We start from the raw sequence: 57,671 nt of genomic DNA, 5'->3' as shown, positions 1-57,671 counted from the left end.
AGCGATTTACGAAACGAGGTTACGGGCTTTACAAATAAGCGTTATGATACACTATGTTTTGGTTGTTATTGCTTATTGGCTTGTATACGGCGGGGACTTTTTAGTTGTACTTCAATGGAGCATATCTTCCTTGGCGCTTATTTTCCTGATGGTATTTTATTGGATGAGGTACAAAGCCCCGAAACAAGCAGTGCCAGGCGCGATTGCCGAAGCCTCTTAGGGGCATCATTTGCACATCTATCATCTGCACATTTGAATTTAGCTATCTTTGCAGCATGCGTTTCGATATCATCTCTGTATTGCCGGGCTTGCTGGAAAGCCCTTTTGCCCACTCCATTTTGCAGCGTGCCCAAAAAAAGGGCATAGCCGAAATTGTAGTGCATAATCTGCGCGATTATGCCCCCGGCAAGCAAAAAAGCGTTGACGATTACCCCTACGGTGGCGGCAGTGGCATGGTGATGGCCATACCGCCCTTCGCGGCCTGCATCGAAAAGCTTAAATCTGAGCGCGAGTATGATGAGGTTATCTTCATGTCGCCCGATGGCGAAACACTCAACCAAAAAATAGCGAACCAGCTTTCCATCAAAGGGAACATTATTATCCTGTGCGGGCATTATAAAGGCATCGACCAGCGCATCCGCGACATATTCGTTACCCGCGAGATATCCATAGGCGATTACGTACTCTCGGGGGGAGAGCTGCCCGCAGCGGTACTGGTTGATGCCGTGGTGAGGCTGATACCCGGCGTATTGTCCGACGAAACATCCGCCCTATCAGATTCCTTCCAGAACGATCTGCTGGATGCCCCGGTTTATACCCGCCCGGCGGATTGGAACGGCCACAAGGTGCCGGATATACTACTGAGCGGCGATACGCCTAAGGTAGAGCAATGGCGCTTTGAGCAGGCCGTAGAGCGCACGAAGCAACGCCGGCCGGATCTGTTGGAGTAGGGCACCCCAACTCCCCTGTCCGAAAGACTCTTTTGGAGAAATGGGGGATCTGTTTTAAAACACCAATAATTTGCGGAATTAAGGAATTAATCGATGGCTTGTGCATATCTTTAGGGTAAATTAAAGCCTATTTCTTGTCATGAAAATCATCCTCGCTTTTTTTCTGCTTTGCTCTGTATCGTTTGGCGCATCCGCCCAAGCCCTGTCAAATAAGGATTTAAACAACCTTGTTGCCTTAAGCATGCTTTATTCAAAGAACAATATGTTTAAGGGCGATGATGTGGCTAAAGCTGCGAACGCTTTGCGTACGCCCGCTATAAGCCATATTATTGACGTGCTTATAGCGCACGGCAAGGGCGATACCAGCGTTTTGAATAAAGGCTACCTAAGCAGGCCCGATAATAATGAGCTTAAACTGTGGTACGTGATACGCGAGATACATTACGACCAGATAGATACCACAAAAAAGCCATCGCCGGCTATCGACGTAGCCAAAGCAACCCTTGCCAAAAACATAAACGAACAATGGCTGGTAGAAAATTATTATCATATGAGCATAGTGGGCGGTATAGCCATGCTTTTCAATGATGCCGATTTAAGCAAATACAATTTCGATCTGGACAGCCTGGGCTTAAAAAATGAACAGGAAAAAGCTGTCTTTTTCTTGCGGGTGACGGATGGGTTGATACGCGGCCGGTTTTTGGTGCTCAGCTATATGAAGAACAACGAACGGATTGCGGAGTTTGTGCGCAAGCTGCCCACCTTTAACGGCAAGCAATATTTTTACTTCACCAATTTTAATTTGAACGATGCCGATTGGGTGGGCTACTACGCAAAAGAATCGTATATGGACCGCAACATTGGCGATTTTTTGAACACCTTGTATATACAAGTGGTTAGCGCGGGTGCGGTAAAAATGCCGTTTACCGGCCGCGAGGTGTATTTTAATTCCATACTACATCACCCCGAGTATTTTAAATACAGCAAGGATAAGGATAGCCTGCAAAAGATATACGATGGCTCTAAATAGTAACAGGCAATAGCATTTCGTTTCTCTAACTTAAAAATTCCTTACCTTCCACTGCAACCAATTTTGCTTTTTGCATTATAAAAACAGTGGATGCCCAACAAGAACAACAGCTTATACAACGCTGCCGCGATAACCCTGCAGCATTCGGCGACGTTTTTGATATTTGGTACGCCCCGGTTTTCGGCTATATCTATCGCCGCACGGCGGATTATGACCTCTCCCGCGATATAGCCGCCGAAACATTCTTAAAAGCATATCTCAACATAGGCAAGTTTAAATGGCGCGGCATCGGCCTTTCCTCGTGGATATACCGCATTGCCACCAACGAGCTTAACCAATACTACCGCAAACAAAAGTATCAGCCGCAAAGCCTGCAGCAACTGCTGGAAGAACCCGGCATGGAGAAGTTGCTCCACGCACAGGCAGATAACGAACGCGAAATCATCGAAAAGGAAATGCAGGACCTGAGCACCTATAACCAGGTGCGCGTAAACCTGCTTAAGCTGGATATCAAATACCAGGAGGTAATTGCCCTGCGATACTTCGAACAGAAAACCAATGCCGAAATCAGCAGCATACTGGATAAAAACGAGGGCACGGTAAAATCGCTGTTATCGCGCGGACTCGAAAAACTGAGAAATATGCTTTAAAGCTGCAACCATTTGCCATTTACGCATTATAGAGATATAACCATGAAAGATAAAAACGAATTCATAAAAGAAATGGAAAACCTGCAAGTCCCCGCTGCCGATCCGTCGGCACACCATCAAAACAGCGTTAAGATGGCCATCATGAACGCTAACCGCTCCGCCGCGCTGGGTGCCTGGCTCATTGCCGTACCCTGTTACTTTTTGCTCTGCGTATTTGTGTATTACTATTCGCATGGGCAAAGCAACTGGTTTAGCGCCATGTTCAATGTAATAGAAAATATGGATAATACCCCCTGGCTTGACATCCTGGCGCCGATAGTACTCTTCATCCTACCGATAGTGTGTGTCATTATCAACTTACTAGCCATAACGCATGTGCAGTACCGACAGGTAGGCGAGGCACGCAGGTACAGGGAGTTCAGCTTCACCATACGCATACGATGGTGGAACGTGTTGCTCATCGTATTGAGCATCCTAATCATTACGGCCTTTATCGCCTTCGCCATGACAGAAAGTATATCCATCTCAAAATAACCCCATCATTATGAAATTAAATTGGTTTACCCGCAAAGGCATTATTTATTTGCCCGTATCTATATTTGGTTGGCTCATATTTGCTGCCGCATTAGCTTACGCTGTTTATAGTTTTTTCGATATTGACCGCCGCTCGCATTCGGCAAGCGATACACTGATAAATTTTGTTTTTAATCTGCTGCTGGCAGGCATGGTTTACTCGGTGGTAGCTTATTTTACTGAGAGAAAACCCGGGCTCCGCAGCGAGTAGTGAACGGTTGATTAAGTGTGTGGTTAGCATTATTTTAACCGTTCTCCTAATCAACTCAATCAACCACTCACCCCACATAATTGTGCATAAAACATAAAATGTGGAAATTTTTAAAACATACTTTTTTATTTCAAATAAAATCCCTATTATTGCACTCCGATTTTTACGGGTTAAAAGTCGCTTTAAAGGCTAGAAATCATGGATTTAGTAAAATTTGTAGAAGAGCAATCAGTAGTTAAGAATCAATTTCCCGCTTTTAAAGCCGGTGATACTGTTAGCGTATATTATAAAATTAAAGAAGGTGCAAAAGAACGTATCCAACTTTACCAGGGTGTTGTATTACAGCGCAATAGCGTTGGCAACAGCGAAACCTTTACCGTACGTAAAGTTTCTAATGGTATAGGTGTTGAGCGTATATTCCCATACAATTCACCAAACATCGATAAAGTTGAAGTGAACAGCGTTGGTAAAGTACGTCGCGCTAAGTTGTACTACCTGCGTGCCCTTACCGGTAAAGCAGCCCGTATCAAATCAAAAAGAGTTTAATTTACATTTTTGTATATTAAAGCCTTTCTGCATATTGCAGAGAGGCTTTTTTTGTTGCCCGCCGGCTTGCTGATGAAACACCTGTTGACTTTATTCGTTTTTCTTACCGCAATTACGGCCCATGGCCAAAACCTTACTGGCAAATGGCTGGGCGAGTTGCCGCAGGATAATAAGGACGTTAAATTTAAGCTGGAGATAGATCTGGTGCAAACCGGCAAAACGCTCAGCGGCACATCTACCTTCAGTACCGTGGATAACCATAAGGTTGTTTTCGCCCTGCAGGGCACTATAGACGGCAATAAGGTTACGCTGGAAGAATATAAAGGCGTTAGCTGCGATTGCGAAGGCGGGCATTATGAGTTTTGTCTCAAAAAAATGCGTGGCACTTTTACGGTCGATTCGCTCAACACCCTGTTTGTTATAGATGGCACCTGGAGCAGCGACCGATCCTTCAACGGTAAAGACTACCTGACCAGCACTTGCGTGCCAGGCCGCTTTACCATAGTAAAACCTGCGTTTATACGCCCGCTTGATGGTTATTACCGCAAAACCAATATCCCCAACTCTACCAAAACTACAGCTTATGCCGCCGTGCATGAGCGCGATGTGGTATTTGCCAAGCGCGTATGGCGCGAGATAGACCTGCGCGAAAAAATGAACCAATACCTGGCATCGCCCAAGCGTAGGTTGATAGATGTGATCTTAGCCGGCATAGATAACCGCGATATAGCAGCTTACGACCCCCGCTCTACCAAAGACGACCCCAATGGCGATAGCTTCGCCAAACGCCTGACTGTGGCACAGGCACGCAGCATGCTGGCAGATAGCGCGGTGGTAGATATTGTAGATAAGAAAACTGGCGATAAAACAAGCTCTAGGTTGGTAGCAGGCGAATTTAACCCCGATAACATGGTGAAATTCCGGATTAAGGAGGATTGGTTGTACGATAAGCAACGGGGTATCTTCGAACCGCGCATCATCGGCATAGCCCCGCTGATAAAAGTAAAAATAGCCGGCAATGTAAATAATACCGAATACCAGCCTGCATTTTGGATATACTTCCCCGAGGCACGCCCCCTGCTGGCAACCAGGGAAGCGATACGGCGCGACAACGACGCAACCGGCTTAAGTTTCGACGATGTTTTTATGAAAAGGCTGTTCAACAGCTATGTGGTAAAACAATCTAACGACCGCGATGAGCGCATCCGCGATTACGCCAAAGGCATTGATAAGCTTTACGAAGCCGAACATCAAAAATTGCACCTGATGGGCTGGGAATTGGGCCTGTGGCAAAATTAAGTTAGGGTGAGCGCTTGATTGAGTGAGTGTTGAGCGGTTCTTACTACCGTGGGTAGCCATATAAGGGGTAATAAAAGGGTTCGCAAGCTTGTCGCCTGCGAACCTTTTGTATTTAAAGTGAAATCTGCAAGAGAACCACTCACCTAATCAACCACCCACTACTTCTTAGCTTTAGCAAATTTCTCTTTTGGGGCTGTTTTTGCTTTGCGGGTGCTTGCTCTTTTAGGCTTTGCTTCGTGTTCTACAACCATGGTTGGCTCGCCGTGCTCATCAGATAAAGCGGCTTTGGATGGCTGGGTAAAATCGGGTATCTGCATGTCGTCAGGCACGTCGTCAATATCTACGAATTTGCCAACGCTTGGTAACTCGGCTAATACAGTGCGCCCGCCTTTTACCACATCGTTGATGGAAACGTTTATTTTGGCGTTAAGCGGTAAAAATATATCCACCCTCGAACCGAACTTAATAAAGCCGAACTGGTGCCCTTGCTGCACCTTATCGCCCTCTTTTACGTACCAAACTATACGGCGGGCCAATGCGCCTGCAATCTGGCGGAACAATACGGAAACGCCCTCGCTGTTTTCGGTAACAACGGTAGTGCGTTCGTTCTCGGTAGATGATTTTGGGTGCCAGGCCACGAGGTATTTGCCCGGGTGGTATTTGAAGTATTTTACTATACCGCTTATAGGATTGCGGTTGATGTGCACATTCACCGGCGACATAAATACCGATACCTGGATGCGTTTATCTTTGAAATATTCGGTTTCTACCGTTTCTTCTATAACCACCACCTTGCCATCGGCCGGGCAAAGCACTTCGGTTTCTTCGGCATTAAGCGCCAGCACCGGGCTGCGGAAAAACTGCAGGATAATAAAAAACAGCATAGCCGATAGGACGTACACTATCCACCTCAGCGTATTGGCTTCGGGGTAGTAAAATTGAATAGCTGCGTTTAAAACCGCGATAAACAGTACGCACAAGGCTATGGAGGTGTATCCTTCTTTATGGATAGTCATAGGAGCTTATATATTGATTAATAAATTATTACAAAACTAAACATTTACAACGAAGTACAGGTAGGTATATACCAACGGCGCAGCAACTAAAAAACCATCGAACCTATCCAGCAGGCCGCCGTGCCCCGGCAGTATGCCGCCCGAATCTTTGATGTTGATACTGCGCTTGAACATCGATTCTACCAAATCGCCCAGCGTGCCAAAGCAGCCGATGATAATGGCTATAGAAACCCATTGGTTCCAGGGGAGGTCTTTAAAATACAGGCTGATGACGAAACCTACCAACGCGGCAATCAACACCCCGCCGATAAAACCCTCCCAGGTTTTCTTGGGCGAGTGCCGCTCGAACAATTTGGTGCGACCGATGGCCCGCCCTACTAAGTAGGCACCTGTATCGTTACTCCAAAGCATCAGCAGAAAGCCAAGCGGGATATGCAAATTGTGCGCTCCTGCCGAGCTGGTAGGCTTTACATAAGCCAATGCAATAAAAAAGCTAAAGGGGATGCAAATAAGCACAAGGCCCAGGATGGTATAAGCTATATTGGTGAACGGCGATGCGTCTATTTTAAAAAGTTCGTGGATGAATATTGCGCTAACCGAGAGCGGCAAAAGAAAGAGCAGCCTATGGCCCCAAACTGCAGTCGTTTCCGTTGCAGGCAATGCCGATAGGCTGGAGTAATTAATAAGCGCAAAGCCCGAGAATACCAGTATTGCCGTTATAAATCCGGCCAATCGATTAGGTTGTATGCCGCTTTTGATATTGAGCCCATAAAACTCGTGCAGGCAAAGCAAGCAAAGGAGTAAGTAAAAAGCCCCGAATATATAGTCGCTCAGAAGTACCGAGCCTAACATTACAATAATAAAAAAGAAGCCTGTGATGGCGCGTGTCTTCATAAGTTCAATTGGTTCAAAATCATAATCTCGAGGGCTGTGCTGAAGTTTTCCTGGTGTATGTAAACCTCGATATCTCCGAAATCCTGGTGCGATGATGCCTGCCGGTTGAGCAATACGGCGTGGATATGGTGCCCGGTAAGCATTTGCTTAACAATTTCTGATTGGTAAAAATTGGTTGAAGTAAAAATTTTAACCCAGTCCTTCTCCATTAATGTTAACTGCCTGCTTTTTGCCCGATGTTATGTTTTTATAAACTAAAAGCAAAATTATAATAATTATGGCGCTAAATACATAGCTCCCGTAAGTAAATGTGTGCGTATCGTCGGGGTTTACCTTTATTTTTTTCTGCTGAAACAAATAGGTTGCTAAAACGGCAAGTCCGTTGTTGATGAAATGGCCCCATACTGCAGGCCATATACTGCCGCTAAAGGCCACAAAATACCCAAACAATGCCCCAAGTAACATCCTGGGCAAAAAGCCATAAAATTCCATGTGGAAAGCGCTGAATATAGCCGCCGTTATCCAAACGGCGCCGTGCGTGTTTTTGGTCCATCGTTGCATAATGGTCTGCAACACCCCGCGAAACATAAATTCCTCGGCAATGGCGGTAAGCAGGCCTACCAGCACTACGTTCTTCAGCATATCCCAAACGTTATCCATCTTTAAAATAGCTTTGGTTAGGGCCTGCGCCTGGTCCTCGCTCTTTTTCATCCATTGCTCAACCCCGCTTAGCCATTTGGGTAACAGCATCTGCTGGTTAAGGTTGCTCAAAAGCTCTATCTGCGCCAGAGACGAGATCATCACGAAAAACACGATGACCATCAGCACCCACGGGAATTTAACGCCAGGCTTAAGGTATGCAGCTGGCTCTTTCACGATAAAACGCGCGAAGATAACGGGAGCTATAAAAATAGGCACCGTAGTGCTGATGATTTGCAGAAGGTACAGGGCCTGCGCCATTCGAGGGCCCGAGAAATCCAGCCGGTACAGTTGCTCTATTAGTCCCTTACCATAAAGTGCAGTAATAACGCCAAGGCCGATAAGGTTGAAAAGGAACACCGTACCTACAGAAAGCCCTATAAAAACAGCGAATTGCAGCTGGGGCGACAGCTGATTTGCGTGATTTACAGGCCCTTTTATCATTTAGCTTAATTTTTGTAAATTTGCAACGAATATAATCCATGGCGGTACAAATAGGAAATATAGATTTAGGGGAGTTCCCGCTGCTGCTGGCACCAATGGAAGACGTGAGCGATCCGCCTTTCCGTTACGTATGCAAGCAAAACGGCGCAGACATGATGTACACGGAGTTTATTTCTTCGGAGGGATTGATACGCGATGCCGCCAAAAGCCGCCAGAAACTGGATATATTCGAGTACGAACGCCCGATAGGTATACAGATATTCGGTAGCGACATCGACCACATGCGCGAAGCTACCGAAATAGCAAGCCTTGCCGGCCCCGACCTGATGGACATCAACTACGGTTGCCCCGTAAAACAGGTAGCATGCCGTGGCGCGGGTGCAAGCTTATTACAGGATATCGACAAAATGGTGGCCATGACCAAAGCGGTTGTAAATGCTACACATCTGCCCGTAACGGTGAAAACCCGCCTCGGCTGGGACGATAACACTAAAAACGTTTACGAAGTTGCCGAACGCTTGCAGGATGTGGGTATAAAGGCGCTAACCATACACGGCCGTACCCGCGCGCAAATGTACAAAGGCGTTGCCGACTGGAGCCTGATACATTCTATCAAGAAGAATCCGCGCATAAAAATCCCGATTTTCGGTAATGGCGATATTGATTCGCCCGAGAAGGCAGCCGAATGGCGTATGCAGTACGAGGTGGATGGCATGATGATAGGTCGTGCCGCAATTGGTTACCCATGGATATTCCGCGAGATAAAGCATTATTTCGCAACCGGCGAGCATCTGGATAAGCCAACTATTGCCGAACGCATAGAAGTTTGCAAAACCCATCTGCAAAAAAGTATGGAATGGAAAGGCCCGCGCACCGGCATTTTTGAGATGCGCCGCCACTATAGTAACTATTTTAAAGGTGTGCCCGATTTTAAGGAGCACAGGATGAAACTTGTTACCGCCGCCACCGTAGAAGAGATTATGGAAATATTAGCCGAGGTAGACAAAAAATATGCCTTTGAAATGGCGTAATATTTGTTGCGATGCTATATATTTGAATTAAAAGAGATTAACAAGCCATGGCTACTATCATAACTGAAGGTGTTAAGGTTTCAGTTGAAACAATTTACCAGCCCGAATATTCGAACCCGGCTAATGACCACTTTATGTTTGCCTACCGGGTAATCATAGAGAATATGGGTAATTATGCCGTGCGCTTACTTAGCCGCCACTGGTATATATTCGATTCTAACGGCGCCAAGCGCGAGGTAGAAGGCGAAGGCGTAGTAGGCCAGCAACCCATTATAGAACCCGGCAACTCCCACGAATACGTATCGGGCTGCAACCTCAAAACCGATATGGGCAGCATGAAAGGCGAATACCAGATGGAGCGCCTGTTAGATACTTCCGTATTCAACGTACAAATCCCCGAGTTTTATTTGGTAGCGCCGTACAGGTACAATTGAGCAATGATTGGTAAAGGTTTAAAGCTCGTTGCCTGCTTATGCCTTGTATCTGCCATCGGCTTACTTTCTAATTGCACCCCATCTTCAGGAAAGATACAATTCAAAGTTGATAAGCCAGAGTACCCTACCGACCACCCGCTTACATCTGCGGAGCGGAAAAAGATTACCGACGACTTCCTGAAATCACGTAAGATACCCGTGCTGGCTAGCTTGCCCGAAGTTGAGGACCATACCAACGCGCATTTCCGTAGCGATATTGATGTTGCCCGCCGTTGCGTTATCCTTTATGGGTTGATATATGTGGCGCATGGCGCCAAAACCGCTGAATATATGGTTGATTATTTCAAGAAAAACCATCTATGGGGAAGCGTATCGCCCGACGAGCAGAAATACCTTTTAGGAAAGCGGACAGAAAAGCAGGATGATGAGATGACTTGGCGGATAGAGAATCTGAACGTTTTGCTGTGGTCCCTCGGGAATTTTAGGGTATTGCCTTTGCCAAACGTCCGCTGCAGTTTCACCCATTACGAAAACCTGCCCGACCTTGATGGCAACCCTTTAAATTGGATACAGGATGCGAAACTGCGTAACACCGAGGATATATTGAACGAGGCGGACCTCATCTACCGCATCCATTGGGCCACAACAGAGGCGAGGCTGAACAAAACCCCTATGCCCTATCATATGGACAACGATGTGGTGTACGAACGCCACTATGCCCTGAACTGGCTAACGATGTATGCCGATGAATGGGATGAGATAACGACAGATACCTAAAAACGAATCAAATCAGGCTGATTTCTGTTCAACCTGATTTGATTAGCACAACCTACCTCTCTCCCGCTTTAATACCCCGCCGGTTTTATTGTACCCGAAACTCTTTATTACGATCTCGTTTTTGGCGGTATCGCGGCTAAGCTTTACCCAGCCGTAATGCGCCTGCCCGGCAATTTTAAATTGGATGCCCAGGTATTTGTCGTTACAATTAACTTTAAAAAACAAAAAGCACCCCGAATCAAGGGCGCTTCTAATCTCTAATTAACTAACCACTAATCGCTGATTAGTCTCTCCTGTTCACCAAAAACGAAGCGTAGTAAACCAGTGTAGCTAATGAGCCAACGGCCGCAACAACGTAGGTCATGGCGGCCCACCACAGCGCATCCTTTGCCTGGGCGTGCTCGTTGCCGGTTTGTACTACCGTGTAATTATTGTTCAGCCATGCCAACGCCCTGTTGCTGGCATCGAATTCTACCGGCAGGGTAATAAAACTGAACAGCGTAACCAGCGCCAGTGCGCCAACACCGATGGCCAGTACGAAAGTGCTGTGGATAAATATCATCAGCAGTACGCCAATCATCAGTGCCCATTGGGTGAGGTTAGAGGCTACATTGACTACTGGCACCAATGAAGAGCGCAGGTTTAGCCAGGCATAAGCCTTGGCGTGTTGTACGGCGTGCCCGCATTCGTGTGCGGCTACTGCGGCGGCGGCAACACTGCGGCTGTAATACACATCGGGACTAAGATTAACGGTTTTATCGGCGGGGTTGTAATGGTCTGTAAGCTGACCCTCAACCGAAATTACGCGCACATCGAAAATGCCATGGTCTCGCAGCATTTTTTCGGCTACCTCCTGGCCGGATAAGCCTGAGAGTAACGGCATCTCGGCATATTGCCTGAATTTGCTTTTGAAGCGCATCTGCACCAAAAAGCTCACCAGGGCTATAACAATCATCAACAACCAGGCAGAGCCGGGGTTGATGAATAACAGTATATGGGTTAATTGAAACATCGTGTGATTGATTTTTATACGTGGGGTATTTCAAAAAGTATTCCATATTGCGCAAAAGGGTATAGTAGGAATGTCAAAATGCCTTGCTGATATGCTGTTTTTTGATTACCGGATCGCTACTTTTGAGTTTGGAACAGAACTTTTCATACTGGGAACGCACAGCGTTTATAGATAACGCCGATGTGATTATCATCGGCAGCGGCATAGTTGGCTTGAGTGCGGCCCTGCACCTGAAAACCCAAGAACCTAATTTAAAAGTGTTGGTGCTGGAACGAGGCTTCCTGCCCAGCGGCGCAAGCACAAAAAACGCTGGTTTTGCCTGTTTTGGCACCGTTTCTGAGCAATTATCTGCATTAAAACACTCTTCCGAAGGAGAGGTGACTCGTTTGGCCAATTACAAATGGCGCGGCTTGCAACGCCTGCGGCAAAACCTCGGCGATGCAAATATCGACTACCGCCAGCACGGCGGCCACGAATTATTTATGCAGGGCGAAGAACAGTATGCCGATGAATGTATCGGCCAGATTGAATACCTCAATAATTTATTGAAGAACGCCATTGGTGGGCATGACATTTATTCAGTTGCCAATGAAAAAATTGCAGGTTTTGGCTTTAATAAGGTAAGCCGCATGATATATAACCCTTTTGAGGGGCAGATACATACCGGCAAGATGATGCGTACCTTACTTAACAAATGCTATCAAAAGGATGTACTGGTACTGAACGGCTGCGAAATCACGTGGGTTGGGCGGGAGGATAATCATATCCGACTGAAAACGTCTGTTGGGGCATTTAAGACGGGTAAATTAATACTGGCGACCAACGCGTTTGCCAACCAATTATTCCCCGAGTTAAAGGTTATCCCCGGCCGGGGGCAGGTATTGGTAACAAAACCCATCCCCGCCTTAAAATTGCAGGGCACCTATCATTTCAATGAGGGGTACTATTATTTCCGCAATATCGATGGCCGGGTACTATTCGGCGGCGGCCGCAATCTTGATTTTGCTGCCGAAGAAACCGCCGAGTTTGGGCATACTGATGCTGTTAAGCAAAGCCTTATCCATTACCTGAATGAGGTTATCCTCCCCGGACAGAATGCGGAAATTGATTATTGGTGGAGCGGTATCATGGGTTTTGGTGAGGATATCAGCCCCATTGTAAAACAAGTTGAGCCCAATATTTACTGCGCCGTGCGTTGCAATGGAATGGGTGTGGCCATGGGTAGTTTGGTTGGGGAGGAAGTGGCGGATTTGGTGTTGGGCGGTTAGCTTGTTTGGAATTGCGTTTTAAAGTCGTAAATTAGATTATGCTAACAGTTCAAGTAAAATTAAGCGTGGAAGATATCATCGACTCTCTTGGGAAATTAGAGGCAAATGAACGATTGAAGCTACAAAAGGCACTTTTTAAGTTACAGGACGATATCGCTTTGCAAGAATCCGTAAATCGAGGGCTGCAAGATGTTAAACATGGACGTGTAACGCCGCACGCCGAAGTTATGCAACAGTTAAAGGAGAAGTATAATCTATAATTGTAATGTCTGTTATTGAAGTTGTTTGGTCCGAAGAAGCCAAGAAGACCTATTTCGATATCATAGACTTCCTAACCGAACGATGGACGGATAAGGAAATCCAACATTTTATAGCTCGAACGGATACGGTAATCGGAAAAATAACAGAGAACCCCTACTTGTTTGCGCAGTATAAAAATGATTCCTTGATTAGGCGCGCTGTATTACACAAAACCACTATTCTCATTTATCAAATCTCTACAGATAAGATGGTTATAAACTTGCTCTCATTCTGGGCTGTTAGAAATGACCCGGACAAATTAAATCTCTATAACGAATATTGATATTTCTATCTAAAACAAGCCCACCAATCTTTCCAAAGCCATTCCGCGTGAACCTTTTATCAGCACTGTAGCATTGGTAATCGGTTCCGCCTTAAAGCCTGCCATGGCATCCTCCGCCGTTAAATAGAAGCGTGTACTATCTTTATTTTCCAATATCAAAGAAGCCGCGGTGAAATCCTTGCCGATGAATATCCGCTCATTAACCTGTGCATCTATTGCCTTTTGCAGCACAGCAGCATGCTCTGCGGCAGATTCCTCGCCCATTTCGAACATATCCCCTAAAATCAGCACTTTATGGCCGCTCTGCATTTTATCCATATTTTCTATGGCTACGAACATGCTGCTGGGGTTGGCGTTATAGAAATCGCAGATGAGCGTGTTGTTTACGGTATGCAATATCTGTGAGCGGTTATTCTTTGGCTCATAACCGGCGATGCCCTCGCTTATTTCCTCAGGCGTTAGCCCGAACGTTGAACCTATAGCGATGGCCACTAAAATATTATCCAGGTTGTAGGCGCCGGTTAAGTTGGTTGGCACCGTGTATGAGCCGCCCTCTAAATTATCCTTCCATTCCAGCACCAGTAGTGGCGAACTATCCAGCAGCCTGCCGCTTACGATATTATCAGGATTATCATTCTTCCCGTAATAGATAACGCTGGTAAGCCCGCGTTCATCTTTCATGGCCGTCAGTACAGCATCATCGCTATTGATGAATGCTACTTTTTTCCTTTCTGAGTTACCGTCTTCCGGATTTTCGGCCTGGCCCAGATAATCGTACATCTCCCCTTTGCCTTTTCGTACGCCCTCTACTCCGCCAAAACCTTCTAAATGCGCTTTACCGACATTGGTAATAAGCCCGTGCGTAGGTTGGGCAATGCTGCAAAGCAACGCAATCTCGCGTTGGTGGTTGGCCCCCATCTCAATTACCGCCATTTCATGCTCTGCCGTAATTTTAAGCAGGGTTAACGGTACGCCTATGTGGTTATTCAGGTTCCCTTCGGTGGCCAGCGTATTGAAGCGTTGCGACAATACCGCGTTGATAAGCTCTTTAGTGGTCGTTTTGCCGTTGGTGCCGGTAAGACCTATAACTGGTATGCTCAATTGCCTGCGGTGATGCGCGGCCAGGTCTTGCAGGGCTGCCAGGCCATCTTCTACCAGGATGTATTTTTCGCCAATGGCATACGCGGGGTTATCGATAATGGCGTATGCGGCACCCGTTTCCAGGGCCTGCGTGGCAAAGGTATTGGCATCAAACTTATCGCCTTTAAGGGCAAAGAACAGGCTGCCCGGCGCAATTTTGCGCGTATCGGTACTGATAACCGGGTGCTGCAGGTAAAGTTGGTAGATGTCTTCTGTAGTGGCCATGATTGCAATATTAATCCCAGATATCCGGGCGCTCAATATTAAGGATTCTTAAGTACGAGAGCAAATTGCCGGCGTGTACGCTTTCATGATAAGCGATGCGCAGCAGGTAATCGCCCAGTTTGCGCCGTTGGTTCCGTTCCTCGCGGTTGATTTCTATTTCGGCCAGATCCTGTGCAGAGTAATTGCGCAGGCGCTGTATGAATTGCTCATGATATGCTACCGAAAAAGCAATTTCATCGGCAATTGTGGTAAAGGGCCGGCCCTCCCAGGGCGAAACAAAATCCTCGCCTAAATTGCCGCCGTTTTGTATGATAATGCCGTAGATGTATTCCGATTCCAGCATATGGCGCACCATCTCGATTATCGACATGGCCTCCTCATCCGGCTTCCAGTGTATCACGTCGGCGGGTATGCTCTCCATCAGCATAACACTGCGGCGACGTACCTCTTCAGAATTTAGGATAATCAGTTCTGCAGCTGTCATGTTAATTGGTTTTGCCGGTTTAGCCAGGCAATTACAGCTCGTATCTCGCCATAGGAGTAATCTTCTCCTAAAACCTCTTTCAAGGGTGCAAGTCGCTCGTTGCCATATTTCTCAACGGCATCTTTTATTGCCGGTATCTTCTCTTCCTTAACAAAACTATGCACATCCAGTTCTCCGTTTTGTACAAAAACACCTAAATGGTTTTCGATGGTGTTTGGCGAGAGGCTGCGTAAGCGCGCAATATCAGCAGCCGACAAGCCCTGTTTAAAAAGCGCAAGCGATGCCCTTGCCGTTTCTGGAATTTGCTCTTTTTTGGGTTTACGCTCCCGCTTTGGTGTTTTTTGGCCGATGCGCGATTCGAGTTTTTTTTGTGCGCAGTACTGCGTAACCAAAGCTAAAAACTCCCGCCCGTATCGCGCCAATTTAATGTCGCCGAATCCGGATATCTGCCGCAATTCTTCCAGCTTTTGGGGCAGGTAGGTGGCAATTTCCAGCAGGGTGGGGTCAGAAAGTATGATATAGGCAGGCAGGTTTTCCATTACGGCAATTTCCTGGCGTTTTTTGCGGAGGGTCTCCAGCAATTCGGCCTCGAAATCCAGCGGAGCGGCTTCTTTCTCGTCGGTAGTTTGCGAGGAAATGAGTTCTACCTTTTGCAGTCCTTTTAATACCAACTCGCTTTTGGCGGTCAGCTTTAGCGAGGCGTAAGCATCGTCGGTAACACGTAAATAACCTGTGGCAATCAGCTCGCGCAGGTAGCGCTGCCAGTCTGCCTTGCTGATGTCGTCGCCCGCGCCGTATGTTTTGAGTTGTTTATGCTCGGGCCATATCTTTTCGCTTCGCGAACCACGCAGGAAATCTACGATATACGTCACCCCGAAACGCTCCTTCAGCCGCGTTACAGCAGATAAGGCCTTCTGTGCGATAAGCGTCCCGTCGAATTTGACGAACTCGCTCAGGCAATAGTCGCAGGAGCCGCAATTATCGGGAAAGGCCTCGTCGAAATACTGCATCAGATACTGGCGACGGCATGCATGCAGCTGGCAATAACCCACCATATCGTCCAGCTTTTTCAGCATGATGGCGCTTTGTTCGGCGTTGTTTTCTACCGTGGCGAATTTTCGTAGTTTGATAGCATCGCCCGGTGAATAAAGTAGCAAGGCATCCGAGGGGAGGCCATCGCGACCCGCGCGGCCGGTTTCCTGGTAATACCCTTCGATGTTTTTGGGCAGATCCATGTGCACCACGTAACGCACGTTCGATTTATTGATCCCCATACCAAAGGCTATCGTAGCTACGATAATCTTTACATCATCCCGAAGGAAAGCTTCCTGGTTTTTGGCTTTTTTTTCGTTGGTTAAACCCGCGTGGTAGGCCTCGGCGGCGAAACCCTCGTCTTTTAAATTATCTGCTAGTAGCTCTGTTGATTTACGCGACAGGCAATAGATTATGCCCGAATCTTCCTTGCGCTGCCCTAAAAAATTGATGAGCTGGTTAAAGCTGTTATTTTTTGGATTGACGCGGTAGGTAATATTCTCGCGATTGAACGAGGAGATAAACACCGCCGGTTTGTGCAGGTTAAGTTTATCGAGGATGTCTTTTTGGGTGAGCTTATCTGCGGTGGCCGTCAGCGCGATGACCGGCACGCCGGGGAACTCATTCTTCAATCCAGCCAGCATAAGGTACTCAGGTCGGAAATCGTGCCCCCATTGCGATATGCAATGCGCCTCGTCTATGGCTATCTGCACCACCTCCAGTGTTTTCAGGAAGGTCATCAGGCGTGTATCCTTGCCGAATAAACGCTCGGGCGCAACGTATAGCAAGCGTAACTGGTTGTTTTTTAGCCGTATGGCGATATCCTTTTGCTCATCAGGGTCCTGACTGCTGTTTAAGAATGCCGCCGGGATGCCGCTGAGATTGAGGCTGTCTACCTGGTCCTTCATCAGGGCTATCAGCGGGGATATCACAATGGTTAGCCCGTTCAATAGCACCGCTGGCAACTGGTAGCAAAGTGATTTGCCCCCACCGGTAGGCATCAGCACCATCACATCCTGCTTATTGAGCACATGTTGTATAATGGCCTCCTGCGAATGCCTGAAATTGCTGTAGCCAAAATATTTCTGTAGGGCGTGTAGTGGAGTCATGTTAGATGTGCAAATTTCAAATGGTTTAGAATGCGCAAATTACTGATTTAAAGAATAAAATGCTAAAAATATTAGAATTTTTGCTGTGTAACGGAACCGTTACTGTCCTAATCTGCACATTTGAAATCTGCACATCTGCACATCATTTTTTTTCCTCATATTAGCCTTTGCATCATCCCAAGATTCATCGTATGATAAAAAGAGTACTCCTCGTTTTCGCTGCTGTCGCATCCATCACGGCAGCATTTGCCCAAAGTATCCAATCGCCTGAGCAATTTTTAGGCTATAAGCTTGGCGAGCAGTTTACGCCGCATTACCGTATAGTAGAGTATTTTAAATACGTAGCCACAGCATCTAAAAACGTAAAGCTGCAGCAATTCGGTACTACCAACGAGGGCCGGCCGCAGCTGGCGATGTTCATCGCATCTGACGAAAACATAGGCCGTTTGGAGGAAATTCGTCATAATAACTTGAAACTGGCCGGCATAGAAAGCGGCAACGCCGACCTGCCCAACGCGCCCGTTATTTTATGGCTGAGCTTTAACGTACACGGTAATGAGCCGGCATCCAGCGAAGCCTCCATGTGGACCCTCTTCGATTTGGTTGACCCGGCAAGCACCCGCAACAAAGGCTGGTTAAAGAATACATTGGTGGTGATAGACCCATGCCTAAACCCTGATGGACGCGACCGCTACGTAAACTTTTATAATTCGGTGAAAGGTGCCAAGCCCGACCCAACACCTTCCGCGCGCGAACACATAGAACCGTGGCCGGGCGGCCGGGTAAACCATTACTATTTCGATTTGAACCGCGACTGGTCATGGCAGGCACAAAAAGAAACCCAAAACCGGGTTGGCCTTTATAACCAATGGTTACCCGAGGTACATGTGGATTACCACGAACAAGGCTATAACGCGCCATATTACTTTGCACCGGCTGCCGAACCATATCATAAAGATATTACCCAATGGCAGCGCGATTTCCAGGTAACGATAGGTAAAAACAACGCCAAAGATTTTGATAAGAACGGTTGGATGTATTTTACCAAGCAGGTATTCGATTTGCTGTACCCATCGTATGGGGACACCTACCCGCTGTATAATGGCTCGATAGGCATGACCTACGAACAGGGCGGCATTGGTGCCGGCCTGGCAGTGGTTACCCGTAGCGGCGATACCTTAACGCTGGTGCAGCGTGTGGCGCACCATCACTCTACCGCCATCAGTACTATCCAAACTTCTTCCGATAACGCAACGAAGCTATTGTCGGAGTTTAAGAAGTTTTATGATAACGCCAAAACCAACCCTCCGGGTGCGTATAAAACCTATGTAGTTAGGAACGATAATAATGAGAAGGTAGACCAGCTGGCCAAATTGCTGGCACGCAACGGCATACAGTACGGCTATGGATTGTCGACTAAAACGATTACCGGGTACGATTACTTTAGCGGTAAAACCGAGACCTACAACGTGGATGCCAACGACCTGGTGATAAACGCCTATCAACCTAAAGCCGTTTTGTTAAACGTGCTGATGGAGCCTACCACTTTTATTGCCGATTCGGCCACTTATGATATTACCGCCTGGGCCCTGCCTTATGCTTACGGCCTGCGCGCTTATGGTTTAAAAGAATCATTGAAACCGGCAACCGCAAGCTGGAACGTAGCTAAGCCTGCCGCTTTACAAAATACGCATGCATATGCCTATGTATCGTCGTGGGTGTCGATAGCAGACGTACGCTTTTTAGCGGCGATTATGAAGAAAGGCATCAAAGCCCGCTACTCCGAAACGCCGTTCGAGATTGCAGGCAAGAAATTCCCGGCCGGCTCGGTACTGGTGACCCGGGCAGGCAACGACCGCGCCGATTTTGACCAGGTAGTTACGCAAACCGCCGCCGAACTGGGCCACGAGCTTACGCCGATATCCACCGGTTTTATGGATAAGGGTAACGACATTGGCTCCAGCGAGGTTCACTTCATCAAACAGCCACGTGTTGCGCTGATGGCCGGCGACGGCGTAAATTCCGAAGCGATGGGCGAGGTTTGGCATTTGTTTGAACAACAGATAGGCTACCCGATTACCCTCATCAAATACGCAGACCTTGGCCGCAGTAAACTCTCTGATTTCGATGTGATGATTTTCCCGGATGGTCGTTACGATGGCTTCCCCTCGGATAAATTACTGGGATGGGTGCGCGATGGCGGCCGTTTGATCGCGATGGAGAATGCAGCATCGCTACTGGCAGATAAAAAGGACTTCGGCATTAAACTGAAGGAAGGGAAAAAAGACGATAAGAAAGATGCCGCGACGGTGAAAATTTACGCTAACCGCGAACGCGATGCGATATCTACCGGTATCCCCGGCGCAATATTCAAAATGAACCTGGATAATACGCATCCCTTAGGCTTCGGTTTGCCAAACTTTTACTACACCCTAAAAATGAACGATGATATTTACGAATTGCTTGGCGACGACGGCTGGAACGTGGGTACCATCAAAAAAGATGCGTATGTATCGGGCTTTGTGGGGGCGCAATCTAAACAACGTATAGCCAACGGCCTGTTGCTGGGCGTGCAAAGCATGGGCCGCGGTTCGGTAATCTTTATGGCCGACGACCCGCTGTTCCGCAGTTTCTGGGAAAATGGCAAGCTGCTGTTCAGCAACGCCGTGTTTATGGTGGGGCAGTAATTCGGTTGGCAGTTTGCAGTTAGCTGCCGTCTGCCAAATATTCGATAAGACTTATATAACAAAGCGACCACATCTGTGAGTCGCTTTTTCTATTTAACATCCAGGCTGCGTAATAGCGGCCACTTGCTAACCAGCTTTTTCGCAAGACTTTGAAAGGGGATTTCCACCATTTTAAATACCGCAAAGCTTAGTGCGTATGCCGCGATAATGGCTGATAGCATAATTACAGCCGCACTGCCAGGGAATTTGTTGCCAAGCAATCCGCAAAACGTAATCAGCAAAGGCATATGCAGCAGGTAAAAACTATAAGAGCTGTCGCCCATAAAATTGAACAGCGGTATTTGCAGGGCATTGGCAATCCTCGTCCGTTCCAAAGCAATCATCATAATGATGGCGCCGCCGATGGCGTTGGTATAATCGCGCCAGAAATAGGCAAATGGGCTGCTGCTATCGCCCCATGGCTTGTAAAATTCAAAACTGATGTTGTAGCAGAATATGGCCAGTAATAACAGCACCAGCACCCATGTAGTACTCAAAGCCCGGATGCGGCTCTGGAGTTCTTCTTTATATTTTGCGCAGAGCACGCCGATGTAAAACACCCCCAGAAAGCCGTTTGCGTGGTTGTAAATCAGCGCCAGCACCAATAAAAAGAACAGCAGGTTGAACAACAGGTTGCCGCGCGATACCACCAAGATAAAGAAGGGCAGCAGTAAGGACATCTTCATTTCCACCACCAAACTCCAAATAACAGGGTCTATGATATCGGCATCGAAGTTGGGGCCTATCAGCAAGAAGGTTTTGATGATTTCCTGGCGATGCATGGCATCCCATGGCCAGCCCCAAAAGCTGCGTATCCAATCAGAGAAACCGGCCACACCCTCGGGCCGGAACGCGTAGGTTTTTAAGATAACAGCAAACAATATAGCCAACACATACGCCGGGTATATCCTGAAAATGCGTTTTATGTAAAACTCTGTGAGTTTTAAGGGTTTATCGGTATTGATAAAGGGCAAGCTCAACACAAAACCGCTGAGCACAAAAAAGAACATCACCGCCGCCCGGCCATTCAGCAGGATACCTAAGGGGCTTTGCTTTACAACCATAACCCAGGCACCGGCAGGATTCAGCATCAAAAAGCAATGCGAAACAAAAACGCATAATGCGGCGAGGCCGCGCAGGCTATCTAATTGTTTGTAGCGTATGGGTTTCGGTTGCGAGGTGCTTGCGTTGGGCATGTTGTATTGTTAGGTGCTGCAATATCAACATTTAGAACACAACAAAAAAACCAGGAGACAGCGCAGCCCCCTGTCGCTTGCGCCAGAGCTTCAGCGGCGCAGCAAAGCATAAACCTTTGATGACCCCGCTTTACCGGCGAAGGAGGTATAAGGGGCTGTATGCCTGCAAAACCTCTAAACCACGCCAAAAGTGTTCACGCTGGCGCGCGTGAACGCCGTGAACATTATCAAGATGCTTGTAATCAGCTGATTAAAAATAATAAAATGGTGTCAATATCGTGCCACCACCGCGCATATTGCTATCTGTTATATTAATGGCGATTTTCCCGGTTACGAAATAAAAAGCCCCCTATCTGAAGAATCCCTTCGGATAGGGGGCCTGGGAGGTTTTTTAATTCGACCCCTTCACCCTGTTGCTTTCGTCATCGGCGCCGGTGCGGTGCTGGCGGCTTTTGATGGCACTGTTGCCAAAGTTGTAGGTGAGGGTTAAACGCATTACCCGGGTATCGTTCCTTTGTTTGATATCGAAGTTGTTGTTTACGATGTGGCTGCTCAGGTCGTTGCGTCGCAGGAAGAAGATATCGTCGCAGGCCAATTTCACATTCAACTTTTTGGCAGCAAACGAGTGGCTTACGCCGGCATCTATAGAGTAACGGGCTTTGATTTTATAAATACCATAAGTTAAGGGCGAACGGTAATCGCCCAGCACCTCAAAGCGGTAAGCACCGAAGGTAAATGTTTGCGTCAGTTTACCCTGTGCGGCAAACTGCCCGTCGTTGAAATTCACTATCGAGGTAGAGTCGGTGTTGAAGCCCAGGTAAAAGGCGTTTACGTTGATGTTGCCGGTCCACCATTTGGCAATTTTGAAAGGCGTATTCACATTGATGTTGTAGCTTTTTTGTGTTTTTAAGTTCTGATGCGTCTCGAACGATTTGTTGCCTTGCGTTAATATCAGTTCGGTAATTACATCGGTAGTAAGGCTGTAGCCCAGGCTAACGTTCAAATCATGGTTGTAGGTGTAATTCAACTCGAAGTTTTGGGTGTATTGCGGGTTTAAGAACGCGTTGCCCTGGCTGTAGGTATAAGGATCAAGGTAGTAGATGAAAGGGTTAAGGTCATCGTATCCCGGGCGATCTATACGGCGGCTGTATGAAAAATTCAGTTCGTTTTTATCATTCAGCGTTTGGTTGATGAATACGCTCGGGAAGAAGTTAAGGTAGCTGCGGTTTACCGGACTGCTGCCTATGAGGTTACCGTTAGATTTTGTTTGCTCGGCGCGTAAACCCAACTGTATAGATGTTTTCTTGAATTGCTTGTTCAGGTTGATGTAGCCCGCGTTTATTTTCTCGTCGTAAATAAAGCGGTTGGTGCGGTTTACGTCGTTTATCAGTACGCCATTGCTCACAATCTGGGCCTGCAGGTCGTTATCTGTTTTTACGCTGCTGAATTTTGCGCCGGTTTCCAGTTTGATGGTTTTAGTGATGGGTTTGGTATAATCGAACTTGCCTGTATATATAGATATAGTAGAGGGCGTTTGGTTGCGCAATATCTGCGGCGCATGCTGGGTGCTGCCATCGGGCAAAAAGTAATCGGTATGGTAATCAGCGTTCGAGTTGTTGCGGAACTTCGAGTAATCGAGGTCGAAACTGATTTCCTGCCCTGCGGTATCTATTTTGTAGCGGTCGTTTAAGTTAAGTGCAAAGTTTTTATAGGATTGTTTTACAAGCGATGTAGTATGCAGTGATGAATCGGCCACGCCAAATTGTTTGCCAATAATGGTAGAGTTGTTGTTATCGTCGCGGCCTGTGTTAGCGTATCCGTTCAACACAAAACCGATGGTGTGTTTCGGGGTAAGGTCGTAGTCGGCACCAAGGCGGTAATTGTTATAGTGATTTACACCGGGCATCGAGGATAGCTGGTTAAAGTAGGTTTTATTGCCGGCATCGTCGGTAATTACACGGTTGATGGATAAATCGTGCCCGCGTTTGATATCGCCCCTGCCAAAAGAGCCAAACACGTTTAAATTGCCCTCTTTATGGTTTAAATTCAGGTTGGTGCTTTCCCTCCAGTACTTGCCGCGTGCTACTGCTGCGGTGAGGCTGCCGTTAGTGCCTGATTGGGTGTTCTTTTTCAGCTTGATATTGATGATGCCCGAGTTGCCGGCAGCATCGTATTTAGCCGACGGATTGGTGATGATCTCGATGGATTTGATGGTGCTGCCGTCGGTAGATCTCAAAAGGGTAGCCAGCTGCGCTGCCGTAAGGTAGGTAAGCTTATCATTTATCATCACGGTTACGCCTTCTTTCCCTTTAAGACTGATGTTGTCGTCTTTATCGAGCGATACGCCCGGGGCACGGGCCAGAATTTCTAACGCGGTATTGCCTGCTGCTAATACGCTGTTTTCAACGTTCATCACGGTGCGGTCTATCTTGCGCTCTATCAGGGGCTTGGTGCCGCTGATGGTTACCGTTTGCAGGTTGCGACTGTTTGCCTGCATTTTTATGGCCGGCACAGCAACTGTTTGTTGGTTGCCGTTGGCATCTATGGCGGCGCTATAGGCCTTGGTGTAGCCCAGGTTGGTTACAGTTACGATGTAGCTACCCGCTGCAATATGGTCGAAAGTGTAGGTGCCTGCATCCGTGCTTAAAGTGCCTTTCACAACGGTAGAGTCTTTAGCGCGCAGAAGCGTTACGGTAGCGTAATCTACAGGTTTGCCTTGTTCGTTCAGCAACGAGCCGGTGATGGTAAGGGTTTGCGGCGTGGCAATTTTAGGCTGGGCGTATGCCGTTGCACAAAACAACATGCATATTAATATATATAGTTGGCGGATGATGGTTTTCATAGGGGTAAAAATTTAGCAATAGAATCCCGTGGGGGCGTCGCCCTCAATTTTTTTTTGTTTAGTAAGTAAATGGAGTTTAGTACCGTGCTATCAAATGGCAGCAGGGGTTTGGTTGGCGGTTATATGTATGTTTTGCATGGGTCTTTGTTTAATCCGGCCGTTTGTATTAACGGCAGGGGCCTTGTTTATTGGTTAGATGCAAAAACAGTGGCGAAGGTTACATGCTTTTTTCACTTTTTAGTACAGGGAACAGCGTTTCCAGTACTTCGGGGCAGATAAAGAAGCCGTAGTCCATCGGCTTTTGTGGCTGTGCCTTAATGGATTGTGTCGCCTTTTTGGCGGGCAGAAGAGTAGCCGCTAAGGGGTGTTTTAGGATGCAAAAAGGTAATATAAGCCCGCTGAACAGCAGCAGGCTTATATACTTTATAAAGGGTTTCATTATTCGCCTGTGTTTGCGCTATCTGCAGGTATAGCAACTTTTTTGCTTTGAGGCAAAACCAGCGTATCAACCTTGCACTGTAAGCCGTTGTCGGTCATAATAAATTTAGCCGATGGCGCATTTTCCTGTTTGTTATCGCGCTTACAATCGTAAATATTAATGCCCCCTATATAGTTGCTCATGTCCTCATCTATAACCAATTTAGAATTTAACGGCACTTTTAAAGTAAGACGTAACTCCTGGTCGCGGTATTTATCAATGCGCTTGTCAAAATGGCGATTAAACTTTAGTACATTACCTTCCTGCACAAATTGATAACTGATAGCGCGTGCGTTTGCTAAAGCGTCAACTTCATCAAAGCCACGGGCGCTAAATGTTTCAACTAAAACGGGTTTAGGTACGTCACTTTTTTCGATGGACATATATATGTTCCTGCCCGGCATATCCATATTGTCGTCGTTATCATTATCGAGGATAACACGGTTGCTAAACTTGCCTTTAATATCCAATCGCAGGCTGTCATCGCTTGTAAGGTATTTAATATCATTTAGCTTAAGGTAGTAGGTACTATCTGCTTGTGGCTGAATGCTAATTGTTTGATTAAAACTTTCGCCTTCTCTAAAATTGGCCGCCGCTTTCGACGTATAGTATATTACGATGCTGATTGAGATCACCCAAACCATTAATAGGGCTGTACCGGTGGTGCGGCCGATAGCATTGCTTTTGAAAACAGTATTGATGATAACCAATATTATCGTGAGCAGCGGCAAAGCCATGGTAAGGAATCCGCAGATAAAGAACACCATATTTGCTTCGCGGTTTACAATGTTGAAAGGGAATACATGCATTAAGAAAGCGTTGCCATAAACAACATAGGTGATGATGGCAATTACCAGCCCAATCATGGCCGCAAAGCAGCTTACTAAAATGGCTATGGCAATCACCTTAAACAGTAATTTGGCGGTGCCGCCAATAAAAGTACCAAAATGGGTGAACACATCGCCGGCAAAATCGCGGGTTTTATAAGCGAGTGGCTTTGCTTCGTGCTTTAGGGTGTGCAGGTTGCCTTTTACGCCGCTAAGTTCTTGCTCAAAGTTTTGTTTAAAGCCTTGCAGGTCCAGCCGCTGGCCTTTCATGGCCATGCGATCTGCACGGGTAACGGCTTTAGGGACAACTATCCACAGTATTATATATAGCAGCAGGCCAATGCCGCCGCCGGCGCACAGTAAAACAAAGCCAAGCCTTACCCAAATTGCATCTATATCGAAGTAATTGGATATGCCCGCAGCTACGCCTCCCACCAGATGGTCGTCGGCATCGCGAAAAAGGCGGCGGTTCTCGGTGGCGTATGCGAATGCCGGGCCCGCCGCCTCGCCGTTTTCCTCGGCCTCGAAATCTTCTACCGAGCCCATTTGCTGTACAACGGCATCTACATCCTGCGCAACTATAACCTGTTTGCCTTCGCGCTGCAAAATATCGTTGAACATCTCTGCGATGCGGTTTTCTATGTCGGTGGTGATTTCCAGGCTGTCGGCCGAGTTCATAAAGTGGCGCGTTACGGCCGACATGTACGTTTTTAGTATCTCGTAGGCATCTTCCTCTATATGGAAAACCATGCCGTTTATGTTGATGATGATAGTTTTATTCATGATGGTGGTGATTAAAGGGGGGTGATTAATTTTTCCTCTCGCCTATGGCGGTTTGCACGGCGAAGGCCAGCTCCTGCCAGGTGCTGTCGAGCTGTTCCAGAACCTTACGGCCCTCATCGCTAAGTACATAGTACTTTCTGGGCGGCCCCGAGGTAGACTCTACCCAGTTGTAGGATAGCAGGCCATTGTTTTTTAATCGGGTTAGCAGGGGGTATAAAGTACCCTCAACTACGAGCAGCCGGGCCTTCTTCAGCTCGGCAATTATGTCCGATGCGTATATCTCGCCCTTTGCTATAACGGAAAGTATGCAATACTCCAGTATGCCTTTCCTCATTTGGGTTTGGGTGTTCTCAACAATCATAATGCAAAGATATATGTTTTGGAATGTATTATGCAATACATAGTACTGGATTTTTTTAACTTTCTTTAACTTTTTAACTTTTTTTAACAAAACCACCCTTTTTTTTACATTTAATTTGATTTATTGATGGCGTAACACTACTTTTATGATTAATTAACTATTAACTGATCTTATTATTAACAAACATGAAAAAACTTCTACTAGTAAGTTTGTGTTTCCTGATGTTATGCGTAACGCAGGTTTATGCACAAAATCGTACAGTTTCCGGTACGGTTGTGGCCAAGGATGACGGTCTTCCAATCCCAGGCGCAACGGTGAAAGTGAAAGGTACTTCTACAGGTACCCAAACCACAACAACCGGTAAATTCACCCTATCGGTTCCGGCCGGTTCTACCCTGGTGGTATCTTTCCTAGGCTACAAACCCTACGAGGTTAAAGTTGGCTCCAGCGACGTGATCAACGTTTCGCTTGAATCTTCTTTTACTGATATAGGCGAGGTTGTGGTTACAGGTAGCTTAGGTGTTAAGCGTGCAGCCAAAGAGCTTGGTTACGCTACAACACGTGTAAGCGGCAAGGATATCAACCAAACAAACGTTACCAACTTCGCAAACGGTTTAACAGCAAAGGTTGCTGGTTTGGCCGTTCAGTCAGTTGATAACAGCATCGACCCAAGCATCCGTATCACGCTGCGTGGTAACCGTTCATTAAGCGGTAACAACACTGCGCTGATCGTATTGGATGGTGTACCAATCCCAAGCGGTACAATTTCATCTATCAACCCGGATGATATCGCTGAAACCCAGATACTGAAAGGTGCCGGTGCTGCTGCGATCTACGGTTCTGAGGCATCTAACGGTGCGATCATCATTACCACCAAACGTGGTACAGGCGATGGCAAACCGCAAATTACTTACGGTAACTCGTTCCAATTCAAAACTGTAGGTTTCTTCCCTGAGCTGCAACGCGCTTACGGCCCTTACGGCGGTGAGCCTGCTCCTTACCTGGATCCTATCACCGGTTTCTCTTTGTACACCCCATACGAGAACCAATTATACGGACCTGCTTTTGATGGCAGCGAGGTTGTTGTTGGTTACCCTGCCGGCGGCCCTAACGGACCAGTATTGAAAGCTAAATACAGCGCATTAGCTCAAAACCCTATCACCTCTTTCTTCAACAGGGGTATAGTGGAGCAAAACCAGGTTGCATTGCAACAGGGCGATGCTAAAAACTCTTTTTACTTCTCTGCTCAAAACGTTATTGATAAAGGTGTAGTTCCAAAAGATAAAAGCACCCGTACATCTGCCAGCGTAAGGGGCGCACGTACATTCGGTATATTCAAAGTAGATTACTCTGCTTCTTATACCCGTACAAGTGTAAGCACTTACGGTACAGGTTATAACGGTGCAATCCTTTACACTACTGTAATGCAGTGGCCGGCATTCCTGGATATCAAACAATTCCAGGATTCAAATAACGGCACATTCTCTAATCCAAGCGATTTTTACGATGCCTACGCTATCAATCCATACTGGATAACTGATAACTCAAGGTTTGTTAAACAGAAAGACGTTTTCTTGTCTAACTTGAAAATGACCTTAACGCCAACCAAATGGTTAGATTTAAGCTACAACGTTTCTCAAAACTTTGGTAACTACCAAAGCCGCTCTACCAGCAAACAGGTAAACTTTACCCCATACTCGTTAACTGACCCTTACGGTGCAGGTAGCGTGCAAGCAAGCTTCTCTACCGGCCTTGTGCAAGGCAGAGTATCTGATTTTAACCAATTTGGCGATGGTACAAGTGCCGGCGATGGTTACGCAAGGTTACAGGGCGATGCAACAGCAAACTTCCACTACAACTTCTTTAAAGATCTAAAAACAAGTTTATTAGTGGGTAACACTGTTTATCAGCGTAGCTTAAACAACATCCAGGCAGGTAGCAACACATTGTTGATACAAGATTACTACAACATCAACACCGTATCGGGTTTCCCTACTGCTTCTACAAACATCTTCAAAATACGCCAGATAGCTTACTTTGCAGATTTGAACATAGGTTACAAAGATTATCTATTCTTAGAAGGTACTTTAAGGAACGACCACGATTCGCGTTTACCTGAGGTTAACCGTTCATTCTGGTACCCATCCGGTAAAATCTCGTTCATCCCTACTGAGGCATTGTCTTTCTTAAAAGGCAACCGTACTTTCAACTATGCTAAGTTTTACTTATCAGTTAGCCGTGTAGGTAACATTTCTATCCCTCCTTACTACCTGTTAAATACAGTAGGTGTAACCGGTGGTTTCCCTTACGGTACGCTGGGTGGCTTAAGCTTAGGCGCCACCAACTTCAGCCCAACGCTTAAACCAGAAATCATCAATGAAATTGAGGTAGGTACTGAGCTTTCTTTCCTGGATAGCCGTATCAACGTACGTGCTACTTACTACAAACAAAACAGTAAGAACCAAACCTTAAACGTAGGTACCTCTGGTGCAACCGGCTTTACAAACGCCGTATTGAACGCTGGTGAAATCCAATCGAGCGGTGAAGAGTTTGAGGTAGCCGGTATCATCTTGTCAAACCCTAAAGGTTTCGGCTGGGATGTGAAAACAAACCTTTCAATCAACGATTCTAAAGTTATATCGCTTATCCCTGGTATCAACCAGTTAGATTTAGGTGGCGGTATATTCGCAGTAGTTGGTCAACCGTTCCCTGTTTACAAAGGTACCGATATGAACCGCGATCCTAACGGCAACGTTATCGTTAGCGCTACTACAGGTTTGCCATCGCTTAATAGCAACCAGGTAAACTTTGGCCGTACCAGTCCTAAATACATTTGGGGTGTTACCAACAACTTTAGCTACAAATTCGTTAGCTTGAGCGCAACTGCCGAATACCGCGGTGGTAACATTATCTACAACGCTGTAGGTGGTACATTAAACTTTGCAGGTTCTTCTTTAATTTCTACGCTTGCAGGTCGTCAAAAATTCGTTTACCCAGGTTCTGTAATAAATACAGGTACAGCAGCAGCCCCTGTTTACACGCCTAACACCAACATTACCGTACAAGATGGTAACTACGGTTTCTGGCAGAGCTCTGCTTACAACACCGCTAACCAGCCACGTGTTTCGAGCGCAGCGTTCTGGAAATTACGCGAAATCAACCTTAACTTCAACTTATCCCAGTTTGTTAAAAACACCAGGTACATCAAAGGCTTAAACCTTTCATTCACCGGTCGCAACTTGTTCTTGTGGAAACCTAAAAACAACCCATGGAGCGATCCTGAGTTTGCTACCACCGCAGGTAACGCTATTGGCGTAACAGATGCTAACCAGGTTCCGGGCCAAAGGATTTATGGTGCAGATCTTAGAGTAACCTTTTAATTCTTTTAATTAAAACGACGATGAAAAAATATACATTAATCATATCAGCTTTTTTTGCAACGGGTGTTATCTTTTCCGGCTGTAAGAAAGACTTCCTGAGCCTGGAGGTGAACCCAAATACGCCTTCAGTATCAACGCCGCAGTTTGCCCTGTCTGGCGCCGAAAAAGTAGCAGCAGATATCGTGAACACCAGCTACAATGTACAAGGTGTTTGGGGCGGTATTTGGAGCCCAAGCGGTAACTACGTACCAAGCCCTGCGTTGCAGCAGTACCAGTTTACAAACCTTGATTTTCAGGTGTTTACGCCGCTGTTTCAAAATGCTACTAACTTTGATAACCTGGAGAAAATTGGCGCAGCCAGCCCTTCTTTAGCTTATTTCCAGGCCATTGCCAAAATTATGAAAGCTTATGATTTTGAGCAATTGGTAGATGTTTACAACAATGTGCCTTACACACAGGCATTTAACGCATCTGTTTACCTTTTCCCTAAATACGATAGCGGTAAAGATGTTATTTATCCTGATTTGGCTAAACAATTAGTTGCAGCTATCGGCATCATTAATGCAAATGCCGGCGCAACTAACCCGGGTGTATCAGACATTGTTTTCGGTGGCGACATGACCAAATGGAAAAAGTTTGCTAACACCTTGTTGCTTCGTTTAGCTATACGCCAAAGCAATTTAGGCGGCGGTACCGCAAAACCATTGTTGGCTTCTGTTGCTGCTGAAGGTTATATCGACGAATCTTTCTACGCAAAAGCCAACCCTGCTTACACAGGTGCAGGCGTACAGGGCCAGCAAAGCCCGTTCTGGAGAATTTACGGTACAGATTTGAGCGGTAACCAAACCGGTAACAACCTTTACTACCGTGCCAACCAGTTTGCTTTAGATTTGATGAATGCTTATACCGATCCGCGCGCTGCAAGATTCTACGCTGCAGTGCCGAGCGGCGTTACCGGCAAACCTGGTACAGTAAAAGGTATCATTTTGGGCGACCCTAACGCGGTTGCAAATGCAGGTACCAGTGCTATCGGCCCTGGCTTGTTAAAATCTGCATCAATGGATGCCAACCTGTTGTCGTCATCTGAAGCCTTATTTTTACAAGCAGAAGCTGTACAGCGCGGATGGATTACCGGTGATGCAAAATCACTTTATTTGGCCGGCATACATGCTTCATTCATAATAACCGGTGCTACTTTGCTGAAAACGCCTTATGATTCTGGTACCGGAACAGCAGCTACGTTCTATACTCCTCAGGAATCATACGCACTGTACGTAGCACAGACAATTCCTAATACAGGTTGGGATTCATCGCCAGACAAATTTGAAGCTATTTCTACCCAGAAATATATCGCTTTGAATGGGTACTCCAACCTGGAAGCGTTCTCTGAATATAAGAGGACAGGCTTCCCTCTAGGTTTGCCACGTTCTATCGATTCAAAAGCTATAGGTAGCACTATCCCTAACAGGATTTTCTTCCCGTCCTCAGAGTATGCCCAGAATGCAGACGCGGTAGGCGCAGAAGGCACTATCGATCCATTTACGTCGAAAATATTCTGGATGAAATAATTGTTATTACGTTATAATGAATAATAATACTCGATATAGTATTTAAAAAATAAAACGATTAAGATGAAAAAGACACTAATAAGAAATTATTCCATGCTGCTGGGCTTAACGGCGATGCTAGGTTTTAGCTCGTGCCTTAAGGATAGCAATTACGTGGACTTTGCCGGAGTAGGTACTACGGTTGAGATTCCAATGAGCGGTGTATCGAACTTCTCAAAGGGTTCTTTAACCGAATCTACAGACGCGATTGTTAAACAATTTGCGGTGAACGTGGCTTCTCCTAAGCCACTTTCTTCAGACCTAACGGTTACTATCGCCGTTGATCCGGCTGCCCTGACAGCTTACAACGCTTCGCAAACTGCTGTAGCGTTCGAACCGTTCCCTGCAGGTTCTTACGTAATCGATAAAACCAGCATCGTGGTACCGGCTAACACCCGTACACAGGTTGTTAAGGTTACTTTCGACAAAACGAAATTGGATCCTGCGAAAAGTTACCTGCTTGCAATCAGCATTACTGATGCCGGCGGCCAAACCATCAACGGAAACTACCACACCAAGTACTATTCGATTATCGGTAACGATTTCGCAGGTTTGTACGACTGGCATTACGAAAGAAGGAACAATGCAGACGGCTCAGGCGCTCCTGCCGGCGGCTCTTTCGACGATGAGGTTATTGTGTACCCTGTAACTCCAAGGATTTTTGAAGTAACCAGCGGTTATTACCTTGCTACCGAAAGGTACCAGGTTACTTTCACTAAACCTGATGCTTTGCATTACAAAAACTTCACCCTTAAGTTTAACCCAGATGACCTTGCAAACGTATTTACTGCAAATGGTATTACAGTTACGCAACAGCCGGTGATTTTTGTACCTGGTTACGATGCAACAAAATCGTACACCTTTGCCGAGGCGCTTGGTTTACTTACCTTCCAGTATGTAGTTCAAAACTCAAGTGGTTTCAGGTATAGTATCGATAAATACACACACAAATAGTAGCGATATTATTTTCGTGATAAAACGGCCCTGGTTATCCAGGGCCGTTTTTCGTTTTATGAAGTTTTGGCAGAATATTTTCTGAATGCTTAAACTCTTTACGATATTTGGAGTCTAAGCCTTACAGTGTATTTTCGTTTGAAACAAAATTTAACCCAAATCTTATATCTATGAAGAATGCCCTCTTTTCTTTTGCGCTGCTTTTAGTAGCAAGTTTCTCTTTCGCTCAAACCGTTTCCGTGCAAGGCACAGTGGTTGATGCAGCCGGTAAGCCCGTGCCCCTAGCCTTTGTGCGCGACGCTTTGCACCCTTACGCTACTTATACCGATGCCGATGGTTCCTATACCTTAAAGGCCGACCCGGCTTCGAAGCTTATTGTTACGGCTAAAGGCTATGGTACAGGTAATGCTCCCGTAAAAGAGGGTGGCGTTAATATCACGCTGCCTGCTGGCGATGGCGGCGGCGGTGCCGCTACGGGCAGCAGCATTTTCGCGGTACGCGCCGATGCACAGACAATTACCACATTAGGAAGCTTTAGGGCTACCGCCGAAGTACAGGGTAATCGTTTCCTGGGCGAAGATTGGATGCATGGGTTTGCAATTGGTAAAGACGGCGGGGTAATACAAGATCCCGGCTTGCTGTTTAACTACGATATGATGGGCGGAGATATTTTTTATACGTCCGACCAAAAAACATTCGTATCGGTAGATCGGTCAACAGTAAAGACCATCTCGCTTTTCGACGATAAGGCTGTGCGTACCACATTGGCCTACGTGCCGGAGATAGATAATGCGCATTACGTAAAGGTGATTGCCGACGGCCCTAAATACAAAATATATAAGCAAATCATCATCCGGTACATGAAAGCCACGTACCAAACCAACGGAATGACGTCTACCGGAAATAAGTATGACGAGTACCAGCCCACCTATTTTTACTTTTTAGTAAAAGCAGATGGAGCGCCTGTGAAATTTACGCCTAAAAAGAAGGCGTTTAAAGAGTTATTTGCAGCAGATGCCGATAAGCTGGATAAATACACATCATCCGCCAAAGGCGATATCGACGATGCATACCTTATAGGCCTTGGCGAAGCGTTAAATCAATAATACAACCGAAATATTGAAGAGGGCTTGCTATTGGCAGGCCCTCTTTTATTTCTTATCAACGCTGTACGCTCCTGGGCCAATAAAGAATAACCCCGCAAATACGATGGCATCTTCTATCGCATGCGATGCATCACCCAAATCGCCGCCTTTGCCAAAATGCGAAAGTGCTGCAACAATTAAGTTGATAACCAGCAACAGGCATACAGGACGGAATGCCAACCCTAATATCACAAGCAACCCGCCAAGGGTTTCTACCACGGCGGCCAGCAAGCCCCACACCATGGGCAAAAACGTTATGCCGATGTATTTAGTAGAACTGCCCAGACCGATCCAGGCTTCTTTACCACCCATAAGTTTTGGATAGCCGTGGTAAATGAACATTGCCCCCAGCCCAACGCGGATGATGAGCAAACCGAAATCTTTATACTTGTTCAAACTGCTTAAATATGCCATAAAAATTTTACTTGTTTAAGTTAATAACTTAAGGTAACGCCATCTTGTTTTACAGATAATGCTGCTTGTTGCCCTAGTATGATGCTGCAATTGTTGGGGATGTGCCCTGCCGGGAAATCGAAACAGACAGGGTAGTCATATTCGCCCACCACATCCATTATCATTTCTGGTATGGTTTGGCCAAAGGGGATGTCGTTATCCTTCATATCGGTAAAGCCGCCAATGATTAACCCGGCCAGGTTGCTGAGTTTGCCGGCGCGTTTCAAGCATCGAAGCATCCGGTCTACGGAATAACGGTATTCGCCCACATCCTCTAAGAATAGTATTTTGCCGCGGTAGTCCACATCGCTTACCGAGCCGTTTAATGCCACCAGGAGAGATAGGTTGCCACCGATTACGATTCCATTGGCATCGCCGAGGCGGTTTGAAACGTTAGGCGGCAGTTTATAGCAGAGCTCTTCACCAAACAAGGCCATGCGGAGCGTTTCTAACGAATAGGCAGATGCATCGGGTATGTTCAATGGCATTTGGCCGTGTATGCAGGCAATTTGGTAATTGCCAATGATATGCGCATGCAGCAGTGTGATATCGCTAAAGCCCACTATCCACTTAGGGTTGGTGGCCAGGCGGCTAAAATCAACCAAATCAATCATCCGGATGGTGCCGTAGCCGCCCCGGGCTGCAATAATGGCCTTTATGCTGTCATCCTCAATAAACTGTTGCATATCTTTCGCCCGCAGTCGGTCGTCGCCGGCAAACTGGTTGTAGGATGCGGTTACAGTTTCGCCCAGTACTACCTTCAGCCCCCAATCCGTAAGCAGCTTTATTGCATCTACCATGGGCGCAGGTAGCTTTTTGGCCGGGCAAGTAATCGCCACCTTATCGCCTTTTTTTAAGTATGGAGGTGTTTTGAAGTCCGAATGTCCGAAAGTCCGCATAAGTCCGGAAAATTTAGTTTTAATATTCAAGGCTCATCACCCCGCTCTTTCGGCCTTACGGACTTTCCGTCGTTCCCGAATTCTGACTTAAAAGATTTATCTTTGCAAATTAATAAACATCCCCGCTTAATGTCGCAACTTAATCAATATAAAAGATACACTATCACTTCGGCACTACCTTATGCTAACGGGCCCTTGCATATCGGGCACCTGGCAGGGGCCTACCTGCCGGCAGATATTTTTGTGCGCTACCTGCGGTTGATGAAAAAGGACGTGGTGTACATTTGCGGCTCGGATGAGCATGGCGCGGCCATTACCATTAAAGCCAAAAAGGAAGGCACTACGCCCCAGGCCATCATTGATAAATACCACAAGCAGATAAAAGATAGTTTTGAGGAGTTCGGCATTGCATTCGATATATATCACCGCACTTCATCCGCCATCCATCACGATCTTTCGCAGGAGTTTTTTCTGAATTTGTACGAGAAAGGCGAGTTTATAGAAAAATTCTCAGAGCAGTATTACGACGAAGATTTCGACCAGTTTTTGGCCGATCGCTACATTACCGGTACCTGCCCCGTTTGCAGTTACGATAAGGCCTACGGCGACCAATGCGAAAATTGCGGCACCTCGCTCAACCCGACCGACCTTATCGACCCGGTATCTACACTGAGCAACAAACGCCCGGTGCTGAAGCCTACCAAACACTGGTATTTGCCGCTTGATAAATACCAGCCCTGGCTGGAAAAATGGATAGACGAGAAAGAGGGCGAGTGGAAAGTTAATGTTTTCGGCCAATGCCGCTCGTGGCTGAAATCGGGCCTGCAGCCCCGCTCTATGACGCGCGACCTGGACTGGGGCATAGACGTTCCGCTGGAGGAAGCCAAAGGCAAAAAGCTTTACGTGTGGATGGATGCGCCGATAGGTTACATCTCGGCTACAAAACAATGGGCCATTGATAACGGAAAGGACTGGCAACAGTATTGGAAAAAACAAGACAAGGACGAGGATGATGCTTGCCTGTTGCACTTTATAGGCAAAGATAACATCGTGTTCCATTGCATTATATTCCCGGCGATACTAAAGGCACATGGCGATTATATTTTGCCGCAGAACGTGCCGGCCAACGAGTTTTTGAACCTGGAGGGCGATAAGCTGTCCACCTCGCGTAACCACGCCGTGTGGCTGCACGAGTATCTGGAGGAATTCCCCGGCAAGCAGGACGAACTGCGCTACGTGCTTACCTCCATCCTCCCCGAAACCAGCGATAGCGAGTTCACATGGAAAGATTACCAGGCCCGTGTGAACAATGAGCTGGTGGCCATATTGGGCAACTACATCAACCGTATTATGGTGCTGATGCACAAATACTACGATGGTAAGGTAGAGAGCAGTAACGAGGTCATAAAATTTACTGATGCCAAAATAGATGCCGAGCTTGGCGGCTATTACGACGAACTGGGCAAAAATCTGGAGAGCTATCGTTTCCGTGCGGCCATGCAGAACGTAATGGATATGGCCCGCATGGGCAACCGCTATTTAACCGAGCAAGAGCCATGGAAAACGATTAAAGCAGACCCCGATGCGGCCAAAGCAGCCCTACATAATAACTTGATTTTGGTTGGCCATATTGCTAGCTGCCTGCAGCCCTTTTTACCGGTTACCGCCAGCAAGATATTCGGCATGCTGAATATTGCGCCCGTAAGCTTCGATCAGGAGATGGAATTTGCCAACGGGCACCAATTAAATCCGGCTGCGTTGCTTTTTGCCAAGGTAGAGGATGAAGCGGTGGATGCACAGATACAAAAGCTGGCTGATAAGAAACAAGCCGCAGTAGTTAAAGTTGCCTCACCGGTAATACCCGCTAAACCGAACATCAATTTCGATAGTTTTGCCACGATGGACATCCGTACCGGCACCATCTTAACCGCGGAGAAAGTAGCCAAAACCAAAAAGCTGCTGAAGTTAACCATAGACACGGGGATAGACCAACGCACTGTAGTATCGGGCATTGCAGAGCATTACGAGCCGGAAGCCATCATAGGCAGGCAAGTAAGCATGCTGGTGAACCTGGAGCCGCGTGAGATAAAAGGAATACTCTCGCAAGGGATGATACTGATGGCCGAAGATGCTGATGGCAAGCTAAGCTTTGTTGCCCCGGCAGATGCCATGCCCAACGGTTCGGTAGTGAGGTAAGCAATGAATGTGCAGATGTGCAAATTTCGGATGTGCAAATGATTTTGACAAAACCAATCAAAATTCGCACCTTTGCACTTCTTATAATTTGCATATCTGCATTTTCGCATATTTGAAAGGTCCCGTAGTTCAACGGATAGAATAGGAGTTTCCTAAACTCTAGATATGAGTTCGATTCTCGTCGGGACCACCTAGAAGTCAAAAGCCTTTAGATTAAAATCTGAGGGCTTTTTTTGTGGCTAACGTGGTATGAATGAAACCACCGTAAACATAAATCCAGTTATCGCCATTAAAAAAAACAAGAATGATCTAATATCTTTCGCTTCACGGCCGTCTTTTAATACAAGTCGGCTAAAAGGTTTCGACAATAATATTGTTAGGGCAAACAAAAAAGCAAATGCTAAAGCCAATTGTGCGCCCATCCCAATAGGGATACGATTATTGGTCTTGCCAAAATAACCCAATTGATCGCCAAGGAATAGTAAATTCCAAGTGACAACAAAAACAATCACCGCAGGCCATTTCATTGGAAAACTCCCGCTTGATTGAAATTTTATTATCTCGGCTTCAACTTCAGATGGTATAGGTCCGGGGTTATTTAAAAAACCGGTACTTTCTATTCGTTTTATCAAGTCGCGCCTACCTGATGTTAAAAAGACAACCTTTGCGCTATATCCGTTAACCCTGTGATTGATTTTTATACCGGCTCCAGAAAATAATGAAGATGGTTCGATAGAGATAATATCAGAAGGCCTGAAATACAGGTTGCCTATGATGGATGCATTTAATCGCAATTCATTTTTATTTACTAGTAATTTAGCAAATGGCCATGTAGCCCGACCAAATCCAATGTTTGCACCTCCGGTTTCTTCAATTTCATACATACTATCTGTTTAGGATTAATTTTACGACTAAAGCTATTTAAAAGCAATGGAATAAACAGAACCATCGTCCGGAATTAATCATTGCAAATTATCCTCCAAACTCGCCGCACGATCCAGTATAAACCTATACTTACTCTTTCAAAAGACTGCTAAATTTAGCCATAGAGTTTGCCGTGATACTCCAGTCGGGAGCTTTAATATTACCCCAGGCTTTAGGGTTGTCATACAAATTAAAGTAACAAATGCCAAAAACGTGAGGGTTGGCATTTATTGTTTTAGCAGCATCGGCAAGCCATTTATTTTGAAAAGGCTCTGGTCCTTTTACACCGAACTCAGTTATAAATAAGGGTTTATCAAGAAACCGCATGCGGAAGTATTTTCGATTAAATATAGTACTAAAGGCTTCCTGCTTCTCCGGATCGGTAATATTTTTATCAGGCAAACCATAAATGGCTATACTTATAAAATCTACCACATCGCTTCCCGGCCAAAAGTCTACAGAGCCTCTGTCACCGGCAGGGCCCCAAACCTTTTTAACATTTTCCCCCGGCCCTCCATTAAACTGCATAAAATACCTGAATGCATTGATGTAAGTGACAGGGTCCTGGCTCTGCCACGCATACCTATGGATCGGTATTTCCATTTCGTGCATCCACCTGAGATAAACGATTGTTTTTGTGGAAGAAATTATGCTAAATAATTTTTTGATCTGTTGATCATAGCGGCCCTTTAATATATTTTTCAAAACGGCTGTATCCGGCTTTCCGCTTATGTCGCGCCAGGGTTCCATCGTCACAATAACTTCATGGCGGCGATTAACAACTTCCCAAAATTTCTTCTCAAAATCACCTCGCACAACCTCGCCCCAATCGGTAAAAAGATGCTCTACGCTAATGCTTTGCTGGTTGATCAATCGTTTGTTTGGATCAAATACTCCGATTTTGAGTCGGCTTCTTACCGGCTTGTTATTAGCGCTGTCTGCATAATTATTTTTACTGTAGATGGTATTAAAATGTTGATTATAGTAATTTTTTTGACCGTTAAGCAAACTATCCTTCAGTGGCGTTTTTCCGATATCGCCACACATAATTAATACCGGCTTATCAATAAACCTCAAACGATGTAGTTTATGTTTTAACATATCAGCAATTGAGTTATCTTGCGGATAAAAGTTAGTACTAAGCTCTGATTTGCTTCCGAGTGTTATGCTTACATAATCAACAGCCTTATTTCCCGGCCAGTATTCCGTGTCGCCAGGATAACCTGAAGGCCCCCAGATGATACGAACGCCTGGGGCGTACATTTTAATTTTTTTTGAAAAATAATGGAATGAGTTAATGTAATCTCCAGGCGACCCGAATTGCCACGGATAAACATAGGCCGGCACTTCCATATCCGGGTTCCAGCGAATAAATACCTGGTGGTGGCTTTTGGCAGCTAAAACGGCTAACTCTTTGATCTGGGTATCAAAGCGGCCATTTATCACCTCCTTTAAAACGTTATTGTTATAATCTACTCCCTTAAGCCATGTTTCCACGGTGATTAATACATCCTCGTTAGTTAATGCTGTTTCTAAGTTACCTTTACTTGACCATAATGCGGTATTATTGAATACTGCCGTGTAACAAATAATCGGCCGGAGAGGCAGGGTCCTGCTTAAATTGTTATGATCAAAGATACCCGCAACCTGTTCGTTGGTTTGGTAATAGGTATTGAATAAATAGTCTTTAAATAAAAGCTTAATACCAAACAGCGATACCAACAAAAATAAAACACCTAAACCGACTGATATATAAATTTTTGAGGTTTTTTTCACTTGACAATTAATTTTGAAGCGGTGTATTTAAAGTAGTATAATCTTCGGCTTCATTGTTACCTTTTACTGCTACAAGGTACACCCTGTATCGCTCGTTATTTTGCGGAATAGTGATATATACCTTTGGCCCATCCCCTACTTTTTTCATATCAATAGCATTACCCCAGTTATCTGTTTTAATAATATACCATTCAAATGCCAAACCGGTTTTTGCGTAAGCTGCGATGTTCCACTCGTTGGATGAATACACCAAAGCGTTATAGGGCAGCGATGCACCCGGAAACGTGGTTAAAGCAGGTTTTAATATTTTTATTTGAGGTAGGTTATGGTTCGCGATTGACCCTTGCCAGCCTTTGCTTATTTTATAAAGGTAAGGCTTGTTTCGGCCCCATATGTCTTTCAACCCATCAAGTGTGATGGCTGTGCCGCTTTGCTGATCCTGCCAGTTGGCATAAAAAATTCCGCCAGGGGGCTGCACGTCTTTAAGCGCATAAGGATCAGCGCTACTAAAAAAGAAGGGCGCTTTAAAATCTGATTTGATGAACTTTAATTCCTGCTTGTTACTAATTATCAGTCCAAACGCATCTATTTCCGGTATGTGTTCATGTAATAAACCGATAATTGGGGCAAGTTTGGGAGAAGATAATAAATCGAGCGTTAATGGCCTCGATGGGTCTGCAAGTTTAATTTCTTTCACCAGAGATTTTAAAAAATTGATATAATGTTTTTGTGCCTCCTGCAATTGCTTCCCATGATAATATAGAGCCAATTGCTGATAACTACTGTTGCCTAAGTTCCACGCACTGATGTTATCGTTTAATTTATTTTCATTCACAACCTCAAGAATAATTTTAGATTGCTTTTTTAAGTAACTGCTATCACTCATAAAGTTTGGTGCGTCAGGCAACCAAAAGCTATAATGGATCTTTAAATTGTTTTGCTCCGCTGCATCAAATGTTGAGTTATCGTAAATATTTGGCCCATAAATTTTTATGGTATTTATCCCCGCTTTTCTCATTTCGTCAAAATCATTGACGATCGTTTTTTTTGTAAGCGGAACTATATTTTTATACCAGTAATTTCCTTTAGAATAAATTACACCCTTAACCGACGAAAAAAATGACGGGGATATTAATACCTGCTTTTCATCATTTGCATCTTGTTCACCGGCATTTATCAGGGAGTCGGATAAGGGCTGCTTTTGAGCGGAGGGATAAAAAACCTGGGAATGTTGTTTAATATCAAAATCCCCATCACCATCTGAATTCTGCGAGAAATATATGCTAACGCAAACCACCAATACTGTAAGTAACAGGCTTATTTTCCTTACGCCGCCATATATCCATCTCCGCAACAGCCAAAAATGTTTTTTAACATTTTTTACCTGCGAAACAACACTAAATAATGTGGTATGTTTACCCAGGTATCCGTCAAACTTAAGTTCAGAACTTGCCATAAGCATAAAGATCATGAACATGCAATTCAGGCTAACAATGCCAGCCATGAACAATGTAAACGGGCTCCAGTCGTTATAAAGGCCGTAAGCAATCGCGGCAACAGACACTACCAGCACAAAAATATTGGGCAGATTATATTTTAAATTTTTTTCGTCTCTAACATCCTTGGGCGTAGGGATGTAAGGAACATCCTTTCTGATAATGGTATAAATAAAACCTAATATAAAAACCCACCATGTACCAATAAGCAGCAATCCTCCCACAACATGAAATCCCCGCTCATTATCTTCCATTACCCATTGCTGAACAAAATGCCTGATCAAAATAATTGAAGTTATAAAGGGGATACTGATAATTAAAAACTCCGAAAAGTCCATTCTTAATGGAAAAGCATCCATAAACAAGGAAATGACCGGAATTGAAAAATTTATCAAAAACACAAAACCAGATAAGTAAAACAGAGGCAAAAGGCCATAATGAAGTTTTTGCCGCCAGCTGAATTTTTTGAAAAGCTTAACGTAAGAAGTTACCAGAAGCTCGAACACACCTCGCGACCATTTCAATTGTTGCTTATAATAGGCCGATAAGGTTGCTGGCACCAAGCCTCTTGTTAATAGAGCAGGCACATAAACAGATTTCCAATTGCGCGCATGTAACTGCATTGAGGTATGCATGTCTTCAGCCAGCCCCGCAGCATGCCCCCCAATAGATTCCAGGGCCGTTCGTCTGAAAGTGCAGTTGGCCCCTATAGCCTGAACAGTTCCATAGCTATTCATGCACATCATCATCGGGCCGTAAAACTGATAGGTTTGTTGCGCCGCCCCTTTAGCTATCCAACCAATTCGCTGATTGTAATATGCTTGCACAATTTGCACATAACCAACTTCAGGATTGTCGAAATGAGCAATTATCGGATCAAGAAACTCAGGTACCGGTACATGATCAGGGTCAAGAATCACACATAATTCTCCGGATGACTGGGCTAATGCATTGTTGATATTACCTGCCTTAGCATTGATCTTTTTGGTTCTGGTTACGTGGTGAACTCCGAGTTTTTCGCACACTGATTTCAGGTATGGATCGTTGGCCTCGTCACATAAAAAGGTTTCATGAGGGTAACTTATCGCCTGAATGGCAGTAAGGGTTTCAACAATCATTTCATATGGTTCACCGGCGCAGAATGTGGTAAAAATATCGACAGTATACCGCTTAGTTATCGGTAGATCAGGAGGAACAGATATTGACCAGTAGTGATACCACTCATACAATACCTTAAAAAATGTATAAACAAAGGTTGATATTAATAACCAATAAAGCGGCTCGTAACCAATAACCGATTCCCTGAGCAGGCTATGTATAAAAAAAAGCATGCAAAACACACCAATGAGAATCATCATCCTCAAATAAACCAACTGTAACTTAGTGGGGGCTTTAATTAATTTATTATTCATGGATTTTTTAACACATAAAAAGGCGTATTGGAAGTAGCAAAAGAGCCTTTTTTATTATAAACATATACCAATATGCGATAGGGGCCTTCTTTACCAGGTACTTTAAAGCTTAACTCCGATCCGCTTTGCGCAACAATTAAATTATTGATCTCCTTCGGTTTTTTTTCGCTGAAAACACCATTTGGTTTAAACCAATCCTCCGCAAATATTTTCCATTTAAATGTTAAACCTACTGTATCAGCATTTTCAAAATACACCTTGCTGTTAACCTTGATATTCGGTTTAAATATGATATTATCTTTTGCGCCTTTCCCGGCTACCAGCATAAATTTAAGCGCAGGTGCCTTTTCTGTTGCCTTTTTACCTGTCCAGATATACTGCATTACTTGCACGGCTTCTGTTTCAGCACCATTAGCATCAAAAAGGCTGAACCATGTTGGGGTTAATTCTTGTTTTTGCCCCCAATAAAACACCATTGACCCTAAAAACCTGGGATTATTAACCGGCATAAACTTTTCATAATTAGAAAGATATTGCTGCGCCTTTTTCGTGCTTGTGTTTTCAATATAAGCGCCCCATGCATTTTGATTTTCCGCAAGCCATGGGCCTTCAATTCCCCATTCAGTAATTAAAAATGGCCCGTCCCAAAACCACTTGAATTTTTCAAGATCTTCTTTTAAGGTTCGAATGGCGCCAAAAATATTGAAGGATATGAAGTCAATGTTTGTCCGCAGCTTAATGTTCATAATATTTTTCTTTTGAAAAGACATTATGGTTGTCGTCACCGGATGCTGGGGATCGCTCTGGTGAATCATGTCAATCAAACCATTATATATGGTATAAAACTGCCTGTATTTTGGACTGTTAGGAAATGAGAGCTCATTACCCAGGCACCATGCCAATAGCGCGGGATGGTTTTTAAAGCGCTCAATAATGCCAGTAATCTGCTTTGTATAAGCATTAGCCTTTGGTGTTTTGTAAAAGCCATCTATGTTTTCAGCCGGGGGCAATGGTAAACCGGCTATAACGGCTACATGATTGGCCTGGGCCGAATCTAAAATACTCCTTAAATTTACTGTATCCCAAACCCTTATCGTATTGCCTCCGGCGGCACTCAGTTGTTTCAAGTTTGTAAAACCTGACGCCCCTTTTACGAAAAATGGCTCACCGTTACGATACAATAAATATTTGCCATCTTCATTTTTTATATAAACTGTTTTTTTTGCAGAATCAATCGATTGTGATTGATTACATGCCAAAGATGACAAGCATAGCAGTAAACAGCTAAGGATTAATCTGAAAAAGTAAAACCTCATAAATGTTAGTTCAATTCACGTAAAAGCAGACAAAATATTTTATCAACCGTTATCTTTCAATGGTGGCGGTTCATGGAGAGCGACTTCCCAATCTTCAAATGGAGGATCAACGTTGAACGACGAATCACAGTAGGCACGTAAATAATCAGTTGCTCTTTTTTCCGCATATTTGGCATTTAATACGTTCCCGGTATCATCCAATTCAATCACATTAGCATAAATTGCGAAAACTTGTTCTATGGCACTGGGTTCATTACCGTATAAAGATAGATAATCTACTCCCTCAAGAGTATATTGACTGCCGCTTGCCATGAAGTAGGCGAACGTTCTCAGTGCCCCGCTAAAAGAATTACTTAATTTCATATCAAAATAAATCTACGCTTTTTGTTCGCTAAATACACATATAGCTATATATCTTTTTAATCGATATTATCCTCTAAACTTGCGCCGCACAATCCAAATCTGCCATAAAAGAGTTCGAGTCTTGTAGTCTAAGGACCACAAAAAACGGAAAAGCGTCTTTTTAGAGTTGTAGGGCCATTTAGAGGGCTTTATTTAGTTATTTTTATTACAATCGTCTGCACAAAACATATTAGCTAATCATGGCCGAGGCGATTAAGCGGTTTGATAATATCAAAGGTTACAAATGAAAGTAAAAAACCTCAAGTCGAAAGAATGAGAATTTACTTCTGAGATTGTATCTCAATGATGCAGCGACACTACCAGCCATAAGCAGATACTACTATTTAAAAGACTAATCTGCTAATTGATTTATTTTTTGATGAATTTTACTTTTTTACCGGTCGACATTTGCTTTTAAAGAGAGTACCGGTATTAGCGAAGTGAAATATATCTTTGCATTTCGGTTAAGTTTGATATTAATTAAAGTCAATGCACAAAAACCTATTAGCATATATCAACCAACGCGCAACCTCGCCACTTACAAGTGAAGAAGAAGCGATAATTGTAGCTGTTTTCCAACCTAAAAAGCTCAGGAAAAAGCAATACTTTTTGGAAGAAGGCAATGTGTGTAAATATGTTGGTTTTATTGTAAAAGGTGCTATGCGACAATATAGCGTAGATGACAAAGGTGTGGAGCATATTGTGCAGTTATACATTGAAAATTATTGGGCAAGCGATCGTGAAAGTGCTGTCATGCTTACTCCATCAAGATATTATATTGACGCCTGGGAAGATACGGAATTACTCGTTGCTACAGTAGCAGACATGCTGGATTTGATAGAAAACGTACCTTCATTTGGACAAATGACAAGATTAATGGATCAAAGAAGCTTCATCGCTTCTCAACGAAGGTTAAATTCTACCATTAGCAATTCAGCAGAAAAACGCTATGAAGAATTTGCCGATAACCACCCTCAATTTATTCAACGATTTCCCCAACATCTCATTGCTTCTTTTTTGGGCATAACCAAAGAAACATTAAGCAGAATCAGAAAACAAGCGCTGAAATAACTTCTATTTCAAATTTTGGTTTTACAAAAACCGTTGACATTTATCAACGGTTTTTTTTATCATTTCTCATCGTTTTAAGGTGTGTTATTGCTGCAATTTTACATCATAAAAAGAAGCAAATGAAAAAGACAATAGTAGTAGTTGGAGCAACAGGCTCACAAGGCAAGGGTGTTGTAAATGCCCTTGTAGATGAAGGCTCTTTTAATGTAAGAGCAATAACCCGTAATCCGGAAAAATATACAGGCAAGGCAAATGAAGCAGTTTATGCAGATCTGCAAGATTTGCAATCGTTAAAAGATGCTTTTACAAATGCTTATGGTGTATTTGTGGTAACCAACTTTTGGGAAGGTGCAGACGAAATTACCCAGGGTAATAATGCCATTGAAGCGGCAAAAGCAACTGGAGTGCAGCATTTTATCTGGTCAACACTTCCGGATGTGGAGCTCATTAGTGAAGCAGCATTTGAAGTGCCGCATTTTACTTTAAAAGCAAAGGTGGATGACCTGGTGAAAAGTGCCGGGTTTAAATACTCAACATTTGTTCAGCCACCATTTTATTATCAAAATTTTGTTGGAATGTTGGGGCCACAACTAAAACAGGATGGCACAACCGGCTGGACATTACCGATTGACCCGACAATAAAAGCCATCCACATGTCAGACATCAATGACCTTGGAAAAGTAGTTGCCGGTGCATTCTTGCAGCCCGAAAAAGTTGGAAATGGCACTTATCTTTCAATTGCAACGGAGCTGAATAGTTTCAATGATATTATTGAGGCCTATAAAGCCAATGGCAAAGCGTACAGCTTTTCACAGGTGCCGGTTGAATTGTTCTCCACTTTTTTTGATGGGGCAAAAGAACTCGCTGAAATGTTTGGGTATTTTGAGAAACACACTTACATGGGGCCAGGCTCAGCGTTACGGATTGATCTGGCAAAAGACATTGCCACCGGTGAATTTGTGACCCTTCGGGAATGGCTGAGTAAAAACAGTTAAAAAATGAAAAAGAAAACGAGTTTCTCAACAAAAGGCAATATTGCTGCGGTAGGCTCTTTGGCTATCCAGCGCATGTTACCTAATCGGTATGCTAGCAAGGTTGGCCCCTTTGTGTTTCTGGATTATGTGGTCCCGGTCATTAAAGAAACCATTACCCGGAACGGTATGGGAGCTCATCCACACAGGGGCATTGCAACTTTAACCTATATTCTTCAAGGCGAAGTAGAGCATTTTGATAGTGCCGGAAATGAGGCGATAATCCGTTCGGGAGGTGCACAATGGATGAAAGCAGGTACTGGAATAATCCACGATGAAAATTTAAATTATGACTCCCAAACAGAGAGCAAATTTATTCAGGGGTTTCAATTTTGGATAAATTTACCTTCCAAAAATAAAGCTGAAAAGCCTGTACATATCGCTGTGCAAGCTGGCGAAGTCCCCAAAAAAGAATTGCCCAATGAAAGTGGCTGGTTAAAGGTTATTGTTGGGACCTATGAAGAGTTGAGTTCGAAGATCCCGAATTATTCCAGGCAGTTTTTGTATCACATTCAATTGAAAGCAGGCAAACACCTATCTATAGAAATTGAAAACGAAACAGAAGTTGCTGCTTTTTTGCCCACACAAAATGCAATACTAAACGACACCGAATTTCAAAAGGGGGAGTTTGTAGAATTTGATAGGAGCGCTGGAGAAATTGAAATAAAAAACACCTCTCAGATAGCTATTGATATCCTGTTATTTGGTGGCGAAGAATATACAGAACCTGTGATCGCGGAAGGCCCTTTTGTGATGAACTCACAGGCCGAAATAGCAGATGCCTACCGTGATTTTTATGCAGGGAGATATGGTGAAATAAAATTAGCAGCACAAAAATAAATTGGTTCGGGATGAATATCATCATTAAAGTATAAAGGGATCATATTATGAATGCCAACAACACAAATATCTTTAAGGGCTTTGCTACAAACGCGGGGGAAGGCGAGCGCATCTGGTTTGTCTAGTCCGCCCACAGCCGAAGAATAGCCGATTAGCTTAACCATCGGAATTATCCCGATATTCGCATTTTAATACACCCATCATGCCGCCCATCGAAAAACAGAAACCCGCCGAAAAAGAAAGCTTACATCCCCGCAACCTGCACCGCGCGGGCTATGATTTTGATAAGCTGATAAAAGAACTACCGGCCCTCAAATCTTTTGTGGCGCTTAACCAGCATGGGATAGAATCTATAGATTTTGCGGCTCCGGATGCGGTGAAAACCCTTAACCAGGCCCTGCTGAAACTTTATTACGGGGTGGACTATTGGGACATCCCGGCAGGTTACCTTTGCCCACCCATCCCCGGCCGGGCAGATTATATCCATTACATAGCCGATTTGCTGGCCGAAGGCAACAACGGCGCAATCCCGACAGGTAAAAGCATAAAAGTATTGGACATAGGTACCGGCGCAAATTGCGTGTACCCCCTGATTGGGCACAGCGTGTACGGCTGGCAGTTTACGGGCACCGATACCGATGCGGATGCCATCCGCTCGGCCAATAAGATAGCCACCGCTAACCCCGCCTTCAGCTCTGCTATCAAGATAAGGCCGCAAAGTAATAAGGCTAACATATTTAAAGGTGCCATTACGCAAGGCGAGATTTATGACGTCACCATCTGCAACCCGCCGTTCCATGCCTCGCAAAAGGAGGCGCTGGCAGGTACCCTTAAGAAACTCCAAAACCTGAACAATGGCAAGTCGCAGCAGCCAACGCTTAACTTTGGCGGGCAAAACACCGAGCTTTGGTACCCCGGCGGCGAGGTGGCATTTATCCGCAACATGGCCGAGCAAAGCACGCTGTTTGCCGATAGGGTGCTGTGGTTCTCTACCCTGGTATCTAAAAAGGACAGCCTGGACGCCGTTTACCGTGCGTTGAACAAGGCAAAAGCCCTCGAGGTAAAAACCATCACGATGGCGCAGGGCCAAAAAACAAGCCGCATAGTAGCCTGGACGTTTTTGAGCGAAGCCGCACAACGCACCTGGCGCAATACCTATTGGAAAGCGGTGGCGGCGAAATAGGTTTGCCATTCAGCCACATTGCAATATCGGCCCTGCGTAAAAATGTAATTTATAGGCATTAGTATGCTTAATTTGCTATTTTTAGCAATACCAATTAACCCGATACGTGAGGCACGGCATTGCTGCTATTTTATTTTTCATAATTTTTTATACGGTTGCTGCGTTTGGCAGCGCCGGTAAGGGGTGCCCTCTTGCCTCAAAATTTCCATCGGCTCTAACCTCAACCGATACCACAAAAAAAGACAAACCAAAAAAAATAAACGGCTGCACGGTTATTGGCAACTTAACCGGTACTACCTGCATTGGCAGCACGCTTACCGCGACCGCAACCGAACCCATAGCTTCGGTAGAGTGGATATTCGAAAATGGCACGTCGCTGGCCAAACAAACAACAACACCGTTTACCTACACCGGGGATGTTGCCGGCACCTATTACGTGAAGATAATTACAGTTGGCGGTTGCGTGGTAAACTCCAATTCGGTAACTATAACTAACCTTAAGGAGCCGCTTATCGTTATCTCTACCCGCTCCAATGTTGTCTGTGCGGACTATCCCGACCCTGTTTTTAACGCTGCACCAACGTATAATGGCGAGTTCCCGAGTTATCAATGGAAAGTGAACGGCATAAACTCCGGCCCGCCCCGCACAACGCTCGCACCCTTTTCGCCCACGGGCTTAAAAAAAGGGGATAGGGTGACCTGCGAAATGACCAGCAGCGATAACTGCATCACCACGCCCGTAGTAGAAAGCGCCCCGATTATTATAGACGATATACCGGTAGAAAATCCTGCGGTTACCCTTGCGCTGAACACGGCGACGCCCTGCGAAGGCACGCCGCTAATGTTCACCGCTACACCCATAAACGCAGGCGATGCACCCGCCTACCAATGGTACGTAAACAATACTGCTGTTACGGGGGCTTTGGCAAGTACGTTTACTTCTGCCACTTTGAAAGACGGCGACCTGGTAACCTGCAGCGTGGTAAGCAATGCCAAAATATGCCAGGTGTCGCCTGTGGGCATAAGCCAGCCTCTTGTGGTGCAACACATCCCGCTGGTTATGCCGGAGGTAAGCATAGCAGCAAGCACTACAGTGGCCACAATAGGTACGGCGATAATCTTTACAGCAAGTATAAAAAATGGGGGAACGAACCCCCAGTATCTGTGGAAAGTGAATGGCGCGGAAGCGGGTACGGGCAATGCGGTATTCACCAGCCCGACCTTTAAAAACGGCGACCAGGTAACCTGCACGCTGATAAGCAATGCCGATTGCACGGCATCAAATACAGTTACCTCCGCAGCGGTTACGGTGCAGATAAATATCCCGGTGGTGGCATCAAGCCCAAATGTATTTACGCCCAATGGCGATGGCGTAAACGATACCTGGTCGTTCCCGGGGCAACAGGCGTACCCCGATGCAAGGCTAAAGATTTACAACCGTAACGGGCAAATGGTGTTCCATGCAATGGGGAACGCCGGGGCGTGGGCCGGTGCAGATGATAGCGGCGCGGCATGCCCCGGCGGGGTATATTATTACCTGGTGAACCTGGCGGCCGGTAAAGTTATCTCCGGTGCGGTTACCATAATCAGATAAGTAAACTTAAACGGTTGCTTTTTCGGCTTTGGGCTTAGCTGGTGCGGCTTTTGCTACTTTCGGCGCTGCTGGTTTCGCAGGCTCGGCTGCCGGTACTGCAACAGCTGCGGTTTCGGCGGTGGCCGCAATAGCAACTTTATCTACCTTAATTTCGGCAGAAAGCTTTTTGGCTAATTTCTTAGCGCTTTTCTCTATCTCTTTGGTGATTTTTTTAGATGTTACGCCCAGTTTTTCGGCTGTATCTTTCAATTGAGCGGTAAGGGAGGCCTGGATGGTTTTGGTTGTGCTTTTTTTGGCTGATTTAACCAGTGATTTCAGTTTATCTTTTTTCATAGCTGCAAATTATGCCGCAAAGATAGATGAAGAGTAGGTTAATTCCATGTTATCATTATGTTAACAGCGCGCGGGGTTGTTAACATTGGGTGGTTTTATTGCCTGATATACAACTATTTATTTTTGATGATGATGCTCTCTATCACCACGGTAGCGTGCTCACACTTGTCGGTAGTACGCTCCAGCGCGGCCAGTATCTCGGTGTATTTAATGAGTTCTACCGAGTTCTTTTCCGTAGACATTACCGCGCTAACCGCCTTCGCCGAAACTACGTCGGCATAATGCTCCAACTGTTTTATTTTATTGCAGTTCTCTTTTATCGCATCAGAGTTGTTCAAATTGCTAAGGCCTGTTACGGCGGCTTGCAGCTCCTTGCAGCTATCGATGATGATACCGGACAGCTCTTTGATAGCAGGGGTAGCTAATTCCGACTGGAACAAATTGAACCTGCGGGATGAGATATGGATATAATCGCAAATATTATTGATGGATGAAGCCAGCGCATACATATCGCTGCGTGCGAACGGCGATACGAAAGCCTTTGCTGAAGCAAGGTAGACCTTATGTTTGGTTTCGTTGCCGTTTTGCTTAAGGCGGCTTATCTGGCTAAGTTCCAGATGGTGATCCGCAACTTCGCTGCTTACCATCTTGAATAGCAACTCTGCCATTTGCACGTTGATTGAGCAAGATTGATCGAACAGATCGAAGAAAGCTTTTTCTTTAGGCACGAATAACTTACGGAACGCTGAAACCATATATTGTGGAATTTGAGCAAACGTACAAAAATGGATATTAAGCTAATGTTAATCTTAGGTTTAATGTTTACAAATAGGCAATAGTTTTACACACCAGGGATGAATATCTCTATTTTGGTGCCTTTCAAGCGTTCGCTGTGCACCTGCATATTACCATCCAACAGGTTTACGCGTGCCGCAATGTTCTTCCATCCTATGCCTTTTGATTGATTTATAGTTCCGGTATCGAAACCTTGCCCATTATCGCGTATGGCCAGGGTAAGGTTGTCCTGGTTCTTTACGATGTCGATATCGATATGCGTGGCTCCCGCATGTTTTATCATATTGTTCAGCACCTCCTGTACAATACGGTAGATGGATAGCTGGTTGGGCTGGGCAAATTGGTAGGTGCGTACCTCATCAGGCACCGTAAGCGACACTTCGGTTTCGCCGGCAAGGTTTATCTTGTCGCAAAGCTCCTGCAAAGCGGCAAACAGGCCAAAATTAAGCCCCTCGGGTATAAGGTTGTGCGATATATGGCGCACTTCGGCTATGGTTTTATCAACCAGGTCCAGCGCGTTATTGGCTGCGGGCTCTTGCGGATGCTGGTATTGCAACACCGATATGTTCATTTTTACTACCGATAACATCTGGCCTATGCTATCGTGCAAATCGCGGGCAATGCGTATGCGTTCCTTCTGCTCGCCCTCAAAAAGCGATTTAGTGGCAATTTCCTGCTGTTTAAATACCTCTGCCTGCAACCGTTTTTCCTGCTTGTGCTTGTTATTGCGTATGATGAGGTAAGCCACAAAAGCGCCCAGCACCAGCAATATTACCGAGCCGTACAGCCAATAGTTTTTGCGTGTAATTTCAAACTGCTGCTGCTGTATCAGCTTTTGCTTCCTTTCCGTTTCGAATTTTATATTTAGCTCTGATAGCTGGCGGGTATTATCCAGGTTGATGAACTGGTCTTTAGCGGCTGCGAATAGCCGGTGGTACTTAAGCGCGTTTTGGTAGTCGCCGTTCTTTTCATACGCATCGGCCATACTTTCATAAGCGGTTTCTACTATCTCTAGTGCGTTTATCTTTTTGGCAAGCTGCAGGCTCTTATCGCAGTACTCCAGCGCTTTTTGCTGGTTGCCCATTTGGGTGTACAGGCTGCCGATGTTGTTGTAAGTGGCGGCCATCATCCATTCATCGCCTGTTTTTGCCGACAAGGCTATCGCCTTGAAATTATAATCGAGCGATGCTGCATAGTTCTTCTGGAACTTATAAACGATGGCCACATTGCTTAGCGCCATGGCTATTTTTGCCGGAATGTTTTGTGTGGTGTAAACATCAAGCGCGTTTTTGTAAGCAGCAATGGCTTCGCTATACTTTAGTTGCTGTTCATAAACAATGCCCTTGTTGTTCTGGCAGTCGGCCACCAATTCGGCCTCATTAATATCCAGGGCTATTTTTTCAGCATTATTATAATAACTCAACGCATCGTTGAACTTTTTCCAGCTGATGTATAAGGCGCCTATGCCTTTGTAGATATGTGCTGTGGCGCTTTTGTCGCCAACTTCATCAGCTTTTTTAAGTGCTTTTTGATATATCTGCAGCGAACGCACGTTTTCGCCCTTATCGGCATACATGCGAGCCAGCGTAATTTGCGAATTTACGTAAGCTTTGTCGTTGTGGGTTTGTGTGGCGGCCTGCGCAACCTCGTTCAACAATGTTTCGGCGGTATCGGCAACGCCTTTTTTCAGGTAAGCTTTGGCTGCTTCCATTTTAAGGGCAAGGTTATCGGGCTGGTTTTTCAGCTCGGCTAATAGCTGCGGCAAGGGCTTCGGTTGCGCAGCATTCTGCGGATATCCAAAAACAGGCACAAAAAGGAATCCCAGCGCGATGACTACAGCCCGCGCTTCTCCTTTAAACGAGAATTTCAGCATTTATCAGGAAATATAATTTCCGATAATATTACAGGTATTTTATTCAATATGAAATAGAAATACGCAGAAGGGATCAACATTTATTACACCGTCGCCGCAGCGTTTTTACTGTATTTGTTTCGGTACTCTACCGGCGATACGCCCGTTATCTTCTTGAAGGTTTCGCGGAAGGCTTTGGTATCGGTATAGCCCACGTTGTACATCACTTCGTTCACGTTCTCACGCAGAGTTTCCAGGCTCATCTTGGCAGCTTCTATACGCACACGCTGCAGGTATTCAACAACGGTATTTGATGTTGCTTTTTTGAACCGGCGCTCCAGGTGGCGGCGGCTCATGGCCAGGGTAGATGCCAGGTGGTCCACCGTTATTTTTTCGGGATAATTCAACTCTATAAACTCCTGGGCCCGTTTGATGGCATCATCGTCATGGCTTTTTTGCCCGTGAAAGATGATGAACAACGATTGACTGTTGCGCTCAATATCGATTTCGAACATTTTAGAGGAGGTGATGGCCATATCGCGGCCCGAGAATTTTTCGATGAGGTAAAGCAGTAAATTGAGTGATGAGTATGCGCCGCCGCTGGTGTAAATGCCGCCCTCATCGGTGATGATCTTATAGGGCATCAGGTTAACATCGGGGAACATAGTTCTGAACTCCGCGGCCGCCAGCCAATGCGTGGTGCAGTTGCGGCCTTTAAGCAAGCCTGTAGATGCCAGTATGAACGCGCCGATGCATAAGGATACCACCTCGGCCCCTCCTTTGTATTGCTTAATTATCCAGGGGACAAAATCCTGGTTGTCGCTTACTACTTTTGCCATATCGCCATGCACCGCGGGGATTACGATCATATCTGTTTTGATAACTTCGCTCAGCGTGTAATCGGGCTTTATCACAAACAGGCCATTGCTTAGCGTGGTTTCCTTGCTTAGCCCAACCAGCTGTATCTTAAACAAAGGCGCTTTGTTCATCCTGGCGAAGGCATTGTTCACCTCGGTAAACATCTTATACGTCGATTCGATATTGCTTAAGCTTACGTTGCCCTGCGGTATAAGGATTGATATGTGCTTCATGGTATCAAAAATAAGTGGAAACATCGTCGCAATCAACCCCTTATAATGTCGTAATAGCACCCTGTAGCTTAGGCAGATGCGCTGCACCTTTGTGTTGTTAGCCAATACTGATGATAGAAGTTTTTAAAACGGATGTGAATGATTTGAGCCGGTCGCGGATGCTGATGGGCTTGATTGTCGCGCGTTTTTCAGTTTGCCGGGTAAATTTCGACCTGGAAGATTGCGACCGTGTGCTGCGGGTTGAAGGCGATACCTTCTGCCCTAACGGTGTCATCGAACTATTGAAACAGAATGGTTGCCATTGCGAAATACTTATTTAAAACCTATATATTTATTTAACCAAAATTATAAGCCATGCCAAAAGTTAATGCATACATCGGGTTTAGCGATACCTGCCGCGAAGCGATGACCTTTTACAAAGATATTATCGGCGGCGAACTGGCGCTGCAGGTAGTGGGCGAATCGCCGATGGCAGAGATGTTCCCGGCCTCGCACCAGGATAAGATATTGCATGCCACATTAGAGGCTCCGGATTTTACGCTGAACGGCACCGATTTGCCCGGGAATAACCAGGCAATGGGCTCGGGCAACATCCGGCTGATAGTCAGCTGCGATACCAAAGCCGAGATGCAAAACATCTTTGATAAGTTAAGCCAAGGCGGCAAAGTTACCCACCCTTTAATGGAGTTTTTTGCAGGCACCATGGGGAATCTGACAGATAAATTCGGCGTGAACTGGGGCGTTTTTAGTTCGGAAAAATAATTACCTTTCCCTTTATAAAGCCCCCTGTTAATCATGAGCATCATCCTTATCATCTTAGCTATTGTCGTAGCGGTAATAGTTATCGTATTGCTGGCCGCAGCCTTTACCAAAAGGGACTATGCTGTGGAGCGGCAAATTACCATCAACACGCCGGTTGCGCAGGTTTTTGGGTATGTTAAGTACCTTAAAAACATGGACAACTATAACAAATGGGTAATGCGCGACCCCATGGCCCGCAAAGATTACCGAGGCGAAGACGGCACCCTGGGCTTTGCCTACGCCTGGGATGGCGATAAACAAGCCGGGCAGGGCGAACAGGTAATTACCAAAATTGAGGATGCCCACAGGATAGATGTGCAGATAACCTTTATACGCCCATTTGCAGCGGTTTCAGATTCATATATGATAACCGAACCTACCACAGATAACACCACGGTGGTAAAATGGGGCTTCGCCAGCAAGATGCCTTACCCCATGAACGCCATAATGATATTTATGGATATGGGCGAAATGCTGGGGAAGGACCTTAACGAAAGCCTGCAAAACCTGAAGCAAATCATCGAAAAGCAACCGTAAAAAACACAGATTTTTGTCCAGGTTTATTTTATAGAAATGTTGGACAAATTCGGCGGGATTGAGCCGGCCCGGGAAAAGATTACGTGCGGTTTGTCGCCGCTGCCGCAGGCTTAAATTTTCCAAAATACCTTCAAAAACCCGCGTTTTTCTGTGTTTTTCTTTGCTTTTTCGGTGTTTTTCGGGCCTTTTCCCTCAAATGGCAAAAAGGGCGAAATTTGCATGGAATGGCCGTTTTTGGGTAATTAGTCCGTTTTCGGGCTCAAAAAACTTTCCAGCTTTTTCCAGCTTTTGCGCAGAGTTTAGCTATAACTTTCCAGCTTTTTCCAGGTCTGTTTACGCTGACAAAGGCATCCTGATGCCGTGTGTTGATCCTTGCCTCCCCCGTAAAGCGATTTGATTTTTTGGCCCCAGCCTGCGCTTGTTTGCCATGGCCTGGCTATCTTTGCCCCGTTATGATGATGAGTGCGGGTACCCCCTTTAATTTTCTGGAACAGGATTTACTATTGCTGCCACAGAAGGCTATTTACTGGCAACAGGAAAAGGCCCTGATTGCAGCGGACGTGCATTTGGGCAAGGTGGGGCATTTTCGTAAGGCCGGGATTGCGGTACCGCGCGATATGGAGCAAGACGACCTGGCCATGCTATCGGACCTGATTGCCGAGCATCGGCCTGAAAAAATTATTTTCCTGGGGGATTTGTTTCATAGCGACCTGAATGCCGATTGGGATTGGTTTGTGATGTGGCGCAGGCAGTTCCCCAAACTGCAGATCATACTGGTGAAAGGAAACCATGACATCATCCACGACCGGCATTACCTCGACCTGGATATCGTGTTGACAGAAGAATTGAGCGTAGGCCCCTTCCTGATGCTGCACCACCCTCTCGCCGATCCAACAGTAAGGCCCGAGGGCGGTTACGTTTTATGCGGGCATATTCATCCCGGTGTAAACCTGATAGGGCGCGGCAGGCAAAGCATTACGCTACCCTGTTTCGCCTTCGGAAAAAATCAGGCCATACTCCCCTCTTTCGGTAAATTCACCGGGAAAGTGGCCATCCGCAGCCAGAAGAACGACAGTATTTTTGGAGTGTTGAAGGATAAGGTGATTGCTATAGGTTAGTGGACGGTGAGTGGTTGATTGAGTGAGTAGAGAGTGGTTTTGTTTCGGCGTAAAGCCGCGGATGCCGCCACTATCTAACCACTCACTACTCACCATTCACCACTCACTTCTTACGCAAATAATCGTGCACCTCGGTGTCAATCTCGCCAAAGGGTACGTTGGCTTTTATCATTTTCCAGTTTTTATCTAACAGGCAGTACGTCGGCAGGCTTTTTATTTCCCATGCGGTAACGTTTGGCGATGCATCGCCTTTGCCATCGCTTAACTGGATAAAAGGCGCATTATCTTTCTTAATGGCTGCCAGCCAATCGCTCGTTTTATCTGCTATGGCTACGCTTATAATGGCCAGTTTGGCATTATCTGCCGGGGTTAGTATAATGCCCTGCACCAGCCTGGCGTGTGTCATGTCGCTGGTGCCGTTGCCCGGTTTCCAAAACTCTACCAGGATGATTTTTTTGTTGATGGTCTTTTTATCGAACGGTTTCCCGGCCGGGGTGCTGCCCACAATTTCGGGCGCGTCGGCACCGGCAATTTGCTGTAATACAGGGCCAAGCTTGTTGCTTATTTTGAGGCCGTCGTCGCTGGTTTTAACATCGGCAGGCAGTTTCTGAAAAATGGCATTGTACTCTTCCGGATGCTCGGGGAAGTAGGCCTGCGCTATAACGTGCGCGCCGATGGTGGCCTTGGGGTATTTATCCGTGTATTCTTTGATGATTTTAAGGTCCAGGTCGCGGCGCTGGCGTTGCAATTCGCGGGTATCGGCGTAGATTTTAGCGCGTTTATCTGCCGGGAGTGCCCTGGCGGCACTGGTTTGCAGGTAACGAATGGCCTGGTCTATCTTGGCA

Annotated in this window: 54 protein-coding genes, 1 tRNA gene and 1 pseudogene (2 of these 56 cut by a window edge); 30 read left to right on the top strand and 26 right to left on the bottom strand. The window is 45.6% G+C overall.

Features of this window, described 5'->3' with window-relative positions; all coding sequences use genetic code 11:
* The 8 genes from AC1DXC_RS03420 to porN form a co-directional block, all read left to right on the top strand.
* A protein-coding gene (locus AC1DXC_RS03420) for a hypothetical protein (protein ID WP_477457732.1) crosses the window boundary here: on the top strand, window positions 1-220 show its 3' end. The gene continues 674 nt to the left of window position 1, outside the view; the window shows 220 of its 894 coding nt (coding positions 675-894); its start codon lies off the left edge, out of view; it ends in the stop codon at window positions 218-220.
* 55 nt (window positions 221-275) lie between these two features.
* The gene (gene trmD / locus AC1DXC_RS03415; protein WP_477457731.1) at window positions 276-950 is read left to right on the top strand and encodes a tRNA (guanosine(37)-N1)-methyltransferase TrmD; all 675 of its coding nucleotides are present in this window, start codon (window positions 276-278) and stop codon (window positions 948-950) included.
* A gap of 139 nt (window positions 951-1,089) precedes the next feature.
* Window positions 1,090-1,980 carry a hypothetical protein gene (locus AC1DXC_RS03410; RefSeq protein WP_477457730.1) on the top strand — a complete coding sequence of 297 codons (891 nt, stop codon included), beginning with the start codon at window positions 1,090-1,092 and terminating at the stop codon, window positions 1,978-1,980.
* 86 nt (window positions 1,981-2,066) lie between these two features.
* Entirely contained in the window at window positions 2,067-2,630 is a 564-nt protein-coding gene (locus AC1DXC_RS03405; RefSeq protein WP_477457729.1) for an RNA polymerase sigma factor, read from the top strand.
* Window positions 2,631-2,672: 42 nt separating this feature from the next.
* Window positions 2,673-3,164, top strand: a complete 492-nt coding sequence (locus tag AC1DXC_RS03400) for a hypothetical protein (protein WP_477457728.1) — start codon at window positions 2,673-2,675, stop codon at window positions 3,162-3,164.
* Window positions 3,165-3,174: 10 nt separating this feature from the next.
* Window positions 3,175-3,414, top strand: a complete 240-nt coding sequence (locus tag AC1DXC_RS03395; protein ID WP_477457727.1) for a hypothetical protein — start codon at window positions 3,175-3,177, stop codon at window positions 3,412-3,414.
* Window positions 3,415-3,612: 198 nt separating this feature from the next.
* Entirely contained in the window at window positions 3,613-3,960 is a 348-nt protein-coding gene (gene rplS, locus AC1DXC_RS03390) for a 50S ribosomal protein L19 (RefSeq protein WP_477457726.1), read from the top strand.
* A gap of 72 nt (window positions 3,961-4,032) precedes the next feature.
* Window positions 4,033-5,259: a type IX secretion system ring subunit PorN/GldN gene (porN, locus tag AC1DXC_RS03385; RefSeq protein WP_477457725.1), complete on the top strand. Its 1,227-nt coding sequence runs from the start codon at window positions 4,033-4,035 to the stop codon at window positions 5,257-5,259.
* A gap of 362 nt (window positions 5,260-5,621) precedes the next feature.
* Here the strand turns inward: porN and AC1DXC_RS03380 are convergent.
* From AC1DXC_RS03380 to AC1DXC_RS03365, 4 genes and pseudogenes are all read right to left on the bottom strand, one after another.
* Window positions 5,622-6,275: pseudogene (locus AC1DXC_RS03380) on the bottom strand (phosphatidylserine decarboxylase family protein); the annotation flags it as partial.
* 36 nt (window positions 6,276-6,311) lie between these two features.
* Window positions 6,312-7,169: a phosphatidate cytidylyltransferase gene (locus tag AC1DXC_RS03375; protein WP_477457724.1), complete on the bottom strand. Its 858-nt coding sequence runs from the start codon at window positions 7,167-7,169 to the stop codon at window positions 6,312-6,314.
* Complete coding sequence (locus AC1DXC_RS03370) at window positions 7,166-7,378, bottom strand: putative signal transducing protein (protein WP_477457723.1); 213 nt, start codon at window positions 7,376-7,378, stop codon at window positions 7,166-7,168. The genes AC1DXC_RS03375 and AC1DXC_RS03370 overlap by 4 nt, the downstream gene beginning before the upstream one ends.
* Entirely contained in the window at window positions 7,359-8,312 is a 954-nt protein-coding gene (locus AC1DXC_RS03365; RefSeq protein ID WP_477457722.1) for a lysostaphin resistance A-like protein, read from the bottom strand. The genes AC1DXC_RS03370 and AC1DXC_RS03365 overlap by 20 nt, the downstream gene beginning before the upstream one ends.
* 38 nt (window positions 8,313-8,350) lie before the next feature.
* Here AC1DXC_RS03365 and dusB point away from each other — a divergent pair, with 38 nt between their 5' ends.
* From dusB to AC1DXC_RS03350, 3 genes are read left to right on the top strand one after another with little or no spacing between them, the layout of a single operon-like run.
* Window positions 8,351-9,343, top strand: a complete 993-nt coding sequence (gene dusB, locus AC1DXC_RS03360; RefSeq protein ID WP_477457721.1) for a tRNA dihydrouridine synthase DusB — start codon at window positions 8,351-8,353, stop codon at window positions 9,341-9,343.
* Window positions 9,344-9,390: 47 nt separating this feature from the next.
* Window positions 9,391-9,777: a Co2+/Mg2+ efflux protein ApaG gene (gene apaG, locus AC1DXC_RS03355; protein ID WP_477457720.1), complete on the top strand. Its 387-nt coding sequence runs from the start codon at window positions 9,391-9,393 to the stop codon at window positions 9,775-9,777.
* A 3-nt stretch (window positions 9,778-9,780) separates the two neighbouring features.
* Entirely contained in the window at window positions 9,781-10,554 is a 774-nt protein-coding gene (locus AC1DXC_RS03350; RefSeq protein WP_477457719.1) for a DUF4272 domain-containing protein, read from the top strand.
* 42 nt (window positions 10,555-10,596) lie between these two features.
* Here the strand turns inward: AC1DXC_RS03350 and AC1DXC_RS03345 are convergent, their stop codons facing one another.
* Together AC1DXC_RS03345 and AC1DXC_RS03340 are read right to left on the bottom strand one after the other, a co-directional pair.
* Complete coding sequence (locus AC1DXC_RS03345; RefSeq protein WP_477457718.1) at window positions 10,597-10,779, bottom strand: hypothetical protein; 183 nt, start codon at window positions 10,777-10,779, stop codon at window positions 10,597-10,599.
* A gap of 58 nt (window positions 10,780-10,837) precedes the next feature.
* Window positions 10,838-11,566, bottom strand: a complete 729-nt coding sequence (locus AC1DXC_RS03340; RefSeq protein WP_477457717.1) for a zinc metallopeptidase — start codon at window positions 11,564-11,566, stop codon at window positions 10,838-10,840.
* Between the two features lie 128 nt (window positions 11,567-11,694).
* Between AC1DXC_RS03340 and AC1DXC_RS03335 the strand changes: the two genes are divergently transcribed.
* The 3 genes from AC1DXC_RS03335 (at window position 11,695) to AC1DXC_RS03325 (ending at window position 13,417) form a co-directional block, all read left to right on the top strand.
* Window positions 11,695-12,834: an NAD(P)/FAD-dependent oxidoreductase gene (locus AC1DXC_RS03335; protein ID WP_477457716.1), complete on the top strand. Its 1,140-nt coding sequence runs from the start codon at window positions 11,695-11,697 to the stop codon at window positions 12,832-12,834.
* A 65-nt stretch (window positions 12,835-12,899) separates the two neighbouring features.
* Window positions 12,900-13,094 (top strand): hypothetical protein, encoded by a 195-nt coding sequence (locus AC1DXC_RS03330; protein WP_477457715.1) that lies wholly within the window; start codon window positions 12,900-12,902, stop codon window positions 13,092-13,094.
* 5 nt (window positions 13,095-13,099) lie between these two features.
* Window positions 13,100-13,417: a type II toxin-antitoxin system RelE/ParE family toxin gene (locus AC1DXC_RS03325; protein WP_477457714.1), complete on the top strand. Its 318-nt coding sequence runs from the start codon at window positions 13,100-13,102 to the stop codon at window positions 13,415-13,417.
* A 9-nt stretch (window positions 13,418-13,426) separates the two neighbouring features.
* Here AC1DXC_RS03325 and AC1DXC_RS03320 read toward each other — a convergent pair whose 3' ends face one another.
* The 3 genes from AC1DXC_RS03320 to recQ are packed head-to-tail and all read right to left on the bottom strand — an operon-like array spanning window position 13,427 to window position 17,407.
* Entirely contained in the window at window positions 13,427-14,782 is a 1,356-nt protein-coding gene (locus AC1DXC_RS03320; protein WP_477457713.1) for a UDP-N-acetylmuramoyl-tripeptide--D-alanyl-D-alanine ligase, read from the bottom strand.
* A 10-nt stretch (window positions 14,783-14,792) separates the two neighbouring features.
* A complete protein-coding gene (locus AC1DXC_RS03315; RefSeq protein WP_477457712.1) occupies window positions 14,793-15,266 on the bottom strand; it encodes a DinB family protein in 474 nt (157 codons plus the stop codon).
* On the bottom strand, window positions 15,263-17,407 hold the full coding sequence (recQ, locus tag AC1DXC_RS03310) for a DNA helicase RecQ (protein WP_477457711.1): 2,145 nt from the start codon (window positions 17,405-17,407) through the stop codon (window positions 15,263-15,265). The genes AC1DXC_RS03315 and recQ overlap by 4 nt, the downstream gene beginning before the upstream one ends.
* A gap of 191 nt (window positions 17,408-17,598) precedes the next feature.
* On the opposite strand from recQ, the gene AC1DXC_RS03305 reads away from it, so the two are divergent.
* Window positions 17,599-20,094, top strand: coding sequence for a M14 family zinc carboxypeptidase (locus tag AC1DXC_RS03305; protein ID WP_477457710.1), 2,496 nt, complete (start codon window positions 17,599-17,601; stop codon window positions 20,092-20,094).
* A gap of 89 nt (window positions 20,095-20,183) precedes the next feature.
* On the opposite strand, the gene AC1DXC_RS03300 is transcribed toward AC1DXC_RS03305, so the two are convergent.
* The 5 genes from AC1DXC_RS03300 to AC1DXC_RS03280 form a co-directional block, all read right to left on the bottom strand.
* Window positions 20,184-21,329, bottom strand: coding sequence for an acyltransferase family protein (locus tag AC1DXC_RS03300; protein ID WP_477457709.1), 1,146 nt, complete (start codon window positions 21,327-21,329; stop codon window positions 20,184-20,186).
* Window positions 21,330-21,720: 391 nt separating this feature from the next.
* Window positions 21,721-24,171 (bottom strand): TonB-dependent receptor domain-containing protein, encoded by a 2,451-nt coding sequence (locus tag AC1DXC_RS03295; protein WP_477457708.1) that lies wholly within the window; start codon window positions 24,169-24,171, stop codon window positions 21,721-21,723.
* A 217-nt stretch (window positions 24,172-24,388) separates the two neighbouring features.
* Window positions 24,389-24,610: a hypothetical protein gene (locus AC1DXC_RS03290; protein ID WP_477457707.1), complete on the bottom strand. Its 222-nt coding sequence runs from the start codon at window positions 24,608-24,610 to the stop codon at window positions 24,389-24,391.
* Window positions 24,610-26,259, bottom strand: coding sequence for a PspC domain-containing protein (locus tag AC1DXC_RS03285; protein WP_477457706.1), 1,650 nt, complete (start codon window positions 26,257-26,259; stop codon window positions 24,610-24,612). The genes AC1DXC_RS03290 and AC1DXC_RS03285 overlap by 1 nt, the downstream gene beginning before the upstream one ends.
* Before the next feature lie 25 nt (window positions 26,260-26,284).
* Complete coding sequence (locus AC1DXC_RS03280) at window positions 26,285-26,620, bottom strand: PadR family transcriptional regulator (protein ID WP_477457705.1); 336 nt, start codon at window positions 26,618-26,620, stop codon at window positions 26,285-26,287.
* Between the two features lie 185 nt (window positions 26,621-26,805).
* On the opposite strand from AC1DXC_RS03280, the gene AC1DXC_RS03275 reads away from it, so the two are divergent.
* The 4 genes from AC1DXC_RS03275 (at window position 26,806) to AC1DXC_RS03260 (ending at window position 33,667) form a co-directional block, all read left to right on the top strand.
* Entirely contained in the window at window positions 26,806-30,000 is a 3,195-nt protein-coding gene (locus tag AC1DXC_RS03275; protein WP_477457704.1) for a SusC/RagA family TonB-linked outer membrane protein, read from the top strand.
* Between the two features lie 20 nt (window positions 30,001-30,020).
* Complete coding sequence (locus tag AC1DXC_RS03270; protein ID WP_477457703.1) at window positions 30,021-31,568, top strand: SusD/RagB family nutrient-binding outer membrane lipoprotein; 1,548 nt, start codon at window positions 30,021-30,023, stop codon at window positions 31,566-31,568.
* Between the two features lie 63 nt (window positions 31,569-31,631).
* Window positions 31,632-32,561: a DUF1735 domain-containing protein gene (locus AC1DXC_RS03265; protein WP_477457702.1), complete on the top strand. Its 930-nt coding sequence runs from the start codon at window positions 31,632-31,634 to the stop codon at window positions 32,559-32,561.
* A 170-nt stretch (window positions 32,562-32,731) separates the two neighbouring features.
* A complete protein-coding gene (locus AC1DXC_RS03260) occupies window positions 32,732-33,667 on the top strand; it encodes a carboxypeptidase-like regulatory domain-containing protein (protein WP_477457701.1) in 936 nt (311 codons plus the stop codon).
* A 45-nt stretch (window positions 33,668-33,712) separates the two neighbouring features.
* Here the strand turns inward: AC1DXC_RS03260 and AC1DXC_RS03255 are convergent, their stop codons facing one another.
* Together AC1DXC_RS03255 and AC1DXC_RS03250 are read right to left on the bottom strand one after the other, a co-directional pair.
* The gene (locus AC1DXC_RS03255; RefSeq protein WP_477457700.1) at window positions 33,713-34,120 is read right to left on the bottom strand and encodes a DoxX family protein; all 408 of its coding nucleotides are present in this window, start codon (window positions 34,118-34,120) and stop codon (window positions 33,713-33,715) included.
* A 20-nt stretch (window positions 34,121-34,140) separates the two neighbouring features.
* The gene (locus AC1DXC_RS03250; RefSeq protein WP_477457699.1) at window positions 34,141-35,058 is read right to left on the bottom strand and encodes a S66 peptidase family protein; all 918 of its coding nucleotides are present in this window, start codon (window positions 35,056-35,058) and stop codon (window positions 34,141-34,143) included.
* 129 nt (window positions 35,059-35,187) lie between these two features.
* Between AC1DXC_RS03250 and metG the strand changes: the two genes are divergently transcribed.
* Window positions 35,188-37,254 carry a methionine--tRNA ligase gene (gene metG / locus AC1DXC_RS03245; RefSeq protein ID WP_477457698.1) on the top strand — a complete coding sequence of 689 codons (2,067 nt, stop codon included), beginning with the start codon at window positions 35,188-35,190 and terminating at the stop codon, window positions 37,252-37,254.
* 118 nt (window positions 37,255-37,372) lie between these two features.
* Window positions 37,373-37,444 (top strand) — tRNA-Arg (locus AC1DXC_RS03240).
* Between the two features lie 49 nt (window positions 37,445-37,493).
* Here the strand turns inward: AC1DXC_RS03240 and AC1DXC_RS03235 are convergent.
* The 5 genes from AC1DXC_RS03235 to AC1DXC_RS03215 all read right to left on the bottom strand — a co-directional run bounded on the left by AC1DXC_RS03235 (window position 37,494) and on the right by AC1DXC_RS03215 (window position 44,541).
* Complete coding sequence (locus tag AC1DXC_RS03235; protein WP_477457697.1) at window positions 37,494-38,138, bottom strand: hypothetical protein; 645 nt, start codon at window positions 38,136-38,138, stop codon at window positions 37,494-37,496.
* Window positions 38,139-38,268: 130 nt separating this feature from the next.
* A complete protein-coding gene (locus AC1DXC_RS03230) occupies window positions 38,269-39,954 on the bottom strand; it encodes a glycoside hydrolase family 26 protein (protein ID WP_477457696.1) in 1,686 nt (561 codons plus the stop codon).
* A 7-nt stretch (window positions 39,955-39,961) separates the two neighbouring features.
* Complete coding sequence (locus AC1DXC_RS03225) at window positions 39,962-42,862, bottom strand: glycosyltransferase family 2 protein (protein WP_477457695.1); 2,901 nt, start codon at window positions 42,860-42,862, stop codon at window positions 39,962-39,964.
* Window positions 42,859-44,130 carry a glycoside hydrolase family 2 TIM barrel-domain containing protein gene (locus AC1DXC_RS03220; protein WP_477457694.1) on the bottom strand — a complete coding sequence of 424 codons (1,272 nt, stop codon included), beginning with the start codon at window positions 44,128-44,130 and terminating at the stop codon, window positions 42,859-42,861. Before AC1DXC_RS03220 ends, AC1DXC_RS03225 begins: the two co-directional genes overlap by 4 nt.
* Before the next feature lie 90 nt (window positions 44,131-44,220).
* A complete protein-coding gene (locus tag AC1DXC_RS03215) occupies window positions 44,221-44,541 on the bottom strand; it encodes a DUF7677 family protein (protein WP_477457693.1) in 321 nt (106 codons plus the stop codon).
* A 528-nt stretch (window positions 44,542-45,069) separates the two neighbouring features.
* On the opposite strand from AC1DXC_RS03215, the gene AC1DXC_RS03210 reads away from it, so the two are divergent.
* From AC1DXC_RS03210 to AC1DXC_RS03190, 5 genes are all read left to right on the top strand, one after another.
* Window positions 45,070-45,651, top strand: coding sequence for a Crp/Fnr family transcriptional regulator (locus AC1DXC_RS03210; protein ID WP_477457692.1), 582 nt, complete (start codon window positions 45,070-45,072; stop codon window positions 45,649-45,651).
* 119 nt (window positions 45,652-45,770) lie between these two features.
* Window positions 45,771-46,646, top strand: coding sequence for an NmrA/HSCARG family protein (locus AC1DXC_RS03205; protein ID WP_477457691.1), 876 nt, complete (start codon window positions 45,771-45,773; stop codon window positions 46,644-46,646).
* A gap of 3 nt (window positions 46,647-46,649) precedes the next feature.
* A complete protein-coding gene (locus AC1DXC_RS03200) occupies window positions 46,650-47,522 on the top strand; it encodes a pirin family protein (protein WP_477457690.1) in 873 nt (290 codons plus the stop codon).
* A 202-nt stretch (window positions 47,523-47,724) separates the two neighbouring features.
* Entirely contained in the window at window positions 47,725-48,705 is a 981-nt protein-coding gene (gene rlmF, locus AC1DXC_RS03195) for a 23S rRNA (adenine(1618)-N(6))-methyltransferase RlmF (RefSeq protein ID WP_477457689.1), read from the top strand.
* A gap of 106 nt (window positions 48,706-48,811) precedes the next feature.
* Complete coding sequence (locus tag AC1DXC_RS03190; RefSeq protein ID WP_477457688.1) at window positions 48,812-50,299, top strand: gliding motility-associated C-terminal domain-containing protein; 1,488 nt, start codon at window positions 48,812-48,814, stop codon at window positions 50,297-50,299.
* Between the two features lie 6 nt (window positions 50,300-50,305).
* Here the strand turns inward: AC1DXC_RS03190 and AC1DXC_RS03185 are convergent, their stop codons facing one another.
* The 4 genes from AC1DXC_RS03185 to AC1DXC_RS03170 form a co-directional block, all read right to left on the bottom strand.
* Window positions 50,306-50,632, bottom strand: a complete 327-nt coding sequence (locus tag AC1DXC_RS03185; RefSeq protein WP_477457687.1) for a hypothetical protein — start codon at window positions 50,630-50,632, stop codon at window positions 50,306-50,308.
* A gap of 113 nt (window positions 50,633-50,745) precedes the next feature.
* A complete protein-coding gene (locus AC1DXC_RS03180) occupies window positions 50,746-51,387 on the bottom strand; it encodes a DUF47 domain-containing protein (RefSeq protein ID WP_477457686.1) in 642 nt (213 codons plus the stop codon).
* Between the two features lie 86 nt (window positions 51,388-51,473).
* Window positions 51,474-53,300 (bottom strand): tetratricopeptide repeat protein, encoded by a 1,827-nt coding sequence (locus AC1DXC_RS03175; protein ID WP_477457685.1) that lies wholly within the window; start codon window positions 53,298-53,300, stop codon window positions 51,474-51,476.
* An 83-nt stretch (window positions 53,301-53,383) separates the two neighbouring features.
* Window positions 53,384-54,370 carry a GlxA family transcriptional regulator gene (locus AC1DXC_RS03170; protein ID WP_477457684.1) on the bottom strand — a complete coding sequence of 329 codons (987 nt, stop codon included), beginning with the start codon at window positions 54,368-54,370 and terminating at the stop codon, window positions 53,384-53,386.
* A 110-nt stretch (window positions 54,371-54,480) separates the two neighbouring features.
* Here AC1DXC_RS03170 and AC1DXC_RS03165 point away from each other — a divergent pair, with 110 nt between their 5' ends.
* From AC1DXC_RS03165 to pdeM, 4 genes are all read left to right on the top strand, one after another.
* Window positions 54,481-54,690 (top strand): hypothetical protein, encoded by a 210-nt coding sequence (locus AC1DXC_RS03165; protein ID WP_477457683.1) that lies wholly within the window; start codon window positions 54,481-54,483, stop codon window positions 54,688-54,690.
* Window positions 54,691-54,724: 34 nt separating this feature from the next.
* Window positions 54,725-55,132 (top strand): VOC family protein, encoded by a 408-nt coding sequence (locus AC1DXC_RS03160; protein WP_477457682.1) that lies wholly within the window; start codon window positions 54,725-54,727, stop codon window positions 55,130-55,132.
* A 33-nt stretch (window positions 55,133-55,165) separates the two neighbouring features.
* Window positions 55,166-55,708 (top strand): SRPBCC family protein, encoded by a 543-nt coding sequence (locus AC1DXC_RS03155; RefSeq protein WP_477457681.1) that lies wholly within the window; start codon window positions 55,166-55,168, stop codon window positions 55,706-55,708.
* Window positions 55,709-56,160: 452 nt separating this feature from the next.
* Entirely contained in the window at window positions 56,161-56,826 is a 666-nt protein-coding gene (gene pdeM, locus AC1DXC_RS03150; protein WP_477457680.1) for a ligase-associated DNA damage response endonuclease PdeM, read from the top strand.
* A gap of 103 nt (window positions 56,827-56,929) precedes the next feature.
* Here pdeM and AC1DXC_RS03145 read toward each other — a convergent pair whose 3' ends face one another.
* On the bottom strand, window positions 56,930-57,671 hold the 3' portion of the coding sequence (locus AC1DXC_RS03145) for a TlpA family protein disulfide reductase (protein WP_477457679.1). Its footprint extends 404 nt past the window's final position; only the last 742 of its 1,146 coding nucleotides appear in the window; the start codon falls outside the window, past its right edge — the gene reads right to left on this strand; it ends in the stop codon at window positions 56,930-56,932.

The sequence above is a fragment of the Mucilaginibacter sp. P2_D11 genome, from assembly GCF_056404435.1.
This window is presented reverse-complemented; position numbering and strand designations above follow the sequence as displayed.

Bases quoted from the DNA above. Each gene is read 5' to 3' on its own strand.
- trmD (WP_477457731.1), top strand. From the start codon at position 276: ATGCGTTTCGATATCATCTCTGTATTGCCGGGCTTGCTGGAAAGCCCT.
- AC1DXC_RS03410 (WP_477457730.1), top strand. From the start codon at position 1,090: ATGAAAATCATCCTCGCTTTTTTTCTGCTTTGCTCTGTATCGTTTGGC.
- AC1DXC_RS03400 (WP_477457728.1), top strand. From the start codon at position 2,673: ATGAAAGATAAAAACGAATTCATAAAAGAAATGGAAAACCTGCAAGTC.
- AC1DXC_RS03395 (WP_477457727.1), top strand. From the start codon at position 3,175: ATGAAATTAAATTGGTTTACCCGCAAAGGCATTATTTATTTGCCCGTA.
- rplS (WP_477457726.1), top strand. From the start codon at position 3,613: ATGGATTTAGTAAAATTTGTAGAAGAGCAATCAGTAGTTAAGAATCAA.
- porN (WP_477457725.1), top strand. From the start codon at position 4,033: ATGAAACACCTGTTGACTTTATTCGTTTTTCTTACCGCAATTACGGCC.
- AC1DXC_RS03375 (WP_477457724.1), bottom strand. From the start codon at position 7,169: ATGAAGACACGCGCCATCACAGGCTTCTTTTTTATTATTGTAATGTTA.
- AC1DXC_RS03370 (WP_477457723.1), bottom strand. From the start codon at position 7,378: ATGGAGAAGGACTGGGTTAAAATTTTTACTTCAACCAATTTTTACCAA.
- AC1DXC_RS03365 (WP_477457722.1), bottom strand. From the start codon at position 8,312: ATGATAAAAGGGCCTGTAAATCACGCAAATCAGCTGTCGCCCCAGCTG.
- dusB (WP_477457721.1), top strand. From the start codon at position 8,351: ATGGCGGTACAAATAGGAAATATAGATTTAGGGGAGTTCCCGCTGCTG.
- apaG (WP_477457720.1), top strand. From the start codon at position 9,391: ATGGCTACTATCATAACTGAAGGTGTTAAGGTTTCAGTTGAAACAATT.
- AC1DXC_RS03350 (WP_477457719.1), top strand. From the start codon at position 9,781: ATGATTGGTAAAGGTTTAAAGCTCGTTGCCTGCTTATGCCTTGTATCT.
- AC1DXC_RS03340 (WP_477457717.1), bottom strand. From the start codon at position 11,566: ATGTTTCAATTAACCCATATACTGTTATTCATCAACCCCGGCTCTGCC.
- AC1DXC_RS03325 (WP_477457714.1), top strand. From the start codon at position 13,100: ATGTCTGTTATTGAAGTTGTTTGGTCCGAAGAAGCCAAGAAGACCTAT.
- AC1DXC_RS03320 (WP_477457713.1), bottom strand. From the start codon at position 14,782: ATGGCCACTACAGAAGACATCTACCAACTTTACCTGCAGCACCCGGTT.
- AC1DXC_RS03315 (WP_477457712.1), bottom strand. From the start codon at position 15,266: ATGACAGCTGCAGAACTGATTATCCTAAATTCTGAAGAGGTACGTCGC.
- recQ (WP_477457711.1), bottom strand. From the start codon at position 17,407: ATGACTCCACTACACGCCCTACAGAAATATTTTGGCTACAGCAATTTC.
- AC1DXC_RS03305 (WP_477457710.1), top strand. From the start codon at position 17,599: ATGATAAAAAGAGTACTCCTCGTTTTCGCTGCTGTCGCATCCATCACG.
- AC1DXC_RS03300 (WP_477457709.1), bottom strand. From the start codon at position 21,329: ATGCCCAACGCAAGCACCTCGCAACCGAAACCCATACGCTACAAACAA.
- AC1DXC_RS03295 (WP_477457708.1), bottom strand. From the start codon at position 24,171: ATGAAAACCATCATCCGCCAACTATATATATTAATATGCATGTTGTTT.
- AC1DXC_RS03290 (WP_477457707.1), bottom strand. From the start codon at position 24,610: ATGAAACCCTTTATAAAGTATATAAGCCTGCTGCTGTTCAGCGGGCTT.
- AC1DXC_RS03285 (WP_477457706.1), bottom strand. From the start codon at position 26,259: ATGAATAAAACTATCATCATCAACATAAACGGCATGGTTTTCCATATA.
- AC1DXC_RS03280 (WP_477457705.1), bottom strand. From the start codon at position 26,620: ATGATTGTTGAGAACACCCAAACCCAAATGAGGAAAGGCATACTGGAG.
- AC1DXC_RS03275 (WP_477457704.1), top strand. From the start codon at position 26,806: ATGAAAAAACTTCTACTAGTAAGTTTGTGTTTCCTGATGTTATGCGTA.
- AC1DXC_RS03270 (WP_477457703.1), top strand. From the start codon at position 30,021: ATGAAAAAATATACATTAATCATATCAGCTTTTTTTGCAACGGGTGTT.
- AC1DXC_RS03265 (WP_477457702.1), top strand. From the start codon at position 31,632: ATGAAAAAGACACTAATAAGAAATTATTCCATGCTGCTGGGCTTAACG.
- AC1DXC_RS03260 (WP_477457701.1), top strand. From the start codon at position 32,732: ATGAAGAATGCCCTCTTTTCTTTTGCGCTGCTTTTAGTAGCAAGTTTC.
- AC1DXC_RS03255 (WP_477457700.1), bottom strand. From the start codon at position 34,120: ATGGCATATTTAAGCAGTTTGAACAAGTATAAAGATTTCGGTTTGCTC.
- AC1DXC_RS03250 (WP_477457699.1), bottom strand. From the start codon at position 35,058: ATGCGGACTTTCGGACATTCGGACTTCAAAACACCTCCATACTTAAAA.
- metG (WP_477457698.1), top strand. From the start codon at position 35,188: ATGTCGCAACTTAATCAATATAAAAGATACACTATCACTTCGGCACTA.
- AC1DXC_RS03235 (WP_477457697.1), bottom strand. From the start codon at position 38,138: ATGTATGAAATTGAAGAAACCGGAGGTGCAAACATTGGATTTGGTCGG.
- AC1DXC_RS03225 (WP_477457695.1), bottom strand. From the start codon at position 42,862: ATGAATAATAAATTAATTAAAGCCCCCACTAAGTTACAGTTGGTTTAT.
- AC1DXC_RS03215 (WP_477457693.1), bottom strand. From the start codon at position 44,541: ATGAAATTAAGTAATTCTTTTAGCGGGGCACTGAGAACGTTCGCCTAC.
- AC1DXC_RS03210 (WP_477457692.1), top strand. From the start codon at position 45,070: ATGCACAAAAACCTATTAGCATATATCAACCAACGCGCAACCTCGCCA.
- AC1DXC_RS03205 (WP_477457691.1), top strand. From the start codon at position 45,771: ATGAAAAAGACAATAGTAGTAGTTGGAGCAACAGGCTCACAAGGCAAG.
- AC1DXC_RS03200 (WP_477457690.1), top strand. From the start codon at position 46,650: ATGAAAAAGAAAACGAGTTTCTCAACAAAAGGCAATATTGCTGCGGTA.
- rlmF (WP_477457689.1), top strand. From the start codon at position 47,725: ATGCCGCCCATCGAAAAACAGAAACCCGCCGAAAAAGAAAGCTTACAT.
- AC1DXC_RS03185 (WP_477457687.1), bottom strand. From the start codon at position 50,632: ATGAAAAAAGATAAACTGAAATCACTGGTTAAATCAGCCAAAAAAAGC.
- AC1DXC_RS03180 (WP_477457686.1), bottom strand. From the start codon at position 51,387: ATGGTTTCAGCGTTCCGTAAGTTATTCGTGCCTAAAGAAAAAGCTTTC.
- AC1DXC_RS03175 (WP_477457685.1), bottom strand. From the start codon at position 53,300: ATGCTGAAATTCTCGTTTAAAGGAGAAGCGCGGGCTGTAGTCATCGCG.
- AC1DXC_RS03170 (WP_477457684.1), bottom strand. From the start codon at position 54,370: ATGAAGCACATATCAATCCTTATACCGCAGGGCAACGTAAGCTTAAGC.
- AC1DXC_RS03165 (WP_477457683.1), top strand. From the start codon at position 54,481: ATGATAGAAGTTTTTAAAACGGATGTGAATGATTTGAGCCGGTCGCGG.
- AC1DXC_RS03160 (WP_477457682.1), top strand. From the start codon at position 54,725: ATGCCAAAAGTTAATGCATACATCGGGTTTAGCGATACCTGCCGCGAA.
- AC1DXC_RS03155 (WP_477457681.1), top strand. From the start codon at position 55,166: ATGAGCATCATCCTTATCATCTTAGCTATTGTCGTAGCGGTAATAGTT.
- pdeM (WP_477457680.1), top strand. From the start codon at position 56,161: ATGATGATGAGTGCGGGTACCCCCTTTAATTTTCTGGAACAGGATTTA.